The organism is Amycolatopsis sp. NPDC034160, from assembly GCF_055575355.1.
On record NZ_JBVISU010000037.1, the window covers coordinates 1 to 54,056 of the forward strand.

The 54,056-nt window shown below is 69.6% G+C and carries 39 protein-coding genes and 2 tRNA genes; 22 read left to right on the forward strand and 19 right to left on the reverse strand.

Annotated features, from left to right (window positions below; all coding sequences use genetic code 11):
* Positions 1 to 399 precede the first annotated feature (399 nt).
* The 4 genes from ACZ54P_RS39345 (at position 400) to ACZ54P_RS39360 (ending at position 4,187) form a co-directional block, all read left to right on the forward strand.
* Positions 400 to 1,893 (forward strand): FAD-dependent oxidoreductase, encoded by a 1,494-nt coding sequence (locus ACZ54P_RS39345; protein ID WP_465466710.1) that lies wholly within the window; start codon positions 400 to 402, stop codon positions 1,891 to 1,893.
* Positions 1,890 to 2,978, forward strand: a complete 1,089-nt coding sequence (locus ACZ54P_RS39350) for a hypothetical protein (RefSeq protein WP_465466711.1) — start codon at positions 1,890 to 1,892, stop codon at positions 2,976 to 2,978. The genes ACZ54P_RS39345 and ACZ54P_RS39350 overlap by 4 nt, the downstream gene beginning before the upstream one ends.
* Before the next feature lie 28 nt (positions 2,979 to 3,006).
* Entirely contained in the window at positions 3,007 to 3,606 is a 600-nt protein-coding gene (locus ACZ54P_RS39355; RefSeq protein ID WP_465466712.1) for a TetR/AcrR family transcriptional regulator, read from the forward strand.
* A 68-nt stretch (positions 3,607 to 3,674) separates the two neighbouring features.
* Positions 3,675 to 4,187: a MarR family winged helix-turn-helix transcriptional regulator gene (locus ACZ54P_RS39360; protein ID WP_465466713.1), complete on the forward strand. Its 513-nt coding sequence runs from the start codon at positions 3,675 to 3,677 to the stop codon at positions 4,185 to 4,187.
* Between the two features lie 44 nt (positions 4,188 to 4,231).
* On the opposite strand, the gene ACZ54P_RS39365 is transcribed toward ACZ54P_RS39360, so the two are convergent.
* Complete coding sequence (locus ACZ54P_RS39365) at positions 4,232 to 4,582, reverse strand: DUF6223 family protein (protein ID WP_465466714.1); 351 nt, start codon at positions 4,580 to 4,582, stop codon at positions 4,232 to 4,234.
* A 282-nt stretch (positions 4,583 to 4,864) separates the two neighbouring features.
* On the reverse strand, positions 4,865 to 8,341 hold the full coding sequence (locus tag ACZ54P_RS39370; protein ID WP_465466715.1) for an indolepyruvate ferredoxin oxidoreductase family protein: 3,477 nt from the start codon (positions 8,339 to 8,341) through the stop codon (positions 4,865 to 4,867).
* Between the two features lie 162 nt (positions 8,342 to 8,503).
* Between ACZ54P_RS39370 and ACZ54P_RS39375 the strand changes: the two genes are divergently transcribed.
* Positions 8,504 to 8,974 (forward strand): Lrp/AsnC family transcriptional regulator, encoded by a 471-nt coding sequence (locus ACZ54P_RS39375; RefSeq protein ID WP_465466716.1) that lies wholly within the window; start codon positions 8,504 to 8,506, stop codon positions 8,972 to 8,974.
* 4 nt (positions 8,975 to 8,978) lie between these two features.
* On the opposite strand, the gene ACZ54P_RS39380 is transcribed toward ACZ54P_RS39375, so the two are convergent.
* Positions 8,979 to 9,935: a helix-turn-helix transcriptional regulator gene (locus tag ACZ54P_RS39380; protein ID WP_465466717.1), complete on the reverse strand. Its 957-nt coding sequence runs from the start codon at positions 9,933 to 9,935 to the stop codon at positions 8,979 to 8,981.
* A 65-nt stretch (positions 9,936 to 10,000) separates the two neighbouring features.
* Here ACZ54P_RS39380 and ACZ54P_RS39385 point away from each other — a divergent pair, with 65 nt between their 5' ends.
* Positions 10,001 to 12,295 carry an excinuclease ABC subunit UvrA gene (locus tag ACZ54P_RS39385; RefSeq protein ID WP_465466718.1) on the forward strand — a complete coding sequence of 765 codons (2,295 nt, stop codon included), beginning with the start codon at positions 10,001 to 10,003 and terminating at the stop codon, positions 12,293 to 12,295.
* Between the two features lie 133 nt (positions 12,296 to 12,428).
* Here the strand turns inward: ACZ54P_RS39385 and yidC are convergent, their stop codons facing one another.
* Entirely contained in the window at positions 12,429 to 13,268 is an 840-nt protein-coding gene (yidC, locus tag ACZ54P_RS39390) for a membrane protein insertase YidC (protein WP_465466719.1), read from the reverse strand.
* A gap of 69 nt (positions 13,269 to 13,337) precedes the next feature.
* Positions 13,338 to 13,694 carry a DUF6412 domain-containing protein gene (locus ACZ54P_RS39395; RefSeq protein WP_465466720.1) on the reverse strand — a complete coding sequence of 119 codons (357 nt, stop codon included), beginning with the start codon at positions 13,692 to 13,694 and terminating at the stop codon, positions 13,338 to 13,340.
* Between the two features lie 98 nt (positions 13,695 to 13,792).
* Here ACZ54P_RS39395 and ACZ54P_RS39400 point away from each other — a divergent pair, with 98 nt between their 5' ends.
* From ACZ54P_RS39400 to ACZ54P_RS39410, 3 genes are all read left to right on the forward strand, one after another.
* Positions 13,793 to 15,412, forward strand: a complete 1,620-nt coding sequence (locus tag ACZ54P_RS39400) for an ABC-F family ATP-binding cassette domain-containing protein (RefSeq protein WP_465466721.1) — start codon at positions 13,793 to 13,795, stop codon at positions 15,410 to 15,412.
* 89 nt (positions 15,413 to 15,501) lie between these two features.
* On the forward strand, positions 15,502 to 16,515 hold the full coding sequence (locus tag ACZ54P_RS39405; RefSeq protein WP_465466722.1) for a YdcF family protein: 1,014 nt from the start codon (positions 15,502 to 15,504) through the stop codon (positions 16,513 to 16,515).
* A 125-nt stretch (positions 16,516 to 16,640) separates the two neighbouring features.
* Positions 16,641 to 17,465, forward strand: a complete 825-nt coding sequence (locus ACZ54P_RS39410) for a class I SAM-dependent methyltransferase (RefSeq protein ID WP_465466723.1) — start codon at positions 16,641 to 16,643, stop codon at positions 17,463 to 17,465.
* Between the two features lie 4 nt (positions 17,466 to 17,469).
* Here the strand turns inward: ACZ54P_RS39410 and ACZ54P_RS39415 are convergent, their stop codons facing one another.
* Complete coding sequence (locus tag ACZ54P_RS39415; RefSeq protein ID WP_465466724.1) at positions 17,470 to 19,071, reverse strand: ABC-F family ATP-binding cassette domain-containing protein; 1,602 nt, start codon at positions 19,069 to 19,071, stop codon at positions 17,470 to 17,472.
* Between the two features lie 389 nt (positions 19,072 to 19,460).
* Between ACZ54P_RS39415 and ACZ54P_RS39420 the strand changes: the two genes are divergently transcribed.
* Positions 19,461 to 20,300 (forward strand): DUF2382 domain-containing protein, encoded by an 840-nt coding sequence (locus ACZ54P_RS39420; RefSeq protein WP_465466725.1) that lies wholly within the window; start codon positions 19,461 to 19,463, stop codon positions 20,298 to 20,300.
* An 82-nt stretch (positions 20,301 to 20,382) separates the two neighbouring features.
* Here ACZ54P_RS39420 and ACZ54P_RS39425 read toward each other — a convergent pair whose 3' ends face one another.
* Both ACZ54P_RS39425 and ACZ54P_RS39430 read right to left on the reverse strand, forming a co-directional pair.
* Positions 20,383 to 21,357 carry a TerC/Alx family metal homeostasis membrane protein gene (locus tag ACZ54P_RS39425; protein ID WP_465466726.1) on the reverse strand — a complete coding sequence of 325 codons (975 nt, stop codon included), beginning with the start codon at positions 21,355 to 21,357 and terminating at the stop codon, positions 20,383 to 20,385.
* 198 nt (positions 21,358 to 21,555) lie between these two features.
* On the reverse strand, positions 21,556 to 21,702 hold the full coding sequence (locus ACZ54P_RS39430) for a hypothetical protein (RefSeq protein ID WP_465466727.1): 147 nt from the start codon (positions 21,700 to 21,702) through the stop codon (positions 21,556 to 21,558).
* Positions 21,703 to 22,237: 535 nt separating this feature from the next.
* Here ACZ54P_RS39430 and ACZ54P_RS39435 point away from each other — a divergent pair.
* Positions 22,238 to 22,672: an SRPBCC family protein gene (locus tag ACZ54P_RS39435; protein WP_465466728.1), complete on the forward strand. Its 435-nt coding sequence runs from the start codon at positions 22,238 to 22,240 to the stop codon at positions 22,670 to 22,672.
* On the opposite strand, the gene ACZ54P_RS39440 is transcribed toward ACZ54P_RS39435, so the two are convergent.
* From ACZ54P_RS39440 to ACZ54P_RS39450, 3 genes are read right to left on the reverse strand one after another with little or no spacing between them, the layout of a single operon-like run.
* On the reverse strand, positions 22,651 to 23,904 hold the full coding sequence (locus tag ACZ54P_RS39440; RefSeq protein ID WP_465466729.1) for a glycosyltransferase: 1,254 nt from the start codon (positions 23,902 to 23,904) through the stop codon (positions 22,651 to 22,653). The genes ACZ54P_RS39435 and ACZ54P_RS39440 overlap by 22 nt on opposite strands.
* Positions 23,901 to 24,734, reverse strand: coding sequence for an SDR family NAD(P)-dependent oxidoreductase (locus tag ACZ54P_RS39445; protein ID WP_465466730.1), 834 nt, complete (start codon positions 24,732 to 24,734; stop codon positions 23,901 to 23,903). The genes ACZ54P_RS39440 and ACZ54P_RS39445 overlap by 4 nt, the downstream gene beginning before the upstream one ends.
* Entirely contained in the window at positions 24,731 to 25,777 is a 1,047-nt protein-coding gene (locus ACZ54P_RS39450) for an alpha/beta hydrolase (RefSeq protein ID WP_465466731.1), read from the reverse strand. The genes ACZ54P_RS39445 and ACZ54P_RS39450 overlap by 4 nt, the downstream gene beginning before the upstream one ends.
* A 447-nt stretch (positions 25,778 to 26,224) precedes the next feature.
* Between ACZ54P_RS39450 and ACZ54P_RS39455 the strand changes: the two genes are divergently transcribed.
* Genes ACZ54P_RS39455 through ACZ54P_RS39470 form a run of 4 tightly spaced genes read left to right on the forward strand, consistent with a single transcriptional unit; the run spans position 26,225 to position 34,436 of the window.
* A complete protein-coding gene (locus ACZ54P_RS39455; protein WP_465466732.1) occupies positions 26,225 to 26,965 on the forward strand; it encodes a hypothetical protein in 741 nt (246 codons plus the stop codon).
* Between the two features lie 48 nt (positions 26,966 to 27,013).
* Positions 27,014 to 28,759: a fatty acyl-AMP ligase gene (locus tag ACZ54P_RS39460; RefSeq protein WP_465466733.1), complete on the forward strand. Its 1,746-nt coding sequence runs from the start codon at positions 27,014 to 27,016 to the stop codon at positions 28,757 to 28,759.
* Positions 28,756 to 32,958 (forward strand): beta-ketoacyl synthase N-terminal-like domain-containing protein, encoded by a 4,203-nt coding sequence (locus ACZ54P_RS39465; protein WP_465466734.1) that lies wholly within the window; start codon positions 28,756 to 28,758, stop codon positions 32,956 to 32,958. The genes ACZ54P_RS39460 and ACZ54P_RS39465 overlap by 4 nt, the downstream gene beginning before the upstream one ends.
* Positions 32,955 to 34,436 (forward strand): MFS transporter, encoded by a 1,482-nt coding sequence (locus ACZ54P_RS39470; protein WP_465466735.1) that lies wholly within the window; start codon positions 32,955 to 32,957, stop codon positions 34,434 to 34,436. Before ACZ54P_RS39465 ends, ACZ54P_RS39470 begins: the two co-directional genes overlap by 4 nt.
* A gap of 94 nt (positions 34,437 to 34,530) precedes the next feature.
* Here ACZ54P_RS39470 and ACZ54P_RS39475 read toward each other — a convergent pair.
* From ACZ54P_RS39475 to ACZ54P_RS39505, 7 genes are all read right to left on the reverse strand, one after another.
* Positions 34,531 to 34,602 (reverse strand) — tRNA-Val (locus ACZ54P_RS39475).
* 35 nt (positions 34,603 to 34,637) lie between these two features.
* Positions 34,638 to 34,712: transfer RNA gene (locus tag ACZ54P_RS39480), tRNA-Val, on the reverse strand.
* A gap of 99 nt (positions 34,713 to 34,811) precedes the next feature.
* Complete coding sequence (locus tag ACZ54P_RS39485) at positions 34,812 to 36,656, reverse strand: serine/threonine-protein kinase (protein ID WP_465466736.1); 1,845 nt, start codon at positions 36,654 to 36,656, stop codon at positions 34,812 to 34,814.
* Positions 36,657 to 36,789: 133 nt separating this feature from the next.
* A complete protein-coding gene (locus ACZ54P_RS39490) occupies positions 36,790 to 38,673 on the reverse strand; it encodes a serine/threonine-protein kinase (protein ID WP_465466737.1) in 1,884 nt (627 codons plus the stop codon).
* A gap of 46 nt (positions 38,674 to 38,719) precedes the next feature.
* Positions 38,720 to 40,954, reverse strand: coding sequence for a heavy metal translocating P-type ATPase (locus tag ACZ54P_RS39495; RefSeq protein ID WP_465466738.1), 2,235 nt, complete (start codon positions 40,952 to 40,954; stop codon positions 38,720 to 38,722).
* Positions 40,955 to 41,102: 148 nt separating this feature from the next.
* Complete coding sequence (locus ACZ54P_RS39500; RefSeq protein ID WP_465466739.1) at positions 41,103 to 42,224, reverse strand: DUF6801 domain-containing protein; 1,122 nt, start codon at positions 42,222 to 42,224, stop codon at positions 41,103 to 41,105.
* 64 nt (positions 42,225 to 42,288) lie between these two features.
* Positions 42,289 to 43,518: a DUF6801 domain-containing protein gene (locus tag ACZ54P_RS39505; protein WP_465466740.1), complete on the reverse strand. Its 1,230-nt coding sequence runs from the start codon at positions 43,516 to 43,518 to the stop codon at positions 42,289 to 42,291.
* Positions 43,519 to 44,012: 494 nt separating this feature from the next.
* On the opposite strand from ACZ54P_RS39505, the gene ACZ54P_RS39510 reads away from it, so the two are divergent.
* The 3 genes from ACZ54P_RS39510 to ACZ54P_RS39520 all read left to right on the forward strand — a co-directional run bounded on the left by ACZ54P_RS39510 (position 44,013) and on the right by ACZ54P_RS39520 (position 46,396).
* Positions 44,013 to 44,582 (forward strand): hypothetical protein, encoded by a 570-nt coding sequence (locus ACZ54P_RS39510; RefSeq protein WP_061987637.1) that lies wholly within the window; start codon positions 44,013 to 44,015, stop codon positions 44,580 to 44,582.
* A gap of 73 nt (positions 44,583 to 44,655) precedes the next feature.
* Positions 44,656 to 45,870 (forward strand): alpha/beta fold hydrolase, encoded by a 1,215-nt coding sequence (locus ACZ54P_RS39515; protein ID WP_465466741.1) that lies wholly within the window; start codon positions 44,656 to 44,658, stop codon positions 45,868 to 45,870.
* Between the two features lie 43 nt (positions 45,871 to 45,913).
* Positions 45,914 to 46,396 carry a GtrA family protein gene (locus tag ACZ54P_RS39520; RefSeq protein ID WP_465466745.1) on the forward strand — a complete coding sequence of 161 codons (483 nt, stop codon included), beginning with the start codon at positions 45,914 to 45,916 and terminating at the stop codon, positions 46,394 to 46,396.
* A gap of 236 nt (positions 46,397 to 46,632) precedes the next feature.
* On the opposite strand, the gene ACZ54P_RS39525 is transcribed toward ACZ54P_RS39520, so the two are convergent.
* The gene (locus tag ACZ54P_RS39525; protein ID WP_465466742.1) at positions 46,633 to 47,829 is read right to left on the reverse strand and encodes a PucR-like N-terminal domain-containing protein; all 1,197 of its coding nucleotides are present in this window, start codon (positions 47,827 to 47,829) and stop codon (positions 46,633 to 46,635) included.
* Between the two features lie 337 nt (positions 47,830 to 48,166).
* On the opposite strand from ACZ54P_RS39525, the gene ACZ54P_RS39530 reads away from it, so the two are divergent.
* The 4 genes from ACZ54P_RS39530 to ACZ54P_RS39545 all read left to right on the forward strand — a co-directional run bounded on the left by ACZ54P_RS39530 (position 48,167) and on the right by ACZ54P_RS39545 (position 53,573).
* Positions 48,167 to 49,351 carry a PucR-like N-terminal domain-containing protein gene (locus ACZ54P_RS39530; RefSeq protein WP_465466746.1) on the forward strand — a complete coding sequence of 395 codons (1,185 nt, stop codon included), beginning with the start codon at positions 48,167 to 48,169 and terminating at the stop codon, positions 49,349 to 49,351.
* Positions 49,352 to 49,733: 382 nt separating this feature from the next.
* Positions 49,734 to 50,744, forward strand: coding sequence for an alpha/beta fold hydrolase (locus ACZ54P_RS39535; protein WP_465466743.1), 1,011 nt, complete (start codon positions 49,734 to 49,736; stop codon positions 50,742 to 50,744).
* 339 nt (positions 50,745 to 51,083) lie between these two features.
* Positions 51,084 to 52,274 (forward strand): PucR-like N-terminal domain-containing protein, encoded by a 1,191-nt coding sequence (locus tag ACZ54P_RS39540; RefSeq protein ID WP_465466747.1) that lies wholly within the window; start codon positions 51,084 to 51,086, stop codon positions 52,272 to 52,274.
* Between the two features lie 54 nt (positions 52,275 to 52,328).
* Positions 52,329 to 53,573: a PucR family transcriptional regulator gene (locus tag ACZ54P_RS39545; RefSeq protein ID WP_465466744.1), complete on the forward strand. Its 1,245-nt coding sequence runs from the start codon at positions 52,329 to 52,331 to the stop codon at positions 53,571 to 53,573.
* Positions 53,574 to 54,056: the final 483 nt, after the last annotated feature.

The window sequence follows — 54,056 nt, forward strand, 5'->3', positions numbered from 1 at the left end:
TCGGAGGTGCAGCGGATGCTGATCGCGCGCCACCTCGGCGTGTCCTGACTTGAGGCTGCCGGCGAGGGGTGGGCTGGGTTGGTCGTGAGTGGCGATTCGGGTTCTAACCCGAATCGCCACTCACGACCCCCGGGCACCTGCTGGAGGGCTCCTCGGGTGCGGGACCAAGCGGCGCGGTGGAGGGTGCCGCGCCGGGGTCTTCGTAGCGGGTCGGCGGTCAGGTCATCCCCACAATCCATGTCCATTGTGGACACACTCTCGCGCGACGAGCTCGAACGCATCCGCGGCGGCCAGACTCGTCCTCGCGACCGGTGGAGCGTCGGCGAACAGTCTTGACACCAGCCTCCCGTCATTCATACATTCAACGTCACTTTGTATGAATGACGGGAGTTGATTCGCATGCGGCTCGGCAAGACCGCCGTCGTCCTGGGTGGCAGCGCCGCCGGTCTGTGCACCGCGGGAGCGCTCGCCCCGCACTTCGAGGAAGTACTGGTGCTGGAGCGCGACGAGCTCCCGGCGGAGGCCGAGCACCGGCGTGGTGTGCCGCAGAGCAAACATCCGCATTTCCTGCTGAACTCGGGCCGTCGCGCGATCGGGGAGCTCTTCCCCGGTTTCGAAGACGCCCTCATCGCCGCGGGCGGACTGCATCTGATGCCGTCCATGGACGCCGCCTACCTCGACGGCGAGGGCTGGTCAGCACGCAAACGCGGCACGATGACGATGATCTACAGCTCGCGGATCCTCATCGAGCGGGTGCTGCGCGACAAGGTGCGGGGCCTGGCGAACGTGACCATCCGCGAAGGGGTCGCGGTGACCGGCCTGGCCGTACGCAACGGCGGCACTCCCGACGGGGCCGTCACCGGTGTCGACTTCTCCACCCCCGACGGCGCCGAGCAGGTCGACACCGACTTCGTGGTGGACGCGATGGGCCGCGGTTCCTCGGTCAGCGGCTGGCTGGCGGCCGCGGGCTGGCCCGAGCCCGAAGTACGGACCCTCGACGCCAAGGTCACCTACACCTCACGCTGGTACGACCTGCCCTCCCCGGCGGAGCGGCCGCCGTCCTGGTGGTGGCGGCACCTGGTGATCATGCCGACCCCGGACAAGGGCGAACATCCCGCCGAACACGAGTTCCTGGTCAACTTCTTCCCCATCGAAGGCAACCGCGTCATCGCCTGTATGGGCTCATGGGGAATCGAGATGCCTCGCACCACCGACACGTTCGTCGAGGCGGCCCGCCGGGTGCGGACGCCGTTGTTCGCCGAGGCGATGGAGCGGTGCTCCCCCACCTCGGAGGTGCACCTGACCCGCTCGACCGGTAACAAGTGGCGGCGCTACGACCTTTTGCGCACTCCACCGAAGGGTTTGCTGTTCGTCGGTGACTCGATCTGCGCGTTCAACCCGTTCTACGCGCAAGGCATCAGTTCCGCGGCGGGTTCGGCGTTGTTGCTGCGTGACCATCTCGCGCGCGCCGATCGCCTCGACCTGAAGTTCTCCTCGCGATTCCTCGCGGCACAACGCAAACTGCTCAGCGTCCCGTGGCGCCTGGCGATGGCCAGGGACGGCGGCTACGAGTGCGCGGTGGGGACCGAGAAGTTGCCCGAATGGCGACGCCGCGTCGTCGCGGCCATGTCGAGCCCGGCGTTCAGTCTCATCGTCGGTGCCGCCCGCGAGGATCCGGTGGTCGACGAACACTTCGCCAAGGTGTTCAATCTCGACGAGTCGCTGGGGGCCATGATGCGGAATCCTCGGGTGCTGGCCGGGCTTCTGCGCTACCGCGTCCGCGCCGCGTTGGGCAAGCACCGCGTTCCGTTCGGCTTCGATCCGCAGGCCGAACCACCCGCCACCGACTACTCACCGGACAGCGCGGCCTCGGCGTCGGCGCCCGCGCGATGAGCGCCGTATGCGGGCCGGCAGCGGAGGCCGTCACCCGCGATCTCGGGTTCGACTGCCACGACGTCTCCCCCGTGGTCTCGCTCCGCTTCCCGTGGGATCTCGCCGAGCCGACGATGCCGCTACTCGAAATCCTCATCATCGGCGGCGCCGTCTTCGCTTTGGCGCACGCCATCCGCCGCCACCGCTCAGGCGATCCGACGAACTTGGCGCTGTGGTTCGCTTCGCTCGTCTATCTCTTCGTGATCGAACCTCCGTTGTACTTCCCGGAGTGGTTCGGTCTCGAGCAGCAGTACGGCTTCATCTTCGCCCACAACCAGTTCACCGTGCAGTTCATGTGGGATCGGCTGCCGCTTTACATCGTGGCGTTCTACCCGGTGATCAGTCAGGTCGCGTACGAACTCGTGCGGTCGCTCGGCATTTTCCGGCGCCGCGGCGCGCTCACCGGATCAGTGGCCGTCGCCTTCGCCTGCCAGGTGTTCTACGAGGTCTTCGATCACCTTGGGCCGCAACTGAAATGGTGGGCCTGGAACGGGGACAACCGCATCGTCAACCACCCCGCGCTGGCGTCGGTGCCGATGAACAGCATGCTGTTGTTCGCCTCCGTCTCGATGGGCGCCATGACCTACCTGGTCGTGCGGCTGACCAGCCGCCCGCGACGCGGGCCGTCGCTGGCCCTACGCATCCTGGTGGCCGGTGTCCTCACACCGCTGACGATGGCGATCGCCGGTATCCCGTCGAGCTTGTTCGGCGGGGATGAGCCCAATACGACGGCGCAGGCGTGGGTCCTCGGCATCGAGTTGGCCCTGCTCTGGGTGGCAGGTGCCTGGATCTTCGTGTCACATCTGCGATCCCCGGATCGCGGGCAGAGTGAACCGTTGTCCGCTTTCGCCCGCTTCTATCCCGGCCTTTACCTGGGCGGCATGGCCGCGTTCTGGCTCAGTGCCCTGCCGGCGTACCTCTCCGCGAAGAACGGCTTCACCGAAAACGGCACTCCGCTCGGAAGCGGCCTCTACGCGCTCATCTGCTTCCTCGGGGCGGGTTCGGTGCTGGCCGCGGTGTACCGGAGGGCACCTGCCACCGGCTGAGGCGTTCCTCTCGGGGAAGATGGAGCGCATGGGGCACCATGGATGGCAGGGCAACCCACCCGGCACCGAAGACGAAGCACGGCGCCGGATCGTCGAGGCGGCGACGGCCTGTATCGACCGGGTCGGGCTCGCCAAGACCAGCCTCTCCGATGTCGCCGCGGAGGCCGGCGTGACCCGGCAGACCGTTTACCGCTACTTCCCGAGCTTGGCGGAGATCCTCCGCGCGGTCGCCTTGGCGGGCGTCGAGGAGTTCGCCGGGCGAATGGAACGCCATCTGGCGTCGTTCGGCAGCGCCGCCGAGGCGGCCGTGGAATCCGTCGTGTTCGCCGTCCGGACGGTCCCCGACGAGCCCTACCTCGGCTTGCTCCTGGAGGCGGGCGAGACCGACTTCTTCACGGTCGAAGTCGCCTCCGCCCCGGCCTTCGCCCTCGGTGCGCGAATACTCCGGAACGTGCCGGTCGATTGGACCGCCGTCGGCGTCACCACCGACGAGGAGCTCCAGGGCCTCGCCGAGATCCTGATGCGACTCTTCCTGTCTTTTCTGCGTTATCCCTCAGCGGCGACGCTCGACGACGACGAGCTGCGGAAACTCGTCCGCCGGTGGATCGGGCCGGCTTTGGGCGGATGACCAGCTGGGCCTGATAAGGCGGCTGGTCCGACTTGCGGGGCCGGCGCCAGACCCGTTATGCATGAGTCATGCAAGCAAGGACGGCGAACCTGCTGGGCGCGGCGGCGCTGGCCGTATCCGACCGGGTACTGGCGGAGGCGCACCGAAAGGTCGGGGTCAGCGCCAGCGGCGCGGCGGCCCTGGTGGTGGCGTCGGCCGATTCGGGGTTGAGTGTGTCCGAGCTGGGCCGCCGGGTGGGGCTGAGCCAATCGGCCGCGGCCCGCATGGTCGACTCGCTGGAGCGGAGCGGGTTGTTCGAACGGCGCCCTCGCCAGGGCCGGGAGGTAGCCGTCGAACTCACCTCGGCGGGACGGCAGGCGGCGAACACCTTGCTGGAGGCGCGGGGCGCGGGACTGACCGGCTTGATCGAAGAGCTCAGCGAGCAGGAGCAGGACCAATTCGCCGATCTGCTGGGCAAACTGCTGACCCGCCTCTACGCGGACGTCGGAAACGCCGATCTGTTGTGCCGCTTGTGCGACAGGGCGAGTTGCACCGACGGCACGGTGTGTCCGGTCGGGCAAGCGGAGCGGTCTCGTGAGTGATCCGGGTCGTTAGAACGACCCAAATCACTCACGAGTCCTTCTCCTTACCCGCGACGCCGGGAACGAGCCAGCGTTAGTCCGCCGAGAAGCAGGGCGGCCAGCCCGATGGTCAGTGCCACGAAGGCCCCGGCCAGCCCGTTGCCGGTTCCGATGCCCCCGTCGGAGGTGGCGACGACCAGCCCGGCCAGGACCATCCCGATCGCCGCCGTCACGACGGCCACGATGGCGCCGCGCCGCCCGGAGCCGCTGCCGAACCGGCCGGCGGACCGAGCCCGGGCGAGCCCACCGGCGACGACACCGATCAGGCCGAGCACCCCGGCCACGATGGATCCGAGCCGCCCTTGGCTCAGCGTGTAGAGGTCGGCGGTCTGCTGGGCGAAGACATGAACGGACATGAGTTCTTCCTTCTCTCGGTGGCCCGCCGATCCTGTCCGCCGCGCCCACCACTCGTCGTCGCGCGGACGCAGACATCCGGCACTGTCATCACCGCGGCAGAAACCCGGGAACTACCACGGACGCGGTAGCCGGCCGTGGTCTTCACGGAGGATCACTTCGAGCCGCCGTCCGGTTAGGGTTCGGGAATGCGCGAGGCACGAATCGGTGCGAGAGACTGGGCGATCGCCGCCGGGGTGCTGGCGGTCCTTTTGCTTCTGTACCCGGCTAGTCGTCATCCTCGGCTAGCGCGTTCGGGGTAGAACGACCCCACTTTCCTGTGCCGTTCGGCCCAGAGGCGGCTCCGGCTGGGAAAGAAGCGCCGCCTGTTCCCGGCGATAGGCCTCGACGTTCGCCAGTTTGACGTCCTCGTAGCCGCGGATCAGGTCGGGCAGTTCGGCCAGGGCGAGGAGCCTGCTCCGATCGAGGTCCCCGGCACTGAACGCGGCGAGGATCGTCTCCCGGTACTGGCCGACGAGTTCCCGCTCGACCTTCCGGACCTTGGCCTTGCCGAACGGGTCCCAGCGCGTGCCGCGCACCCTCCTGGCGGCGCGCAGCGCGACGAACAACGGGCGGAACCCCGGCCCCAGCGCGATCTTCCGCTTCATCCCCAGCGCGCGGAGAACCGGCGGGTGCAGGCGGTAGGCGTAGCGGCTGCCGACGCCGAACTCCGCCTCGATCCCCGCGAGCACGGCCGGATCGAGGGAAAGCCGCGCGACCTCGTATTCGTCCTTGTACGCCATCAGTTTGTGCAAGTTGCGGGCCACGGCTTCGGTGACGGCGGTCGAGTCCCCTTCCAGGACCCGGACGCGCTCGACGAATCGGGCGTACTCCCGCGCGTAGCGAACGTCTTGGTACCGAACGAGTTCCGGGACGCGGATGTCCAGCAGGCGCGCGAGTTCCGAGCCAGGCTCGGCGTGCACCAGCGCGCGAGCGCGGAGAGCCGCCTCCGACGGAGCGGGGGTCGTGGCGACGGCGGGAGGCGTGACGGCCTCGTGCAGGCCATCGGGATCGGCGACGAGCTGCCGTCCTCGCCGGAACGCCTGGAGGTTGCCCGCGACGGCGACCCCGTTGAGTTCGATCGCGCGTTCCAGGCTGGCCGCGGCCAGCGGGATGGCGCCGGTCTGATGCGCCGCGCCGAGCTGGAGGATGTTGGCGAACTGGTCGTCGTCGAACAGGGTCTCCGCCAGCGCCCTGGCGTCGAGCGCCACGGTGCGCGCCGCGCTCTCGGAGATCGCGCCGCGGACGGCGGCGGCGTCGGGGAAGGACACGGTGGTGTCGACGACCATCCGGCCGGTCGGCACCTCGGTCGTGGAGACCACGGCGGTCGTACGGCCGGGATCGGCCACCGCCAGCTGCGCCGGGTCGGCGCCGACGAGGACGTCACAGGCCAGGTAGAGGTCGCATTCGCCGGCCGCGAGCTTCGGGGCCTGCGCCGTCGGCTCGGCGGTGATCTTCAGATCCGAGACGACGGCGCCGCCCTTCTGTGCGAGGCCGGTCTGGTCCAGGGTCCGGACCTGCCTGCCTTCGAGTACGGCGGCGGTGGCGAGGATCTGCGCGACGGTGACCACGCCGGTCCCGCCGACGCCGGTGATCCGCACGGAGAAGTCGGTGCCCGTGGTGGCGGGCTCCGGCAGCTCGGCGGCGGCGATCTCTCCCGCCTGCCGCCGCTGTTTCCGTCCGGTGGGCACCACCGTCATGAACGAAGGGCAGTCCCCCGCCAGGCACGAATAGTCCACATTGCACGAAGACTGGTGGATCGCGGTCTTACGGCCGAATTCGGTGGTGACCGGCTGCACCGACAGACAGTTCGACTTCTCGCCGCAGTCGCCGCACCCCTCGCACACCCGCTCGTTGATCACGACCTTGGCGGCTGGGGTGGCCAGCTTGCCGCGACGGCGTTTGCGGCGTTTCTCCGCGGCGCATTCCTGGTCGTGGATGAGCACCGTCACCCCGGGCACGCCGGCCAGTTCCTCTTGTGTGCTCAGCAATTCGTCGCGATGCCGGACCTCGACGCCGTCGGGAAGGCGGACACCGCGGAACCGCTTCGGCTCGTCGCTGGTGATGACCACCTTGGCGACGCCTTCGACCAGCAGCAGCGACGCCAGCCGCTCGACCGGGAGCCCGCCGACGGCGTCCTGTCCGCCGGTCATCGCGACGGTCGCGTTGTAGAGGATCTTGTAGGTGATGTTGACCCCGGCCGCGACCGCGGCCCGCACCGCGAGGCTGCCGGAGTGGGTGAACGTGCCGTCGCCGATGTTCTGCACGAAATGCGAGGCTTCGACGAACGGCTCCATTCCGAGCCACTGCGCGCCTTCGCCGCCCATCTGGGTCAAGCCGACGACGTCCCCGACCTGCTCCGGTTCCATGAACAACGCCATGGCGTGACAGCCGATGCCGCCGCCCACCACGGTTCCCTCGGGCACCTTGGTCGAGGAGTTGTGCGGGCAGCCGGAGCAGAAGTACGGCGTACGGGTCAGCAGTGGCACCGAGATGCGCTCACGGCGCCGCCGTTGCCGCCACGCGGTCACCGAGGGGATCTCGTGGTGCTCACTGAGCCGTCCGGCCAGCGCCCTGGCGATGGCGTCCGGGTCGAGTTCGCCGAGTTCGGTGCACAGGGTGCGGCCGTCCGGGCCGGTTTTGCCGTGGACGGCGGGGGCTCCGGCGGTGCCGTAGAGCACGTCCTTGATCGCCGCTTCGACGAAGGAGCGCTTCTCCTCCACCACGACGATTTCGGCAAGGCCGTCGGCGAACTCGCGGATGATCGACGGTTCGAGCGGATGGATGACGCCGAGTTTGAGGATCCGGATCCCGTGCCGGGACAACGCGTCGGCGTCCAACCCGAGCAGCCGCAAGGCCTGCATCAGGTCCAAATAGGACTTTCCGGCGGTGACGATGCCGACGCGGTCCGCCGGTCCCCGCGCGACGATCCGGTTGACCCCGCTCGCCCGCACGTATTCGACGGCCAGCGGCAGGCGTTCGGTGTAGAGGCTGCGTTCCAGCGCCATCAGCGTGGTGCCGAGCAGCCGGGAGCTGGGCTTGTGCCGGTACGCGGGCAGAGCCAGCTCAGGCGGTGTCCACTGTGGCCGGACCTGGGCGGTGCCCGCGGCGTCGGCGACGTTCGCCACGAGTTTCATCGACGACCACAGCCCGCTCGCCCTGGACAGCTCGACCGCGTGCAGGCCGAAGTCCAGCACGTCCTGGGAATCGGCGGGGAAGAACACCGGCATGGACAGATCGGCCAGCGCGAGTTCGGAGGCGCAGGGCACCGAGGAGGACTTGGCGTTCGGATCGTCGCCCACGAGCGCCACCGCACCGCCCGCCGGGTCGGTGCCCGCGAGATTGGCGTGCCTCAGGGCGTCCGTCGCCCGATCCAGACCGGGTGCCTTACCGTACCAGAACCCGGTGACGCCGCCGGCCGAGGAACCGACCGACGCGGTGAGCTGGCTGCCCATCACCGCCGTCGCGGCGATTTCCTCGTTCAGGCCGGGGCGGTGCACGACGTTGTGCTTTTCGAGCAGGACGGACCGGCGGCCGAGTTCGAGGTCGTAGCCCGCGAGCGGCGAACCCTCGTAGCCGGAGACGAACACCGCGGGGGATGCCCCGGTGGCGCGGTCGTGCCGCACGCGGTCGAACAGCATCCGGACCAGCGCTTGGACCCCGCTGAGATAAACGGTGCCGTCTTCGACCAGATACCGGTCCTCCAACGTGAACTGCTCCACCAGACCTGCCTCCTTCGGCGCCCCCGCGCGATTTCAGGACAGGACACCGGACCCCCGGCCCTGCCGCAACAAGGGGCAGCCTATTGCCTCTTCACACGCAAAATATCCGGGCCATATCCAGCGGTGGGCGATATCCGTTGCGTCTGCGTACCATCCTGGTCCATGGCGGACCAGCTCATCGACGAGACCGATCGCGAAATCCTCGAACTGCTGCGGGAGGACGCGCGGCGCACCCTCGGCGACATCGGGGCCAGGGTCACGCTGTCCACCGCGGCGGTCAAACGCCGCATCGACCGCATGCAGGAGAACGGCGTCATCGTCGGTTACACCGTTCAGATCGACCACGCCAAACTCGGCTGGGGCATCGAGGCGTTCACCGAACTGCGGTTCACCGGGACCACCAAGGTGGGCGAGATCGTCCGCACGACCACCCGGATGCCGGAGGCACAGGCGGTGTTCACCATCGCGGGCGATCCCGACGCGCTCGTCTGGCTGCGGGTCCGCGACATGGGTCATCTTCAGCAAACGATCGACGAGATCAGGCGGCATCACCAGGTCACGGGCACGAAGACCCTCATGGTGCTGGACTCCTGGACCCGCGGGCAGCAATGGCCCCACATCGACGACGTCTGAAGCCTCAGCGCCCGCTCCCCCGCAGCAGGCGTTGACCGGTTCTCGCGAGGTACTCGCCGAATTCCGCCGGCTCCTCCACCGTGAAGTCGATGTCGGTGAGGGTCAGGACGACGGCCAGCCACTCGAAGGAATCGACGTAGGCGACATACCGGCAGCTCCGGTCGCCGAGTGCCTCGAAACTCCCGTCGATCCGGTGGAGCCGGGCCGCCGCCTCACTCGCGCCGACCTGAAGGGTCAAGGTGATCCGGAGCGATTTCGGGCTGTGGAAACGTTCTTGGAGATGACCGGCGACGTCGTCGACAGGCAGAGCACGGGGCTCGAACGCCACCTCGGTCGTCTTCGGCGCGGTGAGCCGGTCAAGGCGGAAGTTCCGCCAGTCCCGCCTGTCGACGTCCCACGCGTAGAGGTACCACCGCCTGCCGAGCTGGACCAGACGCATCGGCTCGACCGTCCGGGACGACGGTCCGTCCTTCGCGGTGTACTCGAACTCGAGGCACCGGCGAGCCGCGATCGCCGCCGCGAGGACGTTCAAGACGTCCGGGGTGACCCGCGGCTGTTCACCGCCGCCGAACTCGACGGAGGCGAGCATTTCGTCGGTCCGCCGTCGCAGGGCCGCCGGGAGGACACGCCGGAGTTTCGCGGCGGCGCGGTCCGCCGATTCGGCGGTGAGGTCGATGCCGGTCCCGCCCGCCGCGGCGAGGCGCAGGCCGAGCACGGTGGCGATCGCCTCGTCGTGTTCCAGCATGAGCGGCGGCAGCGCGGCGCCGGCGACGAGCCGGTAATTGCCTCCCGGCCCGCGAGTGCTCTCCACGGGGTAGCCCAGGCCGCGCAGGTGGTCGATGTCCCGGCGAAGGGTGCGCGACGGGACTCCCATGGCCGACGCGAGTTCGGCGGCGGGCCACTGGCGGCCGGACTGCAGAAGCGACAGCAACCGCAGCATCCGTTCTCGTGGTGCCGTCACGACGCCTCCCACCTGGCGGATAATTGTGGCCGTAAACCGGCCACATCTCATCGTAGCCTGGCGTCATGTCGGAAGATCCAGGAATTCAGACCGAGCGCGGCCGGTGGATCACGGTGGAGGGCGCCAGGACGCACAACCTCCGCGACGTGTCGGTCCGGGTGCCGAAACACCGGTTGACGGTGTTCACCGGAGTTTCGGGCTCGGGGAAGTCGTCGCTGGCGTTCGACACGATCGCGGCCGAAGCCGAGCGCCTGGTCAACGGGACCTATCCCGCATTTGTCCGGAATCGGCTCCCTCAGCATCCGCCGCCCGACGTCGACCGGATCGACGGGTTGCTCTTCACCACCATCGTCGACCAACGGCGCTTCACCGGGAACGCGCGGTCGACGGTGGGCACGGCGAGCGACATCGCCCCGCTGCTGCGCCTGCTGTTCTCGCGGCTCGGGCAGCCGAGCGCCGGGTTCACGCCCGCCTATTCGTTCAACGATCCGAGCGGGATGTGCCCACGCTGCGAAGGACTCGGCGTGGTCGACGACATCGACCTCGACCGGCTGCTCGACCGGTCACGAAGCCTCCGAGAGGGAGCGGTGCGCTTCCCGACGTTCGCTCCGGGGACCTACCGATGGAAGCGGCTCGTCCACTCCGGACTCGTCGACCCGGACGTCCCGTTAGGACGGTTGCCGTCGGCGAAGCTCGATACCCTGCTGCACGCCGAAGGACTCCCTCTCGACAACCCCGGCCCCGAGTATCCCAAGCACGGCGTCTTCGACGGCATCGTCCCGCGACTGCGTGACTCGTACCTGCGCAAGACGCCGTCCCGCCTCACCGCCGAGGAACGGGAAGGGCTCGCCGGGGTCGTCACCCGCGACACCTGCCCGGACTGTGCGGGGACCCGCCTCGCCGAGGAGGCGAGGAAGAGCCTGATCGACGGGCGGTCCATCGCGGACTGGTCGGCGATGCCGGTCGGCGAGCTGCGCGACGTCGCCGGCGCCGTCCGCGATCCGGCCGTGGCACCACTGCTGCAGGCCCTCCGGGAACGCCTCGACGCACTGGATTCCGTCGGCCTCGGCTATCTCAGCCTGTCCCGGGAATCGAGGACCCTCTCCGGCGGCGAGGCGCAGCGGGTCAAGATCGTCCGTCATCTCGGCAGCGCGCTCAGCGACGTCTGCTACGTGTTCGACGAACCCAGCACAGGCCTTCACCCGCATGACGTGCACCGGCTCCTCGAACTGCTCGCCAAGCTCCGCGACGCGCACAACACGATCCTCGTGGTCGAACATCACCCCGCGGTGGTCAGGGCCGCCGATCACGTCATCGATCTCGGGCCGGGCGGTGGCACCGACGGCGGTCACGTCCAGTTCGAAGGCACCCCCGACGCACTCACCGCGACCGGCACCGAGACCGGCCGTGTCCTCCGCGCCCCGCTCCACTTCCGTGAGCGGACCCGCGAGGCCAAGGGAGCCGTGACGATCTCCGGCGCTCGCAGTCACAACCTCCGTGACGTCACCGTCGACGTGCCGCTCGGCGTCCTGACCGTCGTTTCGGGGGTCGCCGGTTCCGGCAAGAGCACCCTGATCGCGGGCGAACTCCCCCGGCAGCATCCCGAATTCGTCGTCGTCGAGCAGGCTCCGCTGCGCGGCGGCATCCGATCCACCCCCGCCACGGTGCTCGGCGTCGCCGAACCCGTCCGCGAAGCCTTCGGCAAGGCCACCGGGCACCCTCCGTCGTTGTTCAGCCCGAACGGCCGGGGTGCCTGCCCCGTCTGCAAAGGAAAGGGCGTCATCATCACCGACCTCGCCTTCCTCGACGACGTCCAAACCGGTTGCGACGCGTGCGGCGGCACCCGGTTCAACTCCGAAGCGCTCGCCGCGCGCCTGGACGGCCGCACCATCGCCGATGTCCTGGCGATGAATCCGACGGACGCCGCCGCCCTGTTCGGCGAGCGGTCACCCATCGCGCGGCGGTTGCGCTGGCTGGACCGGGTCGGCCTCGGCTACCTGACGATCGGGCAGAGTCTCGACACCTTGTCGGGCGGCGAACGGCAACGGCTCCTCCTCGCCCGCCACCTCGCCGACGCGGGCCCCGCGGCCGACCTGCGCTTGGTGCTCGACGAGCCCACCGCCGGGCTGCACGGCAGCGACGTCGACCGCCTGCTCGCGCTCTGCGACGACCTCGTGGACGACGGCGCGACCCTCGTCCTGATCGAACACAACCAACGGGTGATCGCGCACGCCGACCACGTCATCGACATCGGGCCCGGCGCCGGTTTCGACGGCGGGACGGTCGTGTTCGAGGGCACGCCTTCGGCATTGGCGGAAGAGTCCACGTCGCTCACCGGCCGCCACCTGCGGATGCGCTGAACGCGTTCCCGGCGCCTCGCGGCGCCGGGAACACCCACCCGCCCGGGAACAGTTCCCGGGCAGAGCGAGATGATGCCCCATCCGGCTTTGCCCGACACGCCGGTACCGAACAGTTCTTAGCCCGATTTTCTGGTCAGCCCCGCCGGGGTTTCTGACCGGGGCGCGGGGCGGTCACCTTGGGTTTCACGACCGCCCGCGCCGCCTCCTCCCGGTCGACGACCTTCGTGAGGAAATGCTGCTGTCCCAGCGTCCACACGTTGGTGGCGAGGAAGTACAGCAGGACCCCGATCGGCACCGGGAAGAACGAGCCCGAGACCAGCATCCCGAGCGGCGCCAGGTACATCATCAGCTTGGTGATCCCCACGGCTTGCGGAGCGGCCGTGGTCTGCCTGTTCAGGCCCGAACGCATCGAGAAGAACGTGGCCAGGCCGGCGATCAGCATCAGCGGTATCCCGACGGCGAACATATGGGTGTGGTCCGTGCCGAACGCGGCCAGCTCCGCCGCCGGTTGCGAAAGCCAGTTGCCGAGCTTCGCGCCGAACACGCCGGCGTTCAAGAAGGATTCGACCTCGGCGCGGTCGAAAACGTGGTTCGACTGGGCGCCAGGGCTGAAGTCGCGCAGGACCCAGTACAGCGACAGGAACACCGGCAGCTGGACCAGTGCCGGGAGACAGCCGCCCAGCGGACTCGAACCGTTGTCGGCGTGGAGTTTCTGGATCTCCTTCGCCACGCGCCGGCGATCCTTGCCGTACTTCTCCTGGATTTTCCGCAGCTGCGGGGCGAGCGCCTGCGTGCGGCGGCCGGCGCGCAGTGCGCTGAGCGCGGGTTTGACCAGTAACAGGCGCAGGGTGAAGACGAGGAACGCGATGGACAGCACCCAGGCCGCGCCGGAGCCAGGACTCAAAACCGCGCCGAAAACCTTGTGCCAGAACCAGAGAATTGCGGAAACGGGGTACAGAAAGACATCGAACATGACCAGGTCACTCCGTCGTTTGAAGGTGCGTGGGCAGGAGTGACTGCCTCACCTTCGAACAAGGAGAAGTCAGGCAGCCACGACGCCTCGTGACGGAGCCCTCGGCCGGACGCGGCCGCGCGCGTCGGGATCGCGCAGGCTCAGGAACAGCTGAGCGCGTTCGCGCAGGCTGATGGCGCGCACTTTCATCGCCGCGGCCGCCGGTTCCAGGCGGAAGTGCGCGGCGAGCGCGAGCAGGATGACGGCGAGCGACGCGGTCATGGTGGCGGCCAGCCCCAGTGGGTTGGCGACCGCGACCGACGCCGTCAGCGCGGTGGCCAGGCTCAGCGGGTTGGATCCGCTGACGACCGGGAGGACGACGAACAACTCCGGCAGGAACAGCGCAAGCACCAGCTTGAGCCGGATACCGAAAATGGTTCGTTCCACGTCGTCGACATTACCGAAGAAACCGATATTGCGTTGCGGGGCCTCCTCCGGTGAAGGCAGTCTGTCGACGTTCGCGTATCGACAGTCGGGATAGCACCATGGGGCATGTGGAAGTCGCGCACGTCGAGTACCACCTGCCCGACGGGCGGCCGCTTCTCGGTGACGTGTCGTTCCGGGTCGGCGAGGGCAGTGTCTGCGCACTCGTCGGCGCCAACGGCGCGGGCAAGACGACCTTGCTGAGGCTGATCTCGGGCGAACTCAAACCCGACGGTGGTTCGGTGACCATCAGTGGCGGGCTCGGGATGATGCCGCAGTTCGTCGGCTCGGTGCGCGACGAACGGACGGTGCGGGATCTGCTCGTCTCAGTGTCACCGGAGGCGCTGCGCACCGCGGCCCGCGCGGTCGACGAGACCGAACTCGCGTTGATGGAACGCGACGACGAAGCGGCCCAGATGGCCTACGCCCAGGCTCTCGCCGATTGGGGCGACGCTCGCGGCTACGAAGCCGAAGTCGTCTGGGACAAGTGCACGACGGCGGCGCTCAACCTCCCGTACGAGAAAGCACGCTGGCGGGAGGTCCGCACCCTCTCCGGCGGTGAGCAGAAGCGGCTGGTCCTGGAGGCGCTGCTCCTCGGCGGAGCCGGCGTCCTCCTGCTCGACGAGCCGGACAACTACCTCGACGTCCCCGGCAAACTGTGGCTGGAAGAGCGGCTGCGCGAGACCTCGAAGACCGTGCTGTTCGTTTCCCACGACCGGGAACTGCTGGCGCGGGCGGCGAAGAAGATCATCAGCGTCGAGCCCGCACCCGACGGCGGAGACGTCTGGGTACACGGCGGCGGCTTCGACACCTATCACCAGGCCCGCGCGGAGCGTTTCGCACGCTTCGAGGAACTACGCCGCCGCTGGGAGGAAAAGCACGCCCAGCTCAAGAAACTCGTCGCCGACATGCGCCAGTACGCCGCGCGCAGCGACGAGATGGCGTCGCGCTACCAAGCCGCGCAGACGCGGCTGCGCAAGTTCGAGGAGGCGGGTCCGCCCGCCACTCCCCCGCGCGAGCAGAAGATCACCATGCGCCTGCGCGGCGGCCGGACCGGCATCCGCGCCGTCACCTGCGGAAGCCTCGAACTCCGCGGCTTGATGAAGCCTTTCGACCTGGAGATCTTCTACGGCGAACGGGTCGCGGTGCTCGGCTCGAACGGCTCCGGCAAATCGCACTTCCTGCGGCTGCTGGCAGGCGAGGACGTCGCGCACGACGGGCGGTGGAAGCTCGGCGCCCGGGTCGTCCCCGGCCACTTCGCGCAGACGCACGCCCATCCCGAACTGCTCGGGCGCACCCTCGTCGACATCCTCTGGACCGACCACGCGCGGACCCGGGGGCCGTCGATGAACATCCTGCGCCGCTACGAACTCGACGGACAGGGTGACCAGCGGTTCGAGAAGCTGTCCGGTGGCCAGCAGGCACGATTCCAGATCCTGCTGCTGGAGATCGGCGGCGCCACCATCCTGCTGCTGGACGAGCCGACCGACAACCTCGACCTCGCGTCGGCGGAAGCGCTGCAGCAGGCGCTGGAGTCCTACGAGGGGACCACGGTGGCGGTGACGCACGACCGGTGGTTCGCGCGGTCGTTCGACCGTTACCTCGTGTTCGGGACCGACGGGAAGGTGCGGGAGACCGCCGAGCCGGTGTGGGACGAGCGGCCCGTACAGCGAGTGCGGTGAGTCCGAAGTCGGGGGTGTGATTCAATGCCGCCGCACCGCGTGCCGACCCGCCGGAGACCACCCGGCATCATCCGAAGGCTGGAGTTCTCGTGAGGGCCGCCGCAATCCCCTTCGCCATCGCGGCCGTGTGCTGCGCGGCGTTCCTGGTGAGCTTTCTCCGCGACCGGCGCCGGCTGCGCAACGGCTTCTATCTCTTCTTCGCGCTCCTGTTCCTCGGCGTGGCGCTCATCGCGCTGCTCGCCTCCGTGTCGCCCGCGGCGGCGGGCATGGTCGCGGTCGGCGTGATCTTGCTGATCGTGCCCACGGTCCTCGCGCTGACGATCTTCCTGATCTGCAACGGCATCACCATGCTCCGCCGCGAAGGACGCAGGCCCGCCAACGTCCTGTCACTGCTGACCGGGATCGGGATCTGCGCGTTGGTCGCGTTCAACGCGACGGTCACGCAACTGGCCTGGGAACCTCTCGACATCCTCCGCGGCAGCCTCAACGGAATCGTCGTCTACGTTTCGTTCCTCTTTGTCTGCTTCCTTCTGTACTCGATCGTCTACGGCCGCATCCGCACCGAGAAGGGGGTGGACTTCGTCGTCGTCCTCGGCTCGGGTCTGCTGGACGGGCACCGGGTGCCGCCGCTGCTGGCGGGTCGGCTCAAGCGGGCCAAACGCGTCGTGGACACCGAGGCCCGCCGCGGTGGGGAGCCGATGGTCGTCACCTCGGGCGGACAGGGACCCGACGAGGACCTGCCGGAATCCCACGCCATGGCCGACTACCTGGTCGAGGCCGGGCTGCCGCGGGAACGGATCCTGCTGGAGGACCGGTCGACGACGACGCTCGAGAACCTCACCTTCAGCGCCGAAATCATGCGGCACCGGCAGCCGGACTACCGGTGCACCGTGGTCACGAACAACTTCCACGTCCTGCGCGCCGCCCTCATCGCCCGCCGGGCCGAGGTGAACGGCCAGGTCATCGGTTCGCCGACAGCGTGGTACTTCTGGCCGAGCGCGACCATCCGCGAGTTCGTGGCCATCCTGGTCGATTACAAGATCAAGAACCTGATCATCTGCGGGTTGATCGTCCTTTCCCAGGTTTCGCGCGCCTTCTACTGAGAGTCGTGAGTGGTGATGACGGTTAGAACCGTCATCACCACTCACGAGGACGCGAAGCGAAGCCGCATGACAAATCCCGGATCGTTGTTTGACACCACCGTTTTCGCCGGGCCATCGTCCTGCGGATGAGCGTTTACACCCGGCAGGCGATGGCGCAGCTGTTCGACCGCACGGCGAAGACCTACGACGCCCTCGGCGTCGACTTCTTCAGCGCGTTCGCCAGGGAACTGCTCGACCGGGCCGGGCTCGTCCCCGGCCAGCGGGTGCTGGACGTCGGCTGCGGACGGGGCGCGGTGCTCTTCCCCGCCGCTGAGCGGGTCGGCTCGGCCGGTTCGGTGCTGGGCATCGACCTGTCCTCCGCGATGGTCGAGCGCACCGCGAAGGACATCGAGGACCGCCGGGTGGCCAACGCCTCGGTCTCCCTGATGGACGCCCAAGAACCGACGTTGACCGACACCGGCTTCGATGTCGTTCTCGCGTCCTTCGTGGTGTTCTTCCTTCCCGATCCCGTCGCCGGCTTGCGGTCATGGCACCGCTTGCTCAAGCCGGGCGGCCGGTTGGGCGTGACCACGTTCGGCGGTGACGATCCCCGGTGGGCGGGTGTGCGCGAGGTGTTCAAGCCGTTCGTGTCGCCGGAGCTGGCCTGGACCCTGGCCGTCCGAGCCGGTCTGTTCGCCACCATCGAGGGATTCGACCAGGCCGTGGGGTCGGCGGGCTTCACCGGTGTCACGTCGGTGGAACGCGTCTATCCGGTGAAGTTCGCCGACCCCTCGCAGTGGATCACCTGGTCCTGGTCGCACGGCCAGCGGATGTTCTGGGAACTGGTGCCCGAAGACCGCCTGGACGACGTCCGCCGCGCCGTGCTCGCGGAGCTGGAGCCGCTGCGCGAACCCGACGGGAGCGTGGTGCTGGCGCAAACCGTGCGCTACACCATCGCCCACCGCGGTTGACGGCTCAGAGCGCGAGCCGCGGCCAGGATGCCGTGTCCCTCAGCAGCTGCCGGTCGTGCGTGGCGATCACCACCGCGGCCGGGGTGCTCCCGAGCGCGGCGGTCAGCTCGTCGACGAGCGTGGCGGACAGGTGGTTGGTCGGCTCGTCCAGCAGCACCACGTGCGGACGGCGGGCCAGCACGAGTGCCAGGTCCAGCCGCCGCCGTGCCCCGACCGACAGCTCGCCCACCGGCCGGTTCCGGTCGTACCCGCCGAGCAGGCCGAGTTCACCCAGACCCGGGCCCGGGTTCCCCGCCCTGGCGAGCTGTTCGTCGTACAGCTCCCTCGCCGTGCGCCTGCCCGGCAGCTCGGATTCCTGCCCCAGCCTGCCGATCCGCGCCGACCGGGACCGGACGACCGTGCCCGTACTCGGCTCCAGGTCTCCGGCCAGCACGGTCAGCAGCGTCGATTTGCCCGTGCCGTTGGAGCCGGTGACCACGAGCCGGTCGCCGCTTTCCAGCACCAGATCGACCGGCCGCGCGAGCCGACCCGCCACTGTCACCCCGGCCGCCCGGAGCAGGGTCGCGCCGCGGCGTTCCGGTAGCTCGGGCATGGCGAACCGGGCAGGCGGCGGCGGGACGGCGACCACATGCTCCGCCAGTTCCTCCTGCCGCCGATGGACCGCGCGGACCAGCCCGGGCGCGCGGGTGGCGCGAACGTGCCTGCCGGTGCCCTTGGGTGGCCGCCAGTTGTCACGCAGCCGGTTCCGCGCGGCGGACAGGTCGTCGGCGAGCCGCTGCCGTTCGGCGACCTGTTCGGCGTGCGCCGCCTCCCAGCGGACACGTTCGGCTCGGCGCGCCTCGCCGTAGGCGGTGTAGCCACCGCCGTAGACCCGTGGCCTGCCGTCACTCGACGGGTCGAGGTCGAGCACGGTGGTGGCCACCTCCGCGAGCAACGCCCGATCGTGACTCACCAGGACGACCACGCCGGGATAGGCGCGCAGTCGCTCGGTGAGGTGATCGAGCCCGGCGGCGTCGAGGTGGTTGGTCGGTTCGTCGAGCAGCAGCACGGCATGCCCGGCCCCGAGCAGGCAGGCCAGCCGCACCCGGTGGCGCTGGCCCACCGACAGCGTCCCGAGTGGACGATCGCGGTCGTCGACGGCGTTCAAGGCGGCCAGTGACACCTCGACCCGCCGGTCGGCGTCCCACGCGTCGAGGGCCTCGGCGTCCGCGAGTGCCTCGGCGAAAGTGTCGTCCGCGCCCGGACGGCCATCCGTGAGCGCTTCGGTGGCGGCTTCCAGCCGAGCCAATGCCCCGCGGACGGTGGCCAGTTCGAGGTCGATCAGGTCACCGACGGTGTCGGTGGCACCGAGCGGGATCTGCTGGTCGGCGACACCGGCCGAGCCCGCGCGGTGCACTTCGCCGCGGTCGGCGGCCAGTTCACCGGCGAGTACCCGGAGAAGGGTGGTCTTGCCGCGCCCGTTCTCCCCGACGATGGCGACCCGGTCACCGGTCGCGGCGACGAGGTCGACCCCGGACAGCACGGGTCGTCCGCCGAACGAGAGGTGGACGCCGGACAGGCGGACGTGTGCCGCGCGCAGCGGCGCGGGCGAAAGAGGGGATGACATGAAGGAACTGCCTCCGGTGAAGAGTGATGAGCAGGAAGAACGAACTCCGGTACCGCGGCTCGCGGCACCGGTGGAGGCGTCGTTCCTCAGAGGAACAGCAGTTGCTGCATCACGATCGCGAGAGTAGGACAAGCCCCGGAGGCCGCGCATCCGGTTTTCGGACGACGCCTTGCCGGAAATCACACCTTCGCGCCAACCCGTCACCCGCTGATCACCGCGCGGGCACCCCTTTCCACCTGCTACGACACGCCGGGCCTAGCCGGTACGCACGCCTTCAAACCAGCACTTTCCGGGGTCACCCACAGGAACACCACGACGGTTGCCATGATCACCCGCCCGGCCGACGGTGGGCTTCTCAGCAGCAACATCGTTCGGGAGGAGCAGGATCGATGGCGAACACCATGCGGCCGCAGGAACTCATCGACAGTGCCGTGGTCGACCCGAAGGGCACCAAACTCGGGAAGGTCGGCAACGTCTACCTCGCCGATGCGACGCACCAGCCGGAATGGATCACCGTCAAGACGGGCCTGTTCGGCACCAAGGAGAGTTTCGTCCCGCTCTCGGGCGCGCACGCGGATCAGGACGGCGTGCACGTCCGCGTCGACAAGGAGGCGGTCTCGGAGGCGCCCCGCATCGAGGCCGATGGCCACCTGTCCGTGGAGGAGAGCGCGCAGCTGTACAAGCATTACGGGCTGCCGATGCCGCGGACCTCCCCGGACGGCCGCATGGACGACCGGGCGCAGGGCCGGGGCCGCGGCGGAATGGACGCGGGCGCCAAGCCGGGTCAGGGCGCCATGGGCGGCACCGGTCGCGGCAAGCCAGGAATGGACGCGGGCACCGGCAAGAAGGACCGCGACGCCGAGCGCGCCATGACGCGCTCCGAGGAGCGGCTGAACGTCGGCACCGAGCAGGTCGAGACCGGCCACGTCCGGCTGCGCAAGTACGTCGTCACCGAAGAGCAGCAGATCACCGTGCCGGTCAGCCACGAAGAGGTGCGGATCGAACGGGAACCGATCACGAAACCGGGTGGCGAACGGGTCGAGATCGGCGAGGCCGAGCAGGATGTCGTGCTGCATGCCGAGAAACCGGTGGTGAGCAAGGAAACCGTGCCGGTCGAGCGGGCACGGCTCCGGACCGAGACCGTCACCGAGGACCAGACGGTCTCCGGCAAGGTCCGCAAGGAGCAGTTCGAGGTCACCGACGACGACGGCAAGCACCGCAAGTCCTGATCCAGAACGCCAGGGGGCGGCCCGCGAAACCGGGCCGCCCCCTGGGTTCAGCGGGTTCGCCGTGCCGCGCTTGCCCTGACGGCTATTCCCCCTCCACCGTGGCCGACGCGCGACGGCGCGCGTGCAGGCTGGTGAACGTGACGGTCGCGAGCACGACGACGATCACGGCCAGCGAGAGCGGGGTGGGCACCTCCGGCACGCCCGGCCAGATCCCGTGCGCCCAGTGCAGCACCAGCTTCACCCCGATGAACGCGAGAATGATCGCGAGACCGTGGTTGAGGTGCACGAGCTTCGCCAGCGCCGAACGCAGCACGAAGTAGAGGGCACGCAGGCCGAGCAGGGCGAAGGCGTTGGTGGCGAACACGAGGTACGGGTCTTCGGTGATGCCGTAGACCGCGGGCACCGAGTCGACGGCGAAGACGACGTCGGTCGCGAAGACCGCGACCACGACCACGGCCAGTGGCGTGAGGGCCCGGCGACCGTTCACGCGGACGGTCAAACTGGCACCGCGGTATTCGTCCGTGACCGGCATCAGCTTGCGCAGCAGCCGAACCGACCGCAACTGGGAGAGGTCCCGCTCGGTGTCGCCGCCGGACATGGCCTCACGCAGGATCTTGACCGCCGAGGCGAACAGGACCAGCCCGAACACGAGGAACGCCCAGGTGCCCGCCGCCAGCATCGCGGCACCGGCGGCGATGAAAACGCCACGGAGCACCAGCGCGCCGACGATGCCGTAGAGCAGCACTCGTTGCTGTACGGCGGGCGGGACCGCGAAGGCGGCGAGCAGCAACATGAACACGAACAGGTTGTCCACCGACAAGGACTTCTCGACCACGAAGCCCGTCATGAACTCGACCGCCGGGCGGCTGCCGAAATCGAGCCACAGCCAGAGCCCGAAGAAGACGGGGAGCGCCAGGTAGAACACCGACCACCCGGCGGCCTCCCGCATCGACACCTCGTGCGGACGCCGGGTGACGACGAAATCGGCGACGAGCAGCCCCAGCAGGACCACGATACTGATCGACCACAGCCACACGGAGCCCACGGATCCGGGCATGAGAGCCTCCTCGAACATCAAGTTCGAGGTCTCCTTCACCCACCGCGGGCGGCCTCCCGGGGACACCGGCGGAGTGTCCGTACTGACCGGGCAGACGCTTGGGAAGTACTCCCCTCGCCGCCCAGTATTGATCAAGACCTGTCAAAAGTAAAGGTTTGTTAAAGGTCGCCCGGCACGAGAACGTCGTCCCCATGATGATCAGGCCGGACCGTCCCGCAGCACGCCGCGTACCGCGTCGCCGGACAGGTCGTCCCGCGGGAATTCGGCCATCCACCAGGGCGCAACCGCCCACGCGTACGGCGCGGTGGCCTTGATTCCGCGCGCCGACCGGGCTTTAGTGTCCACAAGGGACACATCTTGGCGACTAAGTGTCCGATTGGTGGGTCTATGCCCGGTTCTACGTGGGGTCGTGAGTGTTGATAAGGGTTAGAACGACCCAAATCACTCACGACCCCGACGCGAAACCGCGCAAACCACCTGAAACGGACGTCAAACTCGCAACGGGCGTCCTTTATGGACAGCCAGGAACGGGCCGATCCTGATCGGGCGCGTCGAGGTCCCGACGGTGAAGGAATCGGGACGTCGAGTGTCCCGATTCCTTCACCGTCGATCTTCGGCACCCTGGAAACCGACGTGGATGAGCGGAGGATCCAGGACACTCAACCTCCCCGACCCTCCGTCGTCGATCCGACATCCACCCTATCCCGACTTTGCCGGACCCCTCACCCCCAAAACAGGGAAGGAGACCTTGGAGGGCTCTCCTGAACTCGGCGACTTGACAGCTTCCGCCGACGCACTACAGTTCAACCAGAACGAGTTCAACCAGAACGTTGATTAACCCACCGGTTGAATTAAGCGGCCCGCGGAAGAGAATCGAACGATGACCGACCTGACGATCACGCGCCTTCTCGACGCTCCGCGCGACCTCGCCTTCCGGGTGTGGACCGACCCGGACCATCTCGCCCACTGGTGGGGCCCTGCCGGGTTCACCACGAAATCCTGCACGGTGAACCTCATCGAGGGCGGCCGGTGGCGCACCTGCATGAGCGACGGCGAGACCGAACTGTGGGCTTCGGGCGTCTACCACGAGATCGTCCCGCCGGAACGGCTCGTCTTCAGCTTCGCCTGGGAGGAACCGGAAGGCGCGCGGGGACACGACACCCTCGTCACCGTCGTCCTCGCCGACCGGGACGGCAAAACCGAGATGACGTTCCACCAGGAGATCTTCGAGACCGTGGCGGAACGCGATAGCCACGTCGAGGGCTGGCAGTCCTGCTTCGGCCGCCTCGCCACCTATCTCACCGAACTCGGCTGACGCAGGTCTCGTAGCACTTCGCGGGCCCGCGCCACCCCGTCCTCCTCACGCAGCCGCGCGGCGACGTACTGCGCGCCGCGGCGGAACAGGAGATTGCCGGACAGTTCCAGCAGCCGCGCGGTCAACGAATCCGCGGTGAGGTCCCGGAAGGGCAGCGGCCGGGGTCCGGCGCCGAGACGGGACACCCGGTCGCCCCAGTACGGCTGGTCGGAGAAGATCGGGCAGACCAGTGCCGGGACACCCGCGCGCAACGCCGCCGCGGTGGTGCCCGCGCCACCGTGATGCACCACGGCCGCGGCGCGGGGGAAGAGCCACGTGTGCGGTACGTCCTGGACCGTCAACAGATCGTCGTCGCCGAAGTCGATGTCGGTACCGAGAAGACCGCGCAACCCCACCCGGCGCAGCGCGGTGCGGACGGCGGTGAACGCCCGTTCCGTCTCGGACGGTCGCATGCTGCCGAAACCGACGTACACCGGCGGCGGTCCCGAGGCGAGGAAATCCCGCAGGCGCGGCTCCGGCCGCCATCCGGCGGAGGTCTCGAGGAACCAGTACCCGGTGACGTGCACGTTGGCGGGCCAGTCCTTCGGCCGGGGCACCACGGCGTCGGAAAACCCGCACAGCACCGGGGTTTCCTTCCGTCGGGGGCCGCGCCAGCCGGCCGGGGGCAGACCGAGCGACCGGCCACGCCACCGGTCCACCTCGGGCCGGAGCAACTGCCAGGCGACGGTGTCGACGGCGTGATAGCTCAGCCATCGTCCGCCCGGCCCGAGCCCGGCCGCCCACGGCAGCAGCGGATGCGCGAACGCCCGGGTCGGCACGCTGGGCTGGTAGTGCAGTTCGACGTCGGGGACGCCGAGTGAAGCGCCGAGGTGCGCGCCGAGGAAGCCCAGCGTCGGGGCGAGCACGAGATCCGCCCCCTCCGCTCCTTTGTGGACATCTTCCAGCAGACGTTCCAGAACCGGCGCCAGAGCACCACGCAAGCCGCGCAGGAACGTCGCCGGATTGCGCCCGCCTTCCGTCCATTCGCGGCCGCCCTCCGAGCCGAGGACCTCACTGGGATCGGCCGACAGCGGAGCGAAGTCCAGGCTGTGATCGGTCACCCACGTCCGGAAACGTTCCGCCGCCAGCACCCGGACACGGTCACCGCCCACGGCGAGGCCGCGTCCCAAGGCGATACACGGCTGGACGTCGCCCCGCGAGCCCGGCGCGACTATCACGACGAGCCGGCTCACCGTTTCGCCGCCGTCAGCCGGTAGCGGAGCCGGAACGGCAGGTTCGCCAGCACGGCGGCGATCCGCGCGTCCCGGCCGACCAGGTAGCGCGGCGCGGGGCGACGGGCGGTCAGCGCGTGGACGACGACGCGCGCGGCCCGCTCGGGCGGAATCCCGGAGCGCGCGGAGCGTTCCGCGCTGCGTTCGGCCTCGTCCAGTTGTGCCGCATACCTTTCCCGCGCGGCTTCCGGCAACGCGGCCCGCACCTCTTCGGCCGCGGCGCGGGCGCGCGACCAGATCGCGGTGGCGACCGCGCCGGGTTCGACGAGGACGACGCCGATCCCGGACGGCGCCAGCTCGGCGCGCAGGCTGTCGGTCAGACCGACCAAGGCGAACTTCGACGTGTGATAGGGCCCGACCATCGGTCCCGCGATCCGCCCGCCCATCGAGCCGACCGTCACGACACGGGCGGCGGACGCGGCACGCAGCGCGGGCAGCATCGCCTGCGTGACGGCGAGCTGACCGGTCACGTTGACCTCCAGCTGCTGCCGGAAATCGTCGAGCGGCACGTGTTCCAGCGGACCGGGGCGGGCCATCCCGGCGTTGTTCACCAGGCCTTGCACCGGTCCCGCCGCCGCGACCTGCTTCCCGCACGCCGCGATCGACGCCGCGTCACGGAGATCCATCCGCAGCACGGTGACCGCCTCGCCATACGTGCGGGCGAGCTCGGTTTCGTCCGCGTCGGTCCGCACCCCGGCCCAGACGTGAGCGCCCCTTCGGACGAGTTCGGCCACACAGGCCCGGCCGATCCCGCTGGAGGCCCCGGTGACCACAAAGGACGGACGTGTCACGATGCCTCCCCCGCCTTCGCCGGCGCGGACAGCGCGCGCAGCATCCGCGGCCACGTCTTGTGCAGCTGGTCCTGCCAGTAGGCCCAGTGATGGGTGCCGGGCCCGTAGAAGTCCGTCATGACCGGGACGCCGAGCCGGTTCAGCCGGTCCGCCATCGCGGTCGTCTGACCCGAGCAAAGGAATTCGAGCAGCATCGCACCGGGCAGGACGTCGACCGGGAGCTTCCCGTCGTACGGACCCGGCAGGCCGTTGCCCGTCGACAGGTACAACTCCGTGCCGCGCAGGCGGTCGGCGTTCACCAGTGGATCGTGCGCGTCCCACCGGGACGCCTCGCGCCGCCGGTCACCCCAGAGCGCCTCGGGGTCCTGTCGGGCCGAGGCGACGATCGCGCTGGTCAGCAACTCGCCGTACGGACCGGTGGGATTGAGGTTGCCGCTGAACGAACCGGCGAATCGGAAGACCCCCGGCCGACGGGCGGCGAGTTCCACCGCGCCGTAACCGCCGAGCGAAAGGCCGGCCGCCACCCGCCGACCGTCACCGCGATAGCCGCGGTCGATGAGCTGCGGGATCTCGACGGCGGTGAACGTCTCCCATTGATTGAGCACGACGTCCTTGCCGTAATTCCACCAATCGGAATAGAACCCCGCGGAACCGGAACCCGGCATCACCACCAAGGCGCCGGAGTCGTCGGCGAGCTTCCGGATGTCGGTGTTGGCGGTCCAGCCACGGTAGTCCTGCAGCCGCGTCTCCCCCGCTAGCAGGTACACCGACGGCCACTTCCGGTCCGGTTCGGCGGCCCAGCCCGACGGCAGGATCAGCCGGACCATCGCGTAACTCCCGACGCCGACCGAGCGCACGGTGAGGTCCAGCATCCGGGGATCACCGTCCACAGTGGTCTGGGCCACGACGTGTGATCCGTCGTCGGCGCGGGCGTCCGGGACACCGCTCTCCGCCCGCGCCGGGGCGGTGGCGACGCTCGGCAGCAAGCACGTCACCGCCGTCAGTACCGCGACGGCCCGCAGCCGCCTCGAGGTATCGCGCATACGTAATCCTTTGTCCCGGTCGCTCGATCGAATCCGAAAATGTGACGGCGATTACTCGCAAAAGAAATCAAGTGGTGCGGACACGTTAAGCGGAAGAGCACTCTTCAGGCAATTGTCCTGCCCACAATCCGAGAGGACAATGTGAATGCCAGGGAAACAAAAAATGCGTTCGCATCCCCCGTCCGGGTGACCCGTCCCTCACGGACGGTGAGCGACTGTGGCACGGTGGTACCAGATCGCCGCGCGCACCTGCGAAAAGTACGAAAGTCGCAGGTCACGCGCAGTACACGAAGGACATTTACGTTCTCTTGACACCTTCCGGTATTCGATTTCCCGTCGTAGCCTTCGTCGTGCCGCCCGAGTTCGGCGTCCGCTGACGCGACTCAGGCGCCCGCGTCCCACCGAAGGGACCACGCCCCCATCAGGACCCTTCCGAAAGGGCTATTCATGGCTGCCCGAATTCGCCGCACCTCCCGTTTTTCGCCACCGAAGTGGCAGGGTCGCACAGTCGCACTCGTCGCCTCCGCCGCCGCGGTGGCCACCATTTCCGGAGCGCCCGGAGAATCGATTCAGGCGGCCGCGACACCGGCCGATCAGGCCGCTCCGGCCGCTCCGGCCGGTCCCGCCGTTCCGCCCGCGGCCCTGCTTCCGCCGGAGACCGTCCCGAACGCGTCCGCGCGCGACGGTTTCGACCTCGGCCGGGCTCTGTCCACCTCGGACACCGGGAGGCGCGCGGAGAGCCGGATCGACGTCGACGGCTGTGAAGACGTCGTCCACGGCAAGCTGGTCGGCGCGAACGCCACCGGGCAAGGCTTCCAGTCCACGGTGCCGGGCGGGCAGGTGTCCGAACTCGTGGCACGCACGACGAACCCGCCCGATCTGACGGCGTGGGCCGGTCAGGCCGCGCGGTGCTCGAAGGTGACGGTCGACGACGCGGCCGGTACCGCGGTGTCGACCGTCACCGTCCACCCCGCGCCGGTCATTCCCGGCGCGAAAACCCTTTCCTATCAACAACTCCTGACGCTCCCCGGGCAGCCCCCCGAGCTGCCTGGACTGCGTCTGCGCACCGTCGCCATCGCCGCCGACGACGTACTGGTCGTGCTTCGTGACGCCGGGACCACCGGCCTCGATCTCGACGCCCTCGCCGTCACCGCGTGGCAGCACGCCGCCGGACCGCTCGGCCGCTGAACCCCGCGGAATCCCCCGCCGAACCCCGCCGAACCCCGAGGAGACGCCATGTCCCTGGCTCCTGAAAACCTGCCCGCCACGGCCGGCCCCACCCTCCCCGCCTGCCTCCGGTATTGGGCGGACGTCGCGGGCGACCGGCCCGCGGTGACCTTCACCGATTTCGCGGTCGATCGCGCCGGCCGTCGGCGAACCCTGACCTGGCGACAACTCCAGGAACGCGTCGACGCCGTCGCGGGCGCGCTTCCCGTCCGGCCGGGTGACCGGGTGGCCATCCTCTGCCCGCAGAGCGCGGATTACGTCGTCAGCTTCCTCGGCGCGATCACCGCGGGCGCGATCGCGGTGCCGCTGTTCGACCCAGGGCTGCCCGGCCACGCCGGACGGCTCGCCGCGGTGCTGACCGACTGCTCCCCCACCGCCGTCGTCACCACCGCCGCGGCCGAGGACTCGGTCCGCGAGTTCCTGTCCGGTCTGCCCGGCGGCGAACGTATCGCCGTCCTCGCGGCCGACCAGCCCGCCGAAGGGCCGGCCAACGTGTGGCACGCGCCGGAAGCGGCGCCGGACGACGTGGCGTACCTGCAGTACACCTCCGGTTCGACCCGCAGCCCCGCCGGCGTGGTGCTGACGCACGCGAACGTGCTGGCCAACGTCGCACAGGCCGTGCGCGGACTCGGCATCGACCCGGTGTCGGCGACCACGGTGTCGTGGCTGCCGCTGTTCCACGACATGGGTCTCGTCCTCGGCCTGGTCACCCCGCTGGCGATGGGTATGCGGTCGGTGCTGATGGATCCGCTGGCCTTCATCGAGCGGCCGGTGCGGTGGCTGGAGCTGCTGAGCGACCACAAGGGAAGCTGGAGCGCCGCGCCGAACTTCGCGTTCCACTACTCCGCGACCCGGGTACGCGAAGAGGACCGCGCCAGGCTTCGCCTCGACCGCGTCGCGGCGATCGTCAACGGCGCCGAGCCGATCAACCCCGACGTCCTCGACCGGTTCCACGCCGCCTTCGCCGATTCCGGCTACCGGCCGGAGAAGACCCGCCCCGCGTACGGACTGGCCGAGGCGACCGTCTTCGTCACCACCGGGCCGGGAGAGCCCCCGCGTGTCGCCACGTTCGACCGCGCCGCGCTCGGAACGGGAACGGCACGGCAGGCCGACGACGGCCTCAAGCTCGTCGCCTGCGGTGTGCCCGTCGGACAGCACGTCGCCTTGGTCGATCCGGAAACCGGTGTCGTGCTGGAAGACGGCTCGGTCGGCGAGATCTGGGTGCACGGGCCCAACGTCGGCACCGGCTACTGGCAGAAACCCTTGGAGAGCACCGAAACCTTCGGTGCCCGGCTGACCGGTGACCACAAGGGACTTCCTGAGTGGCCGTGGCTGCGCACCGGAGACCTCGGCGTCCGCCACGACGGCGAGATCTACATCGCCGGCCGGATCAAGGATCTGCTCATCGTCGACGGCCGCAACCACTACCCGCAGGACGTCGAAGCGACGGCGGCCTCGGCCGACCGCGACATCCGGCCCGGCAGCGTCGCCGCGTTCGCCCTGGAGGGGACCGATACCGAAGCAGCGGTCATCGTCGCCGAACACCGGCGCCACACCGAACTGACCACGGCGGACGAACGTGCCCTCGCCGCGTCGATCCGGCGGCTCGTTTCCGACGCGCACGGCCTCTCGCTGCGCGACGTCGTGCTCGTTCCGGCGGGCCTGGTCCCGCGCACCTCCAGCGGCAAGATCGCCCGCGCCGCCTGCCGCGGCCACTACCTCGCCGGCGACTACGGAAAGGCACTGGCGCGATGAGAAACCCGTCCCTCGACACCCTCGCACTGCGCCGCTGGCTGCTCGACACCGTCGCCGAGCACATCGGCGTGGACTCGGCCCGGCTCGAACCCGACCGTCCGCTCAGTGACTACGGCCTGTCCTCCCGCCAGGCCGTCGGCATCGCCGCGGACCTCGAAGACCTGCTCGGCACGCCGCTTCCGGCCACGCTGCTGTGGGAGAGCCCGACCCTCGACCACCTCGCCCGTTCCCTCACCGGCGGCACTGAACCGGAACCGGAGCCGACCGGGACCGATCGCCGCCGGACCGATCCGATCGCCGTCGTCGGCCTCGGCTGCCGCTGGCCGGGCGCGAACGGCCTCGAGGAGTTCTGGGACCTGCTGCGTGACGGACGGGACGCCGTCCGGACGGCTCCGCCGGGCCGGTGGAGCGCCGACGCCGCACCGGTGGTCGGCGGCTTCCTCGACGACGTCGCCGGTTTCGACGCCGACCATTTCGGCATCACCCCGCGTGAGGCGTCCACAATGGACCCCCAGCAGCGGATGCTCCTCGAAGTCACCTGGGCGGCACTGGAACACGCCGGGATCGCGCCGGCTTCCCTGCGCGGCAGCCGGACGGGCGTGTTCACCGGCATCTCCACCCACGACTACGGGCATCTCACGATGGCGGGCGGCGACGTGGATCTGTGGACGGCCACGGGCGCGGCCGGGAGCATCTCCGCCAACCGGCTGTCCTACATCTACGACCTGCGCGGGCCGAGTATGGCGGTGGACACCGCCTGCTCGTCTTCGCTGGTCGCGGTGCACCACGCGGTGCGCGCGCTGCGTGACGGCGAGGCGGAACTGGCCTTGGCCGCCGGGGTGAACCTCATGCTGCTCCCCGGGCCGACGGCCGCGTTCGCCGCGGCCGGGCTGCTCGCGGGCGACGGTCGTTGCAAGACCTTCGCCGCGGGCGCCGACGGCATCGCGCGTGCCGAAGGCTGCGGCGTCGTCGTGCTCAAGCGACTGGCGGACGCCGAGTACGACGGCGACCGGGTGCTCGCGGTGATCCGCTCCACCGCGGTCAACTCCGACGGCCGGTCGCAGGGCCTCGCCGCGCCGAATCCCGTCGCCCAGCAGGACATGCTGCGCACGGCGTACCACGGCGCACGGCTCGACCCGTCCACTGTGGACTACGTCGAGGCGCATGGCACCGGCACGCTGCTCGGTGACCCGATCGAGGCCCGCTCGCTCGGCGCCGTGCTCGGCAAGGACCGGACGCCCGACGCCCCCTTGCTGATCGGTTCGGTGAAGACGAACATCGCGCACGCGGAGGCGGCCGCCGGCATCGCCGGGCTGATCAAGGTCGTCCTCGCCATGACCCACGACGAACTGCCGCCCCAGCTGCACTTCGCCGCGCCCAACCCGCACATTCCGTTCGCCGACCTGCGCCTTCGGGTGGTGACCGAGCCGACCCCGTGGCCGCGCCACTCCGGCCGTGCCACGGCGGGGGTGTCCGCGTTCGGGTTCGGCGGGACCAACGCGCACGTCGTCCTCGAGCAGGCGCCGGTGCTGGAACCCGCGCCGGAACGCGCCGACGTCCGGATCGGGCTGCTGTCCGCCCGGACCGCCGACCGGCTCACCGAACGGGCGACGCAACTGGCGAACTGGCTGGACTCACCGGCGGCGTCGTCGGTCTCCCTCGCCGACGTCACCCACACCCTGTTCCGGCGCGACAACGGCGGGCCGCACCGCGCCGCCGTCGTCGCCGGGGACACCGCGGAACTGGCGGCACTGCTGCGTGCCGTCGGCACCGGAGCCGATCCGCTGCCCGCCGGCGCGGTCACCGGCTCCACCCGGGCCACCGGCGGACCGGTGTTCGTGTTCTCCGGCCACGGCTCCCAGTGGCCCGGCATGGGACGTGGCTTGCTGGCCGCCGAGCCCGCCTTCGCCGCACAGGTCGACAAGCTCCACGACCTGTTCACCGAGCACACCGGCCGGTCGCTGCGTTCCTTGCTCACCACCGAGAAGCCCTTGCCGCTGCCGGAAACGCAGGCGGCCATCTTCGGGACGCAGATCGTGCTGGCCGCCCAGTGGGAGGCGCTCGGAGTCCGGCCCGCGGCCGTCATCGGGCACTCGCTGGGCTCCGCGGCCGCCGCGGTCGTGAGCGGAGTGCTCACCCCCGACGAGGCCGTTCACCTGGTCGCGACCCGTGCCCGGCTGCTCGGCACCATCGGCCCCGGCGGCGCGATGGCGGCGGTCGAACTGGCACCGGAGGAACTCGAGCTGTACCCGGACATCGAACTCGCCGTCGAATCCGCGCCGGGTCAGCTGACCGTGGCCGGTGACGCCACCGTCCTCGACCTGCTCGTCTCGGAACTGGTGGCGGCCGGGCTGACCGCACGGCGGCTGCCGGTCGAGGTCGCCGGGCACTCCGTCCGCGTCGAACCCGTCCTGCCCGCACTCCGGGAGGCACTCGCCGAACTGGGCGGTCGCCGTCCCTCGGTGCCTTGGTACGACACGGTTCTGGCCGATCCGCGCGAGTTGCCGGACTTCGACGCCGGGTACTGGGCCGCGCATCTGCGGCACCCGGTGCGGTTCCGCCAGGCCGTGGCGGCCGCCGCCGCGGACGGGCACGGCGTCTTCGTCGAGGTGTCGCCCCATCCGATCCTGCGGGGTTCGGTGGCACGGACGCTCGCGGCCGAGGGCGTCCACGACGCCGTCGTCACCGGAACCCTGCGCCGCGGCCAGGACGAGGTCCGCGCGTTCGGTGCCGCCGCGGCCGAACTCTATTGCGCGGGCACGCGGATCACCCCCGCCGATCCGGACGACGGCGCCCGGCTGGTCGACGTCCCGCCGATGCCCTGGCGGCACGAACGGCACTGGTACACCGCCATCGACGAGCCGCCGACGTTCGCGGTGCGCACGGCCGAACCCGCACCGGCCCGCAGCGGTGGCGGGAACCGGCTGACGGAGATCGTCGCCGCCGTCATGGGGCTGCGGCCCGACCGGATCGACGCCGACGTCCCGCTCGTCGAACTCGGGCTGGACTCCCTGATGGCGAACCGGATCCGCGAGGCCGTCCGCCGGGAGTTCGGCACCGAGCCCGACGCCGCCAGCGTGCTCCGGGGCGCCACCCTCGCGGACCTGAACCGCGACCTCGCGCCGCGTGAAGACGAGGACCCACGTCCTTCGCGAGGTCGCGCCTGGGACGCGGCGGACCGGTTGGTGCTGCGCCTGTGGCAGGAACACACCGGAGCCGAAGCGGGTGGCACGCAGGTCCGGCTGACCGACACTCCCGCGCCGGACCGGCTGGCCGGGCTGATCGCCGAGGGGCTCAGCACCGAACTCGACACCCCGATCGACGCCGCGGAACTCCTGCGGCACGACTCACTCGCGGCCATCGCCGACGTCGCCCGCGGCGTCCTCGACACGCGGGAGGAACGGGGGCCGGTGCACGTCCTCACGCCCGGTGAGCCCGGTGTCGAACCCTTGCTGCTGTTCCACCCCGGCGGCAGTACCTGCACCGTTTACCGGCCGCTGCTGGACCGGTTGCCGACCGCGGTGCCGTGTGTCGGGTTCGAACGCGTTCCCGGTGTCGGCATCGAGGAACGGGTCGAACATCTGGTGCCGCTTGTGCGGGCACAGAACCGGGGCGGGGCCTACCGGCTGGTGGGGTGGTCCTTCGGCGGAGCGCTGGCCTATGGCGTCGCCGCGCGGCTCGCGGAGGAAGGTGAAGAGGTCGAGTTCGTCGCACTGATCGACACCATGCTCCCGCTCCCCGAGCCGGACCTCGATCCGCGGGCGTCGTCCGCCCGGCGATTCCTGCGATTCACCGGTTACGTCGAAGGCACCTACGGCCGCGAAGTCCGGCTCGGTCACGAGGAGCTGGCACCGTTGCCCGAAGAGGAGCAGATCGAGTTGACCATGCGGCGGGTCGCCGAGGCGGGCTTGCTCAGCCCCGGCGTCCTCCGGCACCAGCGCCAGTCCTTTTTGGACACACTGGCGGCGGAACGGGGCACGCCCCGCCGCTACGACGGCCGTGTCGTCCTCTATCGGGCGACAGAGCAGTACGCCGCCGGCCTCGCGATGGAGCCGCGCTACTCCCGCACTGACCTCGCGGCGGGCTGGGCGGAACTGTGCCCGGGACTGGAGATCGTGCCGATCGGAGCCCATCACCTGTCGGTGGTCGATCCGCCGCATGTCGATGTCGTGGCGAGGCATCTGGCAGGGCTGCTGTGACCACGGCCCGGGCCGAGCGGGCGGTCCGCGCCAGACCGCTGCTGGCGGTACTCGGCGCCGGGCTCTTCCTCGTGGCGGTGGACGCGACCGTGCTGCACGTCGCGCTGCCCGACCTCGTCCGGCAGCTGCGGCCGGGCGCGGCGGCACAGGTGTGGATCGTGGCGATCTACCCGCTGACCGCCGCGCCGTTGCTGCTGCCGTTCGGCACCCTCGGCGACCGGTACGGACGGCGACGCGTGCTGGTCACCGGGTACGTCGTGTTCGGGGTCGCGTCGCTCGGCTGCGCGTTCGCGCCGAACGTGCCGGTACTGCTGGGTTTCCGGGCGCTCCTCGGCTGCGGTGGCGCGATGATCATGCCGGTGACGATGTCGCTGCTCCGGGAACTCTTCCCGGAGCAGCGGCAGCGCCGGACGGCGATCGCGGTGTGCAGCGGGATCGCGGGCACCGGTTCGGTGTTCGGGCCGATCCTCGGCGGCGTGCTCGTCGAGGCGTGGGGCTGGCGCGCCACCTTCCTGCTGAACCCGCCGGTGATCCTGGCGGCCGTGGTGCTGGCGCTGCGGTGGCTGCCCCGGAATCCTCCGGGACGCCGGCCGTGGGACGCGCTCAGCGCGGGTCTCGCGGCGGGCGGTGTCCTCGGGATCGCGTTCGCCGTCGGACAACCGGGTTCCTGGGTGACGGCCGTCGTCTCCGGGGTGGCCGGGTGTGTCCTCATCGGACTGTTCCTGCGTCGTCAGCGCCGGACCGATCCGCCGTTGCTGGACTTGACGTTGTTCCGGCTGCCTGGCGTGCGGGCCGCGGTCGGCGGGGTGCTGCTGGTGATGAGCACGCTGGTCGGGCTCGGCCTGCTGTTCGCGCAGTACCTGCAGGTGGTGCTCGGCCTCTCCCCGACCGCGGCGGCGGCCCGGCTGCTCCTGGTGCTCGGCGCCTCGGCCGTCGGCAGCGTGGTGACCCCGGCCCTGCTGGAGCGGTTCGGCAACGCGAGGATCCGCACCGCCGGGTTCGCCGTGACGGCGGTGTCGTTGGTGATCCCGGCGGCGGGGTCGGCCGCGCTGACGTCGCCGGTGCTCCTCGGCGCCGGGCTGACGGGTTTGGGGCTGGGTATGGCACTCGCGCTCACTTCGAGCACCGACACGCTGCTTTCGGCGACGTCGGCGGACCAGGCCGGGGGCGCCGCGGCGGTGGAGAAGACGGGCTACGAACTGGGCGCCGGTTTCGGCACCACGTTGTTCGGTTCCCTGGCGGCCGCCGTGTACGCGGGCCAGCTGGCGGTCCCGGCGGCGGTCCCCGAACAGGCACGGCGACTCGCTTTGTCGGGGCCCGCTCAGGCGGAGACGGCCGCCTCGGGCCTCACTCCGGAGTTGGCCGGCGAAATGCTCGACGCGGCACGTGCCGCGTGCACCGCCGGGTTGCAGGTGTCGGCAGGCGTGGCGGGCGGGGTGTTTCTGGCGGCCGCGGTCGCGTCTTGGTGTCGTGAGTGATTTAGGTCGTTCTAACGACCCGAATCACTCACGAGACCCACCGCGCACGCAACGCGAAAGGCCCCACCCTTGCCGGATGGGGCCTTCTCTGCGGTGGGCGATACTGGGATCGAACCAGTGACCTCTTCGGTGTGAACGAAGCGCTCTCCCCCTGAGCTAATCGCCCGTGGTACGAACTCCGGTTCGCCGGGGAAGCGAACCTGGTGCGCGATACTGGGATTGAACCAGTGACCTCTTCCGTGTCAGGGAAGCGCTCTCCCGCTGAGCTAAACGCGCGTGGTGAAGTTGTTCGTACTGAAGACAGCTTAGCGGACCCGTTTCCGGGCCCGCACAGGGGATCCCCTTCTCGATCGAATACCAGGCGAGCAGGCGGATTCAGGGCTTCGGGAGCTTCGGCACGATCGAGGCGGCGATCTCCTTCGTCCGGTCGCAGGGGCTTCCGCTCCCCTCTTTGGCGCTCAGCCGGACGGCGACATGTTCGGCCTCGCGCTCCGGCAGCGGGCGGTGCAGCCAGGTCACGGCGCAGTTCGAGCCCCCGAACTCCCGGATGTCGCCGGTGACGCCGTTGCCGAGGTCGACCGGCGACCCCTCGGGCGCGTAGGCCCCCCGGCTCAGCTCGACGGTCAGCCGCTCGCCACCGCCCTGCCACTCGCAGATACGCAGCGTCTGCGAACCGGCCTGCGCGTTGGGGAAGTTCTTGGCGACCACCGCGGCATCGGGGACGGCGCACGGGTCGAACGGCAGCAGACTCGACGGGTCGCCCGCGCGGTCGACCTCGTGCGTGCGCAGCCGGGTGACGGCGGCGGTCAGCATGTCGTCGGCGGCCTTGCAGGGATCGCCCTCCCGGCCCGGATGCGAGACGACGACGCCGAGCCGCCGATCCGCCGGAAGCTGGACGACCGAATCGCAGCCGCCGCTGATCGTGCTGCGCAGCAACGGAAGTCCCTCGGCCGTCCGGTCCGTTCGCACGGCACCGCTGGTGCTCATGCCCTCGCCGAGCCGGATTTCGAAGGACTCGCCGTTGAGACCGGTGTACTTGCACCGGGCTGGGTAGAACGAACGCGTGTCCGGCCGCAAGGTGCCGAACTCCTGCACGAACCGGCCGGCTAGGACCTTGCACGGGTCCACCAGGCGCAGGCGTTCCGGACTGAGCGCCTCGGTGGCCGCCAGCGACGTCACGCCGGGGTTCTCGGGTTTGGCGTAGTCGGCGATGGAGAGACCGAGCGCGACGATCCCGGCGACCACGAGCAGGACGACCGCGCCGAGCGTCCCGAACAGGATCTTCTTCGTCCGTGGCGCCATCTTCTTGGGCGGCGGCCGCCAGATCGGCAGCGGCAGGGCCAGCACCGAGCGCACTTCGGCGTCCTGCTGCTGGATCCGCGCGTGCACGGACGGCGGCCAGGGAGCCGCGCCGGGCGGCACCGGGCCGAGGTGGTCCAGGATCTGGTCCGGCGTCGGACGGTGCGCCGGATCCTTGGCGAGGCACGGCTCGGCGAGCCGCCGGATCTCCTCCGGGACCCCGGTGAGGTCCGGGACGGCGTGCACGACGTTATACAGCGTTTGGGGTGCGGTCGGACCGGTGAACGGACCGCGGCCGGTGGCCGCCATGACGAGGATCGCGCCGAGGGAGAACACGTCGCTCGCTCCGGTGACCTGCCCGCTTCCGGCCTGTTCCGGGGACATGAACGCGGGCGACCCGATGATGGCGCCCGTCCCGGTGAGGTCCTGCGCCTCCTCCGCCACTCGCGCGATGCCGAAGTCGATCACCCTGGGTCCGTCACTGGTGAGAATGATGTTGCTGGGCTTGAGATCCCGGTGGATCAGCCCGGCACGGTGGATCTCGGTCAGCGCGGCGGCGAGCCCGGACGCCAGCAGGCGCACCGGCCCGGCGGGCAGCGGTCCGGCGGCGTCCACCGCTTCCTTCAGCGACGGGCCGGTGACGAAGACCGAGGCGAGCCACGGGGTGTCCGCTTCCGCGTCGGCGTCCATGACCGCGGCGGTGTAGGCACCGGACACCAGCCGGGAGGTGGCGACCTCGCGCCGGAACCGTTCACGGAAGCGGGGATCGTGCGCGAACTGGGCGTGCAGCTGCTTGACCGCGACGAGCCTGCCGTCCGGCGCGAGGCCCAGTACGACGCGGCCCATGCCGCCCTCGCCGAGCTCGGCGATGATCCGGTACGGACCGATCTGCCGGGGTTCACCGGGATTCAACGGTTTCACGTAGCTGGCATCCTTGGTCGACGGGATCGGGGCGGTACCCGGGGGCGTTGGCCGGGTTGGTCGTGAGTGGCGATTCGGGTTAGAACCCGAATCGCCACTCACGACCAACCTGACCGGCCTCCCACCTCGGGTCCTAGGGTTTCGGGAGTTTCCGGAGAAGCACCCCGGCGAAGTTCTTCGCCTTCTCGCAGGCCAGTTCGGCGTTCTGCTCCGAGCCGCTGGTGCCGACGGTCAGCTCGACGTTCTCCCCGACCCGGTCACTGACCGGCCGATGCTGCCAGGCCAGAAAGCAGCTGGAGCGAGCGGCGCCGTCGTCCGACCTCGCCAGATACACCTTGGTCCCGCCGAGATCCAGGGTGGCGGTGGCCGAGTAGGACATGTTCTTCATTTCCGTCGGCGGGATTCCCCGCACGAAGCTCAGCCGGACGCTGCCCGCCACGTCGTACCGGCATTGGTGCAGCTGCTCGCGGATCGTCTCCACCACCGGGCCGATGAGCCGGTCCGCGGTCGCGGGGCCCACCAGCGCGCACGGATCCAGCGTCGCCAGCGTGCCCGCCGCGACGTCGCGATCGTGGCCACCCGCCCGGATCCGCTTGACCGCGTCGCCGAGGGCCGCCTTCACCACCGAGCACGCTTCGTCCTTTGTGGACATGGAGTTCACGCGGGCGATGAGGTTGGTGTTCGACAAGCCGGTGACGGGAACCGCGACCTGACACGAGTCGTCGGACCCCTTGACGGCCAACGGAAGCCCCTCCAGTTCGCCGCCCGCTTCGGCTTGGAAGAGGTCGCCGCCGATCTGCAGCTCCAGCCACCTGCCCGCGGGCGAGGAATACGTGCACCAATCGAATTGGGTATCGCTCTTCACGCTCAACTTGCCGAAACGGGACACGTCGCGCCCGTCGAGCACTTTGCACAGGTCCACCTTGCGCAGGTTGTCCGGGCCGAGCGGATCCGGATTGACCGGAGTGGCGACGGGCTCGTCCGGCTGCGGAGAAGCGCTCGGCGCCGCGACGGCGGGAGGCGGATCCTCCTTGTTCAGCGAAACCGCGGCGACGACACCACCGGCCAGCAGCACGACGGCGGCTGCGGCGAGCCCCGCGTACAGGCCACGACGGGACCGCTTCGGCGGTGGTGGATTCAGCAGCCGCTGGACTTCGGCCTGCTGCCTTTCGATGAGGTGCGACACCACCGGCGGCCACGGACTCGTCGTCGGCGGGATCGGTCCCAACCGCTCCAGCACCCAGGCGGGGGTCGGCCGGTCCGCCGGGTTCTTCGCCAGGCACGGCTCGGCGATCTGCCGGACTTCCGGTGCCAACCGGCGCAGGTCGGGCTGGACGTGCACGACGTTGTAGAGCGTGTGCGGGGTGGACGTACCCGTGAACGGACTGGTCCCGGTCGCGGCCATGACGAGCATCGCGCCGAACGCGAACATGTCGCTCGCCGGAGTCAGCGGCTTGCCTTCGGCCTGCTCCGGCGACATGAACCCGGGCGAGCCGATGACCGCGCCGGTGTGCGTCAGCTCCGAGTCGCCCTCGACGGCACGGGCGATCCCGAAGTCGATCACCCGGGGACCGTCGCCGGCGAGGATGACGTTGCTCGGCTTCAGATCCCGGTGGATCAGCCCGGCGCGGTGGATGTCGCCCAGCGCCAGCGCGAGTCCGGCGGCGAGGTACCGGATCGCCATCGGCGGCAGCGGGCCGACGGCGGCGACCGCTTCGGCCAGCGACGGTCCCGGTACGAACATCGAGGCCAGCCACGGTGTCGGCGCGTGCGGATCGGCGTCCATGACCGGAGCGGTGTACGCGCCGGACACCAGGCGCGAGGAGTCGACCTCGCGGCGGAACCGCTCGCGGAAGCCGGGATCGTGCGCGAAACCCGGATGGACCTGCTTGATCGCGACCAGGCGTCCGTCGGCGGAGACGCCGAGCAGTACCCGGCCCATCCCGCCTTCTCCGAGCGCGGCGAACACCCGGTAGCGTCCCACGCCGGTGGGTTCGCCGGTGTTCAACGGCTTCACGAAGGCCCCCTTGTCCGGGGCGATGGTACAAAACCACCCGCAAGTGTCACGCGGCGCGTCGGTCCGCCCGGCCGAAGTCCCTCAGCCGGAGGCTGTTGGACACGACGAGCACCGACGAAAGCGACATCGCCGCCCCGGCGATCAGCGGGTTCAGCAGCCCCAGCGCGGCCAGCGGGATCGCGGCGACGTTGTAGCCGAACGCCCAGGCCAGGTTCCCCCGGATGACGCGCAAGGTGCGGTCCGCGAGCCGGATGGCGTCGGGGACCACCCGCAGGTCTTCGCGGACCAGCACGATGTCGGCCGAGCGCAACGCGATGTCGCTGCCCTGGGCCATCGCCATCCCGAGATCCGCGGTGGCCAGCGCCGGAGCGTCGTTGATCCCGTCGCCGACCATCGCGACCCGTGCTCCTCCCGCCCGCAGTTCGTCGATGACCTGGGCCTTTTCCGCGGGCAGGACCCCGGCGCGGACGTCGGAGACGCCGACCTCGTCCGCGACCGCGCGGGCGGTGGCCTCGTTGTCGCCGGTGAGCAGGACGGTCCGGAGGCCGAGCGCGTGCAGGGCGTCGACGGCGGCCCGTGCCGACGGCTTCACGACGTCGCGGAGCACCAGTTGTCCCGCGATCCGGCCGTCCACCGCGACCAGGATCGCTGTCGCGCCGTCGCGTTCGGCGGACGCGAACTCGTCCGGGACGCCGATCTCCTGCTCGGCCAGCAACCGCGGGTTGCCGACGAGGACTTCGTGCTCCTCGACCTCGCCCCGCGCGCCGAGTCCCGGCAGCGCGCCGAATCGGTCGACCGGGGGCAGATCGGGCAGTTCGGCTCGTGCGGCGGTGACGACGGCGGCCGCGATGGCGTGCTCGGAACCGGTCTCCACCGCCCCGGCGAACCGCAGCACCTCCTCCACGGTGAACCCGCCCGCCGGGCGGCACGCGACCACGGTCATCTTCCCGGTGGTCACGGTGCCGGTCTTGTCCAGCACCACGGTGTCCACCGAACGGCTCGCTTCGAGCGCGTCGGGCCCCTTGATGAGAATGCCCAGCTGGGCGCCGCGGCCGACGCCCACCATGAGCGCCGTCGGCGTGGCCAGTCCGAGCGCGCACGGGCAGGCGATGATGAGGACGGCGACGGCCGCCGCGAAACCGTCGCGAACGGGTGCCCCGCTGACCAGCCACCCCGCCAGGGTCAGCGCGGCCACGCCGAGTACGGCGGGGACGAACACCGCGCAGATTCGGTCGACCAGCCGTTGCACGGCGGCCTTTCTGGCCTGCGCGCGTTCGGCCAGCGCGGTCATCTGGGCCAGCTGGGTGTGCGCGCCGACCGCGGTCGCCCGCACCACCAGCCTGCCGTCCCGGTTCACCGAGGCTCCGACGACCCGGTCGCCCGCACCTGCCTCCGCGGGCACGGGCTCGCCGGTCACCGCACTGACATCCACAGTGGACAGTCCACTTTCGACGACACCGTCCGCGGCGATCGACTCCCCCGGCTTCACCACGAACAGGTCACCCGTGGCCAGCTCGCCGATCGGGACCATCCGCTCCGCTCCGGCACGCAGCACCCGGACGTCCTTGGCCGCCAAGGCGTCCAGTGCCGCCAGCAGCCCGGCCGCACCTCGCCGCGACCGGCTCTCGAAGTACCGGCCCGCCAGCAGGAAGGTGGTCACCCCGGCGGCGACGTCGAGATAGATCGCGTCCGCGCCCGCCGCCGTGGGACCGAAGCCGATCCAATACCCGGGTTCGGCGCCGCCGGAGAACGCCGACCACGCCGACCAGGCGAACGAGGCGAGCACGCCGAGCGAGACCAGAGTGTCCATACTGGACGAACGGTGCCGGAGGTTTCGCAGCGTGGCGCGATGGAACGGCAGCGCGGACCAGAACACCACCGGAACGGCCAGTACCAGGCACAGCAGTTCCCAGCCGGGGAACCGCAGCCGCGGTACCAGTGCCAGGGTGATCGAAAGGTTCCCCAGCGGGATCGCCAGCAGCGCGGCCACGACCAGCCGCCGACGCAAATCCCGGACCCGCGCGAAGCCGGTGTCCGGATCTTCTTCACCGCGAATCTCCGCGGTGTACCCGGATTTACGGACCCGCTCGATGAGGACGTCGTCGCCCAGCGCTTCGGGCACCTGCACGGTGGCGCGCTCGGTCGCGTAGTTCACCGACGCGCGGACACCGTCCAGTTTGTTCAGTGTGCGTTCCACCCGCGCCGAACAGGCGGCGCAGGTCATCCCCGTCACGGTCAGTTCCACCGTGCGGACGGCGGCTTCCGGCGCGGAAATCGTCATTTCTCGGCACTCCCAGGGATTCACCAGTGGTTCCGGTGGTGGTGGAACAGGTGTCCCGAGAGGTGTCGCGAGGCAGATTACCGCCGCCGGGAACCGGGCCCGCGTTCGGCCCGACTACTGCGATGGTGGTGGGAACAGATGTCCTGGATCAGGGCTTGCGCGGGGTCAGCACGAGATCGAACGTGTTGCCCTCGCCTTGGACGAACGTGCTCAGATACGGGGTGAACGCGCCGCAGCCGGTCAACGGCGCGAGCGCGTAGACGCCGGTGAGCGTACCGCCTCCCGTCATGGTGAAACCGTCCCCGGTACGCAGTTCCGCCGTCGACGGGTTCGAGGTCCTGCAGCCGGGGCCGCTGCTGACCGGCATGCCGAGGAGGGTGACGAGCGGCAGGACGGTGGTGAACCGCGGCCGGGCGACGAAGCCCGTTCCGGAGAGGTCGCCGCCTTGTGGTCCCTCGGCGACGAATTCGAGATCGGCCGTGCCCGGCACGAACCCGAACAGCCGGAAGTCCGTATGCGCCTTCTCGAACACCGGACCGCCGGAGAAGACCGTGGCCGAGGTGGCGCTCAGGTCGAACGTGCCGGTCAGCGGCGCAGTGGTGCCCAACGCCTTCACAGCCGTCTTCCCGGCGACGGCGTAGTGGTGCCCCGGCGGGGTCCCGCCGAGGTCGAAGGAAAGCAGGGTCGCGTCCTGGCCCGGGTCGAGAGTGCAGTCCGAAGTGAACGAACCGATCCCGGTGAACGAGCCGTCGGCCTTCTTCGGGGTCAACCGGGTGGTGAAGTCACCGACGGTCAGCGTGGTCTTGCCCGGCTTCGCCAGCGTCACCGTGGGCACGGATCCCGTCGCCACCGTGCTGAACGAGCCGGACGGCGGGAGGTCGGTCTTGGCGACGTTCAGCGGGATGCGCACCGGAAACGGCTTCGCGTCGCCGTTGACGAGCGTGACACCCGCCGCGGCGGTGCCTTCGACGGTGGTGGCACCGACGAGGTTGAGACCGCGCGCCGCCTTGTCCGGCACGGTCACGGTGATGGTCAGGCCGGAGGTGGTGAGCGTGCCACCGGGCGCTGTCGGGACCTCGAAGTCGGCCTTGATCACCGCTTCGAGCTTCTGCAGCCCGATCAGCGGGAACGGACAGGTGAACGACAGCTTCTTCTCGACCGGCGTGCCGGCCGCCGCGCGGTGGACCGCCACGAACAGCAGGCAGCAGGCGGTGAGCAGGACGATGAGTCCCGTCGCGAGCAGCATCCGGACGTTGATGCGGAGGGGCATGGTCGCCTTCCCTGAAAAGGCACCGGTCCCCGCCGCGGGAGGCGACGGGGACCGGCTTGCCTGACTACTTCTTGGTGAGGTTCAGATCGAGCGTGTTGCCGTCGCTCTTGGCGAACATGCTGATCATGTCGTTGAACGAACCACAGTTCTGCAGAGCGGCCAGCGAGTAGGTACCGGTCAGCTTCCCGCCCTTGAGCAGGTCGAAGTCCGGACCGGTGGTCATCTCGCTGGTGGACGGGGTGACCGTGCCGCACTTCGGGTCACTGCTGATCGGGATCCCGAAGACCTGCACGCTCGGCAGGAACACGTTGAACTTGATGTGCGCCTTGAAACCGGTGCCGACGAGCTCACCGGTCTGCTTGCCGACCTGCTCGACCTTGACCTCCGAGCGACCGTCGACGAACCCGAACAGCTTGAACTGGGTGGACGTCGGGTCGAGCTTCAGGTCGCCGGTGAACGTCTTCGCGGCGAGATCCACGTCCGCGTCGAAGCCGCCGTTGATCGCCGCGGTGCTGCCGAGCGCCTTCAGGGCGGTCTGCCCCTTGATGCCGAAGGCGTACTTGATCCCACCGCCACCGGGGGTGGTGGTACCCGGCGGGGTCGTGGTGGAACTCGGCGGAGTGGTGGTGCTGGACGGCGGCGGGGTGGTGGTGGTCGTCCCGGTGGGGGTCGGCCCGTCACCGATCTTGATCGTGGCCAGCGTGTTGTTCTGGCCCGGATCCTGCGTGCACGGCGCGTCGATCGTGCCGTCCGGGGTGATCCCGGTGACCGAACCGTCGGCCTTGCGCGGGGTGACCTTCAACTGCAGGTCGCCCACGGTGATCTTCGCCTCGCCGGGCTGGTTGAAGGTCAGCGAAGGCGTCTTGCCCACCGCGTTGACCGTCATCTCACCCTCGGCGGGGATGTTCTGCTTGGCGATGTCGTTGGGCACCTTGACCGGGAGGTTGAGCCCCGGGGCCGCCACGGTCGCCGCCGCGATGGCCTGGCCTTCCAGCGTGGTCGCACCGATCAGGTTCAGCCCGCTGACCGTGTCCGCGTTGATCGTGGAGACGGCCTTGATGTCGAACGTGCCGGTCGGCTGCCCGGTCTTGACCGAAAGCGGCAGATCGGTGTTGATCACCACCTTCAGCGACTGGGAACCCACGAGCGGGAGGTTGCAGTGGTAGTTGAGCGGGAGCGAAATCGGGTCGGCGGCACTGGACTGTGCCCCGACCACGAGTACCGCGGTGGCAAGCCCCACGGCACCGGCCGCGGCGGCGGCGACCGCCTTCTTGGTTCCTCTACGGTGACTCACGATCGTCCTTCCGTGGTATCAACGATGATACGAAACGGCGTACAATTCCCCAGAGCAATAAAATATCGGCCCGAGAGAATTCTCCGGGTAGCGACGATGTCTGACGGATCGCAACCAAACAGTAAACTAACGACGCGTCCGCACCGCTATCAAGGGCTTCCTCGGAAAAGTTGACGCACCGCCGGTAAATTGTCACCCTGGCACGGTGCGCCAGCCCGTTTCCTAGTAGCGGCACATGGGTTTCCCCAGCACAGAGCCCCTTGAGGGCGCCGCGCGAACTGCTGACGCGAGTGACAATCACCCGCCCTGAAACTATCTCGCGCATGCCAATCACCCCTTTCCCCGCTTCTCCGGACAGGCGATCCGCTTGCCTGACGGAATCATTCGTGAGTAACCTCGCGGTTCAGCAAGCCGGTCACCGCCGACCGCGGATGTCCGCCGCGCGCCGCGACCGGCCCTCTTTCGCCGAATTCGACGGGGAAACCATGAAGAGAATGCGCCGCACGGCAGCGCGAATCGCTTTCGCCACCGTCTCCGTGACCGCCTCGGCGGTCCTGCTGAGCGCCTGCGGGTCCGACGACCCCGCCGACGCCGGCCGCCACGCCGACCCCGCCGCGCTCGCCTGGGCGGACAAGGTGTGCTCCGGAGTCGCGGCAGGCTCGGCGAAGCTGTCCCAGCCGCCCGCGTTCGACCCCAACAACCCGCAGGGGGCGAAGACCGCCATGGTGGGCTTCCTGAACTCGCTCACCGTGGCGCTCGACGACATGGCGGGCGGGATCCGCAACGCCGGGGTGCCGCCGGTCCCGGACGGACAGTCCGCAGTGGACAAGGCGACCACCACGCTGGACGAAACCAAGTCGAAGGTGACCGCCACCCTGGCGAAGATGCAGGATGCGAAGGTCACCGACAAGGCGAGCCTGGAGAAGGTCGTCGCCGACGCCGACACCACGATGAGCGGGTTGAGCGAGCCGGAGGGCCCGATCAAGCACCTGCGCGCCAACTCGGAACTGAACCTCGCCTTCACCGAATCCTCGACCTGCCGCCAGGTCTACGGCATGTCGTGAGTGATCCGGGTCGTTAGAACGACCTGAATCACTCACGACCGACCCTCGTCCCGCGCTCTCTGGAGGCCCGGCCGTGCCGATCTCGTTCCCCCGCCCCGCCCGCCGGACGCTCGCCGCCGCGCTGGCGATCGTCCTGTCCGCCGGTGTGCTGACCGCGCTGAGCGTGACCCCGGCGAACTCCGCCGCCACCGCGGCGTCCGACGACTCGTTCTACACCCCGCCGTCCCCGCTCCCGGCGGGCAAGCCGGGTGACATCATCCGCTCGCGAATCTCGAAAGCGGGACCGCGTAAGGATTCCGTCAACGCCTGGCAGGTGATGTACCTGTCCACCGACGCCCTCGGGCGGCCGGACGCGGTGACCGGGACGGTGCTGGTGCCGAAGAACGCCGATCCGGCGAAGGCACCGATCGTCTCGTTCGCCGCGGGCACGCACGGCCCGGCGTTCCACTGCACGCCGTCGAAGATGATCGACATCGGCGCGTTCTACGAGCAGTCCGGTCTCGACGACCTGCTCGACGCCGGGTACGCCGTCGCGCTCACCGACTACGAGGGCTACCGCCAGGATCCGAAGACGACCTACGTGGTCGGGCGTTCCGAGGGTCCTGCGGTGATCGACGCGGTCCGCGCCGCGCAACGCCTGCCGGAGGCGAAGCTGTCCACCGACGCGAAGGTGCTCTTCCGCGGATACTCCCAGGGTGGCGGGGCCGCGGCGTGGGCCGCCGAACTGCATCCGACCTATGCCCCGGAACTGAACCTCGTCGGCGTCGCCGCCGGCGGTGTCCCCGCCGACCTCGTCCAGGTCACCCTGCAGCTGGACGGGAAATTCGGCTTCGGGGTCTTCGCCTACGCCCTCGTCGGCCTGGACAACGCCTACTCCGAACTGAAGCTGGATTCGTTCCTCAGCGACAACGGGCGCGCGAAACTGGCGGAGATGCAGAAGAGCGCGTGCACGTTCGAACTGCTCACCACCTACGCGAACCAGAAGATCGCCGACTACACGACCAGCGCGGGCTACGTGCGGCCGGAATGGGTCAAGCGGCTCAACGAGAACAAGCTCGGCGGCACCCCGATCAAGGTCCCGCTGTTCCTCTATCACGCCACCGGCGACCAGCTCGTGCAGTTCGCCCAGGCCGAGGCGCTGCGCAAGACCTACTGCGCCGCCGGGGTCAAGGCGACCTGGAAGACCTTCGACACCGACCACATCACGGCGGTCTACACCGGTAACGCGGACGTGCTCGCCTTCCTCAAGGACCGGGTCGCAGGCACCCCGGCGACGTCGAACTGCTGAGCACGCGGTGCTCAGAACGGCCCCTGAGTCCTTTGTGGACGAAGTGGCGCCCGGCGGTGCGCGGAAGCGGCGCGAGCTGTTTCGTTTCGCCACCGTCGGGCTCGCCTCGTTCGGCCTCACCCTCGGGACGAACTACGGGCTGAAACTCACCGTCCTGCAAGCCAAACCGGTCACGGCGCTGGCCATCGCGACCGTCGTGGCGACGGCGTTCGCCTACCTCCTCTCGCGCCGGTGGGCGTTCCACACCCGCGGCGGCAGGCCTCGCCTGCACGAAGCGGCGTTGTTTCTCGCCGTCAACGCGATCGCCGTGACGATCAACCTGTGCCCGCCGCTGATCTCGCGGTACGTCCTGCGCCTGGAAGTGCCCGAAGTCGGCTTTCTGGCACAGGAGATCGCCGACTTCGTCAGCGGGATGCTGATCGGCACCGCGGCGGGTTCGGCGTTCCGCTGGTGGGGTTACCGCCGCTGGGTGTTCCCGGTGGCGGGCGCCCGTCAGCCCGTCCTCGTGAGTGGTGATGACGGTTAGAGCCAAACGTGTTTCAGGTACCTACGGGGCGAGTTCGGTAGCGGCCGGTCCGTGAAGGACTCCTTCCCTCGGCTCAGCCGAGGAAACTCGACCTTCCCCAGTACATGATGGCCCCCTTCCTTGCGCCTGGCGCAAGGAAGGGGGCCATCATGTACTTCGCTCGACAAGACCGCAGGCCACAAGTAGGTACGTGAGAGCCGGTTCGCTAGAACCGTCATCACCACTCACGAGGGCAGTCAGACGTCGGCGGGACGCAGCCGTTCCGCACGCAGCGCCAGCTCGATCCGCAGCCGCTGATCCGGGTCGTCCAGCCGCTCGCCGAACAACTCCGTGAGCCGACGCAGGCGCGCCCGCACCGTCTGCGGATGCACGGCCAGCTGCCGGGCGATCTCGGGCGCGCTCCCCCGCGTCTGCACCTGCGTGAGCAGGGTCGCGGCCAGCTCGTCGTGCTGCCGCGGCGCCAGCCCCGACAACGGTTCCAGCGCCTCTCCGGCCAGCCTGTCCAGCAGGAACTCGTCGGCGAGCAACAGCAACGTGGTGATGTGCTCCTCGCACCACAGCACCGGGCCGACGGTGGTGATCATCCCCCGCCGGGCCAGTTCGGAAGCGCGGCGGGCGATCCGGAACGACTCGCCTGCCTGCGCCACCGGGACGGCCACCCCGACCGTGGCCGACCAGCCGGAAGGCAGTTCCGTCAGACCACCGAGATCGGCTTCGGGACAGGCCACCAGCGCACCGGGCGCGTCCGAGACGAGGTCCGCGGGCACCGCCGAAGGCAGCAGATCCGAGGGGAACGCGGGCGCTCCGTGCGCGGCGGTGAAGACGACCGCGGTGATCCGGGTGGGGATCCGCCAGCCGATCGCGACGGCGAGCGCGCCGACGTCGGCCTGGGCGTACCCCGCGCCGCCGGTCAGCAGCCGGAACAACCGGGCCCGCTGCTCCGCGGGCCCGGTGGCTTCGGCCTGTGCCGCGTTGTAACCGTCGGTCAGCGCCATCGTCACTTCGACGACGTCACCGAACAGGCATTCCGCCGCGCCGTAGAGGACGTCGCCGGACAGCCGCAACTGGCGGCCGGCCGTGACGATCGAACGCCACAACACCCGGCTCGAGACCCGGAACGCCGCCTGCGCGGCCTCACGGCTGAGTCCTTGCCGGAACGCGATCCGGCCCTGTTCGCGAAAGTCCGCCAGGAGGTCGTTCTGCAACAGTTCGGGGACGCCGACCCGGTCGATGGCGCGTTCGATGCTCCGCCGGGTCAGCTCGACGGCCGCCGCACGGGCGTCGCTGTCACTGAAGACTTCCGCACATTCACCGATTTCGGCCGCCACGGCGTCGACGCAGTGCCGGGCGATCGCCGGGATCTTCGGCCGGACGGCGTCACCGAGTTCCCTCGGCAGGCGTGCCCACAGCGAACCAACGGGCTGCCAGCTCACGTGTGTTTTCCCCCGCTTCGAAGTATGCCGACGATTCCGGGCACCCATTCCCTTTCGTCCGCGCGCCACCGGCGCACTCGAATGCACGGAGCGTAGGACCGCCGCCGCATCCGTGTCAAAACCGCCACACCGAAACGCCTTCCGTGGGACGGGCACGACTTTCCGTTGACAATTCAACGTCACATTCGTGGTACACGCCGTCGGCCGACCGAGTAGAAACACTGCCGGCGCCGTTCCCGTCGATCCGACGCGGTCGTGCAAAGGGATTCACGTTTCCCGTCGCCCTGGTTCGTCGAAATCAAAGGGGGTTTTCGTGGTCGAGTACCGCAGTTTCCGCATGCTGGCGACGTTGCCGCGTTCGCTCGGCGAAGAACTGCGTCCGTATACCGGTCACGCGGCGGCCGCGATGATCAAGGAGGTGCAGCGGTCGGTCGCCGCGTACGCGCGGCCGCTGCGCGGTGTCTTCGGCCGCGTCCTGGTGGTTTCCTGCGAGCGGGCGGTGCGGCATTACGTCGACTGCATCGGCGATCCGCTGGTCCCGCACGACCGCTGGATCGACTTCTACCGCCTGCGCGGGCGGAGCGAGTTCACCGAGGGCCGCGGCCTGGAACCGTTGCACGACAGCGCCACGATCGGCGCCCGGGCGGCTTGGCGGGCGATGGGGCCCATCGTGCGGGGGCTCGGCGTCGGCACCGACGTCATCGCGCTCGCGGCGGAGTCCGTCTTCGTCTACGTCGACGAACTGTGCGCCACGACGATCGATGGCTACCAGGAGGCGGAAGCCAAGGCGGCGGGCGCCGCCCCGCTCCGGCGCCGCCGTCTGCTCGAACTGATCGCGCAGGCACCGGAAGGGTCCGCGTCCAGTATCGCGAGCCTGGCGAGCGGGGCGGGCTGGCGGGTTCCGCGGACCGCGGCCATGGTCGCACTCCAGCGCGCTCCGGGCGCCGGCGAGTTCCCCGCCCATCTCTTGGACGACGACGTCCTGCGCGACCTCGACACCGCCGAGCCGTACCTGCTCGCCGCGGATCCCGACATCGATCTCGCACCGCTGAACGGCGCGCTGGACGGCTGGCGCGCGGCCGTCTCCCCCGTCGTCCCGCTCGCCGACGCCCCGGCCGCGCTGCGCACCGCGCGCCGCGCCCTACTGCTGACCAGCGAGGACGCTCCCGGACCGATCATCTGGTGCCGGGATCATCTCGCCACGCTGTGGCTGCTCGCCGAGGATTTCCTCGGCGCCGAACTGGCCAAGCAGAGCCTCGACCCGTTCACGTCACTGAGCGAGAAGCAGCAGGAGAGACTCAGCGAAACCCTCCTCGCGTGGCTGGAGACCCGCGGCGGGGCACCGGAGATCGCGCAACGGCTGGGCGTTCATCCGCAGACCGTGCGAAACCGCTTGCGGCAGCTGGAAGAACTGTTCGGTGACCGGCTCAAGGACGCCGACGACCGGCTGGGCATGCAGCTCGCGCTGCGCGCCCAGCGGCTCATGCGCGTCCACCACCGCGACGAAGGTGGACCAGGGTGACCCGCCGCACCCGCCGTTCCGGTGGCCGTACGGTGGGAAGCACCCAGCGCAACCCGCGGCGAGCGCGTTTCACCTTCGGCTGGTCGAGGTGGAAGTCCGCCCGGCAGGCCATCAGAGAACGGCCGCCGATCCGGCACGGGGCGTCGTCGCATCCATGCGTTTCTCCGTGGTTACGGGTGTTTACGGACGCTTTCCTGAATACCGGTGCGGTCGGAAAATGTCGATGCGGGAATGTTCCGGCGGCCCGGTTTTAGCATGCGGATCGGGGTGGGTGTCGGAATTCTTGTCACCCGGGACCCATTAGGCGGACGTGTCCAGCGACACGCTGACGAACCCGGCATTCCTCACGTTATTTTGACGCCTGACAACGGAAAGGCGGGACATGGCCCTCGAAGCGCGCACACTGACCCTGCACGGGCAGGAAATCCGGCTGCGGGAATACCTGCCGTCCACAACGGACGAGACGGGCGAGCCGCTCGTGCTGCTGCACGGGATCTCGGGGAGCGGACAGACCTGGGTCCCGCTGCTCGAGCATTTCGAGCGGACCGGATTCCGCCGCCGGGTCCTCGTCCCCGACCTGCCCGGCCACGGTGATTCCGGCGCGCCCCGGGCCGACTACGGCCTCGGCGCGATGGCCAGTGTGGTCCGCGACGTCCTCGCCCTCACCGGGAACCACCATGCGACCATCGCCGGGCACTCTCTCGGCGGCGGAATCGCGATGCAGTTCGCCTACCAGTTCCCGGAGATGTGCGCGCGACTGGTGCTCGTGGGCAGTGCCGGACTCGGCCCGCAGGTGACCGCGGTCCTGCGCGCGACGGCCCTGCCGGGGGCCAAAGCGACCCTCTCCGCCGCCGTCAACCCGGCGACCGTCGCGATCGCCCGCGGCATCGCGGCCGCCTGCCGCGGCCTCGGCGGGAAACTCGCACCGGAGACCCGGGAGCTGACGCGCCATCTTTCGTCACTGTCCGACACCGGACGGCGACGGGCGTTCCTCTTCATCGCGCGCAGCCTGATCGATCTCCGCGGCCAGCGCGCGAGTGCCGTCGACAAGCTCTATCTCGCCGAACAGGTGCCGACGTTGGTCGTCTGGGGAGCGCACGATCCGCTCATCCCGGTCGAACACGGCCGAAAGACGGCAGAACTGCTGCCGGGTAGCCGCTTGACCGTGTTCGAAAATGCGAAACACTTTCCACATGTGGCCGACCCGGCCCGGTTCGGCGCGGAGATCGAACGCTTCCTCGACGAGACGGAACCGGCCCGGCTGACCCTCGAAGAGGTCGTCGAGATCCTCGTTCAGGCGAGCGAGGCGGCGAACGGGGTCGAAAACCGCGCGACGACCCCGCGGAAGGCCCCGGAAAAGTTGTCACCTGAGCCCCATCTCAGGCGTGCCTAAATGTCACCCACCGCCGGATTGGACCACCCGTTCGGGTGTAGTCCATCCAGGTGGCCGATCCGGGCACCGCCAGCCGTTGACACTCGTCACGGCCGGATTTTATGTTGCGTGAGCCACAAAATCTGGATCGGCTTCACCGTTGAAGAGGCTGATTTTGTTGCTAACAAGGATAAAAACATGACCGACTTGGATACCGGGTTCTCGCGGCACGATCTGCGGACCGCACGGCCTGACCCCGACGTGCGTCATCCCGCCACCCCGCACCGCCAGCCACCGGGTCCGGTCCAACGACCGCGCGCCTTCACGCCGGCACCGAGAACCCCCGTGGAGAACCGACCTGTGCGCAGCACCGGTGCGAATGGACTGTGGGCGTCACTGCCGAGGGAACTGGGCGAGCGGTTCCGGCCGCGCGCCGACCCCTTGGCCCGAGCCATCCTCCAGGAGGTACAACGAGCCGTTCCCGAGTACGCGCAGCCACTGGAAGGCGCGTTCGGACAGATCATCACGCAGGGTATCCGGCAGGCCATCCTGCACTGCCTCGACACCATCGGTCAGGGGACGGCCTCACTCGACAAGTGGTCGGCGGTCTTCCGTCACCTCGGGAAGGTCGAGTTCAAGGAAGGCCGCAGTCTCGACTGCCTGCAGACGGCCTACCGCGTCGGCGGTCGCGTCGCCTGGCGTCACGTTTCGGAATTCGGGCAGGCGATCGGAGCGGACGCCGATCTCCTCTGCACCGCGGCCGAAGCGATCTTCGCTTACGTCGACGAGATTTCCGCACTGTCCATCGAGGGCTACACGGCCGCACAGGAGCGGGCTGCCGGCACCAGGGCCAGACGCAGGCGCAGGCTGCTCGAACTGATGCTCTCCGATCCGCCGTCGTCCCCGCAGTCGATCGCGTCGCACGCCGCCAACGCCCAGTGGGCGCTGCCTGCCGAGGTCACGGTCGTCGCGCTCGAACGCCGGAACGGCCCTCTCGACCCCGACAGCGCCGACCTGGACGCCGACGTCCTGGTCGACTTCGAGGGCCCCAAGCCTTGCCTGGTCACCGGCGACCCCGACAAACACCTGAAGGATCTCGCCGAACGGCTTCCCGGCTGGCGGGCGGTGATCGGCCCGGCCGTGCGGCTCACCGAAGCACCGCGCTCCCTGCTGTGGGCCCGCCGCACCCTGCGGCTGGTCCAGCGCGGGGTCCTGCCGGACAATCCGGTCACCTGGTACAGCGATCACTTGTCGACCCTGTGGCTGCTCGCCGACGAGTTCCTGGTCCGTGAACTCTGCACGCGCAGCCTCGCCCCGTTCAACGACCTGACGCCCAAGCAGCGGGCGCGGCTCGGGGAGACGTTGCTGATCTGGCTGCAGTCCCGGGGCAGCGCTCCCGAGATCGCGAAGAAACTCAAGGTCCACCCCCAGACCGTGCGGTACCGCATGCACCAGCTCATCGATCTCTTCGGCGACCGGTTGAACAACGCCGACGACCGGCTCGACATGGAGATCGCCCTGCGCGCGGAGGCCTTGCTCGCCGAGGACTGACGCCGGGCCTTGGCAGTAGAGACCAGCGTTTCCCACTCACAACGAGGTGACGAGGTGACCCGACCGCAGGATGGTCGCAGCGGGGTCGAGGCGACGTACGGCCCGCTCCTCACGCCCGCTCGGCCGGGCGGGTCGAGCGGGCGTCCGGTCCAGCTCTGGGCCCTGCTGCCGAGAGAGCTGGCGACGGTGTTCCGCCCGGTGCTGGCCGACGTGGCCGGGGAGGTGGTCCGCGAGATCCAGCGGACCATCCCCGACTACGCGCGGCCGTTGGACGGCGCTTTCGGGAAGGCCCTCAAAACCGGCGTCCAGATGGCGTTCCTGCAGTTCCTGGAACGGATCGGGAACCCGGAGGCGCCGTCGGAAGACCGCCGGAGCGTGTTCCTGAGCCTGGGCGTCCAGGAGTTCCACCAGGGCCGCAACGTCGACGTCCTCCAGGCCGCGTACCGGGTGGGGGCCAGGGTGACCTGGCGGCGGGTGGCCGAAGCCGGGCGGCGCACGGGCGTGCCTTCAGCGACGCTGTGCCTGCTCGCGGAAGCCATCTTCGCCTACATCGACGAACTCTCGGCATTGTCCGTCGAGGGGCACGCGGAGGCGCGCGAGAAAGCCGCCGGCGCGCTGGAGCGTCGGCGCCACCGGCTGATGGAGCTCCTGCTCGCCGAACCGCCGTCACCGCCCGACGTCGTCAAACACGCCGCCGACCTCGCCCGCTGGCAGCTACCGGAGCTGCTCGTCGCCGTCGCACTCGACCAGCCGTCGGACGAAGCTCCGGCGGCTGCTTCGAGCGCGCTGGCGGATTTCGAGAGCAGCTCGCCCTGCCTGCTGCTCCCCGCTCCGGAACCAGACGAACGAGAACAATTCGCCGAATCCCTGGCTGGGTGGCGGGCCGCGATCGGCCCCGCCGTCCCGCCGGCGTTCGCCGCACGTTCCCTGCGGGCCGCACGAGAGGCACTGCGGCTCGTCGAGTCCGGCGCGCTCGCCGACGAGCCCGTGACGTGGTGCGTCGACCATCTTTCGCGACTGTGGCTGCTCAAGGAACCTTTTCTGGCCGCCGAACTGGTGCGGGAGCGGCTCGGGCCGTTGGCCGGGTTGACCGGAAAACAGCACACGCGGCTGACCGGGACCTTGCTGGCGTGGCTGGAGACCTGCGGGAACGTCCGCGAGGTGGCCGAACGGCTCGCGGTCCATCCGCAGACGGTGCGCTCACGCGCGCAGGAACTGGAGACGCTGTTCGCCGACGGACTGAAGGACCCCGAACGGCGCTTCGAGATGATCCTCGCCCTCCGAGCGATCTCCTCCTGAGACATTCAGAGGACTAAACGCGCCCGGCTTCGCGCTCTATCGAGGGGCAACCGACTGTGGTGTGTCCGTGAAGGCCTCCTTTCCTACTCTCAAGGTAGGGAAGGAGGCCTTCACGGACTTCCCGACTCGAAGCTGCGGGTAAGGGGTGGTCGCGAGTGGCGATTCGGGCTATTGAGGAGTAAGGCAAAGGTGTCGTGTTGCGAGCGACGTCGGCTCGCGCCGCGGCCGGATGTCCCCAATGCCGCATGGGGGACGCTGACCGTCTCCACTGCCACATTGGAGACATGCCCGCCTCCCGATTGCCTGCTCACACCGCCAGGGGCGACCAGTCTCCCCAGCCCCTCAAGGAGGTGTCGTGTTGCGTGCGGGGCTGTTCGCGCCGCGGCCGGATGTCCCCAATGAGGTTTTCTCAGTAGCGGCCTTGGTGTTCGAGTTGGGTGAGTACGAGGGCTGCTTTGATGATGGTGCCGATGTGGGTAGGGC

Bases quoted from the DNA above. Each gene is read 5' to 3' on its own strand.
- ACZ54P_RS39345 (WP_465466710.1), top strand. From the start codon at position 400: ATGCGGCTCGGCAAGACCGCCGTCGTCCTGGGTGGCAGCGCCGCCGGT.
- ACZ54P_RS39350 (WP_465466711.1), top strand. From the start codon at position 1,890: ATGAGCGCCGTATGCGGGCCGGCAGCGGAGGCCGTCACCCGCGATCTC.
- ACZ54P_RS39355 (WP_465466712.1), top strand. From the start codon at position 3,007: ATGGGGCACCATGGATGGCAGGGCAACCCACCCGGCACCGAAGACGAA.
- ACZ54P_RS39360 (WP_465466713.1), top strand. From the start codon at position 3,675: ATGCAAGCAAGGACGGCGAACCTGCTGGGCGCGGCGGCGCTGGCCGTA.
- ACZ54P_RS39365 (WP_465466714.1), bottom strand. From the start codon at position 4,582: ATGTCCGTTCATGTCTTCGCCCAGCAGACCGCCGACCTCTACACGCTG.
- ACZ54P_RS39375 (WP_465466716.1), top strand. From the start codon at position 8,504: ATGGCGGACCAGCTCATCGACGAGACCGATCGCGAAATCCTCGAACTG.
- ACZ54P_RS39385 (WP_465466718.1), top strand. From the start codon at position 10,001: ATGTCGGAAGATCCAGGAATTCAGACCGAGCGCGGCCGGTGGATCACG.
- yidC (WP_465466719.1), bottom strand. From the start codon at position 13,268: ATGTTCGATGTCTTTCTGTACCCCGTTTCCGCAATTCTCTGGTTCTGG.
- ACZ54P_RS39400 (WP_465466721.1), top strand. From the start codon at position 13,793: ATGGGGCATGTGGAAGTCGCGCACGTCGAGTACCACCTGCCCGACGGG.
- ACZ54P_RS39410 (WP_465466723.1), top strand. From the start codon at position 16,641: ATGAGCGTTTACACCCGGCAGGCGATGGCGCAGCTGTTCGACCGCACG.
- ACZ54P_RS39415 (WP_465466724.1), bottom strand. From the start codon at position 19,071: ATGTCATCCCCTCTTTCGCCCGCGCCGCTGCGCGCGGCACACGTCCGC.
- ACZ54P_RS39420 (WP_465466725.1), top strand. From the start codon at position 19,461: ATGGCGAACACCATGCGGCCGCAGGAACTCATCGACAGTGCCGTGGTC.
- ACZ54P_RS39425 (WP_465466726.1), bottom strand. From the start codon at position 21,357: ATGCCCGGATCCGTGGGCTCCGTGTGGCTGTGGTCGATCAGTATCGTG.
- ACZ54P_RS39435 (WP_465466728.1), top strand. From the start codon at position 22,238: ATGACCGACCTGACGATCACGCGCCTTCTCGACGCTCCGCGCGACCTC.
- ACZ54P_RS39450 (WP_465466731.1), bottom strand. From the start codon at position 25,777: ATGCGCGATACCTCGAGGCGGCTGCGGGCCGTCGCGGTACTGACGGCG.
- ACZ54P_RS39455 (WP_465466732.1), top strand. From the start codon at position 26,225: ATGGCTGCCCGAATTCGCCGCACCTCCCGTTTTTCGCCACCGAAGTGG.
- ACZ54P_RS39460 (WP_465466733.1), top strand. From the start codon at position 27,014: ATGTCCCTGGCTCCTGAAAACCTGCCCGCCACGGCCGGCCCCACCCTC.
- ACZ54P_RS39465 (WP_465466734.1), top strand. From the start codon at position 28,756: ATGAGAAACCCGTCCCTCGACACCCTCGCACTGCGCCGCTGGCTGCTC.
- ACZ54P_RS39495 (WP_465466738.1), bottom strand. From the start codon at position 40,954: ATGACGATTTCCGCGCCGGAAGCCGCCGTCCGCACGGTGGAACTGACC.
- ACZ54P_RS39500 (WP_465466739.1), bottom strand. From the start codon at position 42,224: ATGCCCCTCCGCATCAACGTCCGGATGCTGCTCGCGACGGGACTCATC.
- ACZ54P_RS39510 (WP_061987637.1), top strand. From the start codon at position 44,013: ATGCGCCGCACGGCAGCGCGAATCGCTTTCGCCACCGTCTCCGTGACC.
- ACZ54P_RS39530 (WP_465466746.1), top strand. From the start codon at position 48,167: ATGCTGGCGACGTTGCCGCGTTCGCTCGGCGAAGAACTGCGTCCGTAT.
- ACZ54P_RS39535 (WP_465466743.1), top strand. From the start codon at position 49,734: ATGGCCCTCGAAGCGCGCACACTGACCCTGCACGGGCAGGAAATCCGG.